Origin of the sequence: Pedobacter sp. Hv1 (assembly GCF_001412215.1) — a bacterium.
Taxonomy (GTDB): Bacteria; Bacteroidota; Bacteroidia; order Sphingobacteriales; family Sphingobacteriaceae; genus Pedobacter.
Map to the genome: position 1 here is coordinate 1 of NZ_LLWP01000012.1, position 57671 is coordinate 57671.

The window sequence follows — 57671 nt, forward strand, 5'->3', positions numbered from 1 at the left end:
CAGCTAAGGAGTAATCCCACGGGAGCAGCGAATGATAAACGACAGTCGCTCCGGTCGGTGGATAGCTTTTCAAAACGGGTATCAGCCGATACCGTTCCGGGCAAATCGTCTGTATCGGACAAGGTGTGCAGGCTCAACCTTTTGTTTCCGATACGGACTTCTTCCGTTCCGAGTGCGATGTCCTGCATTGGTGTTCCAGATTCCCTTGATAACGTGAGGTACTGTTCCAGTAATCCATGTGTATCTTCTGTTCCGATGATTTCATCTTCGGTCAGACGTTTCAGGGTTACAAAACCGCTATCGTTCACGATACGCTCAAACTGGGCGACCGCCTCCATAAAGCGGTGTATCGTTTCCTTGTTCCTGATTTCCTTTGGTATCAGCGTACCTTTACATAGCGATGAAAAATTACTTTGCATCCGCATTCTTTCCTTAGTGGTCTTGGTCAGGAACAAGTAACAGTAGTGATTTAAGAACGGTCGCTCATTGAAATGGCGTTGATAGGATTTTGCCAAAAAACTTTGGTTATCCTCTGCCAAATCGGGCGCATAGCTTTCTTTGATGTACCAATCCTGTTTGTGAATGACCGTAAAATCAGGCAAGGTTTTGATAGCCTTGTGCCAGGCGGAGTGAATAGCTTCGTATTCCGCAGAAGCTACCGTGAACAATTCCGGCAAGCGTACTTCAAAGCAGGCGGTAATGTCCGCATCTTTGGATAAGATGCAGTTGTTCTCCACTGCCAACAAAGGGAACTTGTTTTCCAGTGTGGTGGTCTTTGCTACATTTCTCATACGGCATTCTGTTTAGGTGTGAATTTTAAATAGCGGTGTACAGGCTTGCGGCAGATGATGTAGCGGGGATGCCTTTTATTGGCTCCAATTTTCATCAGCCCGTGTTCGCCGTACTTCCTGTTCAGCGAAAAGGTCTGCCATACAATGAGCGAAGCACCGCCTGCCCCAAGAAAAAGGCAGATGTAGGAATTAACCCCGGCCATGTAAAGTATCATGACCAGGATAAGGGTTCCGAGCAGTCCGCCTGCAAAAATGAACAGGTATTGTGCTTTCAGCCCTTTAAATTCCACCGTTCTCCCAATGCCTTTGTTGATGTTATAATTACTCATAAGGCAACGGATTAAAGGAAGAATGAACGCAGGATGGTAGCTGCAACAATTAAGAAGATACACGCACCAAACCAGGATGCTGCAGTCTTCGATGTGTCGGGGTCGCCCGAACTGAACTTGTTATAAACCTTAACGCCCCCTATCAAGCCCACGACCGCACCAATGGCGTAGATTAATTGGGTTGCGGGGTCGAAATAAGACGTTACCATTTGAGTAGCCTCGTTGATGCCAGCCGAACCGTTTCCCTGTGCGAACGCACCAATTCCTGACAGAATTGCCACGGCTGCCAGCAAAACTTTTTTTCTCTGTTTTTCCATAATTGAAACACATTAATTTGTTATTGTTATCCCGCACCTTGCGGACTTTCGGGACAAAGGTGTTTCAGAAATCAGGGCGTTATAATAAAGTGGCAGTCAAAGGAATGATTTGGCAGTGAGTGGCTGAATTGCTGGATCTTCTTCATGAAATAGGGAAGATAATTTTATTATTTGAAACTATCTACAAAGAAATATATTTGTGTATTTAAATATTATCCTGTATATTTGCTTAAATTTGAAACGGAATACAAAATTGAAAATGCAATTAAAAGATATATCCCATTTGCAATTTGGCTTTTATGACAAGCCAAAAGAAAAAGGTGCAGTTATCTATCTTCAGGCTAAAAATTTTAATGATTTTGGGCTGTTTGATGGTAATGGAGATGGATGGGTTGAAATAACAGAAAAGTCCAAAAGCCATCTTTTAGAAGAGGGAGATGTTTTATTTGTGGGGAAAGGGATGCGAAATTTTGCTTGGAAATACAGTGTTGATACAGGAAAAGCAATTGCTTCCTCTATCTTTTTTGTTATCAAGCCGAAGTCTGATCTTGTTGATTCAGACTATTTGGTTACGATTTTTAATTCGACTAAGTATCAATCATTTTTTCAGTCCCTTGGTGCAGGTAGCTCTATTCCTTCTATTCGTAAAAATGAACTCGAAGCAGTAGAAATCCCTCTTCCTCCATTAGAAGTTCAAAAAAAGATAGCCAAGCTAAGTGATTTGCATCGAGCAGAATTAGCTTTGACAGGAAGGTTGATAGACGAAAAAAATAAATTATTTCAAGCAGTAATAAATGATATTTTAAAATAAAATGGAAAAGAAGCTCACTCAAAAAGAGATTAACAATATAGTATGGAAAGCCTGTGATTCATTCAGAGGAGTGTTAAGTAGCGGACAGTATAAAGATTATGTGCTGACGATGCTTTTTGTAAAGTATGTTTCTGATGTATGGAAAGACAAGAAAGCATTTTACACCGAAAAGTACAAAGGTGATAATGTGCGTATAGAACGGGCTTTGGCAAATGAACGATTTAAGCTTCCTGAAAATGCAACTTTCGATTATTTATTTGAAAATCGTAATGATGTACAATTAGGTGATTTAATCGACCGTGTTCTGGAACAAATTGAAGATTCCAACCGCTTGAAATTAGCAGGTGTTTTCAGAAATATTACGTTCAATTCAGAATCAAATCTTGGGCAAACAAAAGACCGTAACAGAAGACTGAAAAATTTGCTTGTCGATTTTTCTGAAATGGATTTACAGCCTTCGCATTTGGAAGGTAATGATGTGATCGGTGATTCTTATGAGTACCTGATTTCAATGTTTGCGGGTGATGAAGGAAAAAAATCAGGAGAATTTTATACCCCAAGTGAGGTTTCTACCCTATTAGCGAAGCTCCTTACTCCTGAAGCGGGTAATAGATTAAATGACCCAACCTGCGGTTCGGGCTCCTTATTGATTAAGCTATCCAAAGAAGTAGGATCCGGAAACTTTTCTTTATATGGACAGGAAGTAAACGGAAGCACTTGGGCTTTAGCTCGTATGAATATGTTTCTGCACGAGATTGATAACGCTACCATTGAATGGGGAGACACCATAAATAACCCACGCCTTTTGGAAGGTGATCAATTAATGAAGTTTCATATTGTGGCTGCAAATCCACCTTTTTCATTAGATAAATGGGGAGCGGAAAATGCGGTCGCTGATCAATACAATCGTTTCCATCGAGGTGTTCCTCCAAAAAGCAAAGGTGATTACGCCTTTATTAGTCATATGATTGAAACCACTTATGAAGATATTGGTCGTGTTGGTGTGATTATGCCGCATGGTGTATTGTTTAGGGGAAGCAGCGAAGGTAAAATCCGTCAGCAGTTGATTGAAGAAAATTTATTAGAAGCTGTCATTGGTTTACCTGCCAACTTATTTTTCGGGACTGGTATTCCAGCTGTTATTCTGATTTTCAACAAAGCAAAGGAATCCAATAAAGATGTTTTGTTCATTGATGCGAGCAAAGGTTTTGAAACAGGTAAAAATCAAAACAAACTGAGAGATATAGATATAAAACACATTGTTGAAACATACAAAGCTTTTAAAATCAGTGTTCCTCTTGCTACTGATAAAGGTAGTGTAATTGAAGACAAATATGCTTATCGAGCGCCCTTGAGCGAAATTAAAGAGAACGATTTTAATCTGAATATCCCTCGCTATGTGGATACGTTTGAAGAAGAGGAAGAGGTGGATATTAAAGCGGTACAATCAGAGATTAATACACTAAAGCAACAGATTGATGATGTGGAAGCAGAAATGGCTAACTATTTAAAAGATCTGGGATACTAGTATGGATAAAAAGACTGGATATAAGAAAACACCATTAGGAACAGTTCCCTCTAATTGGAATATCGTTGAAATACTTGAGGTTCTAGAATATGAACAGCCGAGCAAATATTTAACGAATAATATCAACAAGGTAAACAACTTGAACAACATGCCTGTATTAACAGCTAATAAAGCTTTTGTTTTAGGTTATACCGAAGATCAGGATGGTATATATAACCCTGATAATCCTGTAATAATTTTTGACGATTTTACTACTGCTAGCAGGTATATTGACTTTCGCTTTAAAATTAAATCTTCAGCCATAAAAATTTTAACAGCAAAGGCGGGTAACGACACAAAGTTCTTATATGAGAGACTTCAGCTAGTAAAGATTAATACTGAAGATCATAAAAGACGGTGGATTTCAGAATTTCAAGAAATAGCTATAGCGTTGCCGCCAATTAACGAGCAAAATGAAATTGCAAAACTTTCATTTACTTGGGATAGGTCAATTAGATATAATGAGCAATTACTTGAAAATTTTATAAATCGCAGACGTGCTCTTGTTTTAAAATTGACTTCTGACATCGGAATGAACGTAGTTTTAACACCGCTTGCAAAAGGAGTTATTAAAGTTAAAACAGGTTTTATTCCTGAGAAAGAAATTTTTTATCAAGAAATTGGTATAAGATCTCATGCTAAAGGCATTTTTCATAAAGAACCAGTAACAGGAAAAAGTTTAGGTAACAAATCCGTGTTTTGGATAGAACCCGATTGCTTTGTTGTAAATATTGTTTTTGCATGGGAGCAAGCAATAGCAAAGACAACGGAAGCAGAGAGAGGAATGATAGCTTCACATCGTTTTCCTATGTACAAACCTAAAGAAGGGGTTTTAGATCTGGATTACCTGTTGTACTTTTTTAAATCAGCAAAAGGGAAAAACTTATTAGAGTTGGCTTCTCCCGGTGGTGCAGGGCGAAACAAGACGTTAGGGCAATCTGAATTCCTAAAACTCAAAATACCCGTACCTCCAATTGAGGAGCAGAAGGAAATTGTTCGGTTACTAAATACAGCAGATAAGGAAATCGAACTACAAAAGAAGAAAATAGAAGCGATTAAACAACAGAAAAAAGGTTTGATGCAACAATTATTAACCGGGAAAAAGAGATTGAAAATAAATACTATTTAACGCATGAATACATCTGAAACCTTTAAGGAGTTCCTCTCAAATATCAAAATAAGCGATGATAAGGCTGATACAATTTCTTATCGCTATGGGCGTATTACAAAATCTTTGAACACAGAATTTCGCAACACAGATTCTAAAACTGCAAATAGCTTGCAAGTTGGTTCTTATGGAAGGTATACGGGAATTAATGGGATTTCAGATTTAGACATGCTATATATTATGCCTGCATCAAAATGGGCAGATTATAACAAGTCCGGAGGACAAAGTAAATTATTACAAGATACTAAAACTGCAATTTCAAATACCTACTCTTCTTCTGATATTAAGGTGGATAGATGTGTAGTTACGGTAAATTTTACAGATTCCCATATCGATGTACAGCCAGTTTTTGAATTAGACGATCAAGACTACAAATATCCAGATACTTATGCTGATGGCACTTGGAAAATTACAAAGCCAAGAAAGGAAATGGATGCCATGGTCGAGTTTGTAGCCAATAAAAATCGAAACCTTAGAAGACTCTGTAAGATGGCCAGATCATGGAAAAATAAGCATGGGGTTTGTATGGGTGGGCTTTTGATAGACACGCTTGCTTATAATTTTTTAAAATCAACTACTTGTTATGACGAAAAGAGTTTTGCATATTATGATGAAATGTGTAGAGATTTTTTCAAACATTTATATGACCAGCCCAAGGATCAAAATGAATATGGTGCTTTAGGAAGCAAGCAGCGAGTGAAAGTTAAAAAGTCTTTTAAGAGGAAGGCAAAGAAGGCGTATGATCTAGCTGAAGAAGCGATTGATGCTGCTTCTGATAAAACGAAACATAATAAATGGAGGGATATTTTTGGAAATGATTTCCCGAAATATGTAAACGAAGAAAAAGAAGCCGCATCACTTAATTCCAGCTATAGAAACACCGAGGAATTTATTGAATCAAAATACCCTATTGATATTAGATACGATTTAAAAATAGATTGTGAAGTGAAGCAAAATGGTTATAGAGATGGTTTATTACGTGAATTTCTGTTAAAGAAAATTAGATTGATGCCGAATAAATCTTTAAGGTTTTATATTGAGAGAATAGATGTGCCTGCTCCTTATGTAATCAAATGGAAAGTTACTAACCGCGGAGAACAAGCAGTCAAGAGAAACTGCATTAGAGGACAAATAATTGATTTAAACTCTAGTGAGAAGACTGAAACTACAAGTTTTAAAGGTAGTCATTTTGTAGAATGTTATATCATTAAAGATAATATAGTAGTTGCCAGAGATTTAATTGATGTACCTATTTCTGAATAGTTTAAAAATATAGATATGAGTGAGCAAAAAAACTTATTAGAGTCTCAAATTCGAGAAATTTATGGAAGAGTTGTTTATACACACAAAACCCATGAAAAATGTGCCGATGTTCTTAAGGAAAGAAGTGATTGCTTAAAATTTGCTGAAATTTTCTTATCGGCAGCAACTACTACCAGTATTTTAGTTGTAGTGCTCGGTGAAGGGAAAGCATTTCAATTTATCGCTGCACTTTGCTCAACAATATTACTTGGAATAACACTTTATTCCAAAGATTTCAATTTATTGGCGATAGCAGAAAAACATAAACAGGCAGCTTTAAATATTCTAGAAATAAGAGAAAAGCTACTTTCATTACTTGTCGATATTAGGATTGGAAATAAAGCAATAGAACATCTTCAGCAGACCAGAGACGAATTGAACGAAGAACTTATCAATACATATCGAGGTGCTCCTAAAACAATTAATAAGGCTTATCAAATTGCTTCCAAAGCACTTCAACAAAATGAGGAGTTTACATTTTCAGATGCAGAAATCGATAAGTTTTTACCAGAAAGCTTGAGAAAGAATTAGAATTATAGTTTATCAATTGATTGAAATAGATCAGGCACATCAACCCTTAACCAATAAAACTTTAAAAAGAATATGCAGCTTAATTACTTTCCAATAAATATTGAGTTTGAAAAATATCAAATCAATACTGAATTATATAGCGATGAACGTCTTACTGAATTAAGAGGTTTGTACAATGCTACGCATTCTTTTTTTAGAAACGGTGATTCTATATACATTTCCAACAAGGACAGTGATGACAGCACTCCAATTGGTATATTAACAGAACGAAGTACATATAGTGATCATCAGATCACAGCCTCATTGATAAAGCATATCTTTTTCAGAACTTTCAAAGACCGTTTCCCAAGATACACTCCCGTAGATTTTTATCCTTTCCGTTTCTTTTCGGGTAAAGACGATATCATTAAAAATGCCTTGCCAGATAGTTTAAAAGACAGGATAGGTTATAAAAAGCTCATTGAAGTGCAATTGCGTTTGACCGAGATCAATGGAAAAAAACGTTTCGGTTTCTTGGTCAATATCAAACGTAACTGGATTTTTGACATTAGTTGTGCTGAGTTACATTCAGAAGGATTTGAATTGATTGGTCTTGATGTATTGCATGCAGAAACCTTGCCTGGATTAACGAATATTCTCGCTCCCAATGAAGAATTTGTTGGAGTTCTAAAAGAAGTAATAGGAAACAAAGCAAAAGTTGAAACCAATGAAGGTTTGAAAGAATTTGAATTAAGTGAATTGCTAATTCGAAAAACAAAATTCAACATGGGGAAGTACCTGAGTTTTGCCACATCACCAGATAAAAGTGATGAAATATTGAACATCATTGAGGGTAAACGATCTGATATCTACAATCCCAAAAATCTCTATACCGAAATTAGTAAAATAGCAGAACACTTATTTAGTGAAAACGGAAAACTGGTTTTATTCCAGAATAAAGAAAGTTTTTGTTTTACGGTAGATAGCAAACCGATCTCTGTTTCAAATACGATGGAACTAAAAAATCCTACGTTTATTTTTGACCATGCTGTTACAAAGACCAATAATTATAACCCAGATGCAGGTCTGTCTAATTATGGCCCTTATGACAGCAATACATTTGATATCAAATCACCAAACATCCTTTCTATCTGTAACAAGAATACCCGTGGCAATTTCACAAAGTTCCTTTATAGTCTTAAAGATGGTATTCCGCAATCCAGATATTTCCAAAAAGGACTGCAAAAGAAATACGATTTGCAAGATATAGTATTTAACATTAAGGAAATTCAGGATTATACTATAAATGAATATCTAAATGCAATTAGAAGTGATGATGAAAGTAAACCAGATTTAGCTATTATTGAAATCCCAGCAGCATTTAAAAGATATGATGACCGAAATAATCCATATTATGCTATAAAAGCAAAATTACTTGCTCTTGAAATTCCGGTTCAATATGTTACTGCAGAGGTAGTAAAAAGCCATAATGAATACATTTTAAATTCACTTGCATTGCAAATTTATGCAAAGCTTGGCGGTATTCCTTGGGTTTTGCCTTCGCAGCGTTCGGTCGATAGAGAAATAGTAATTGGTATTGGGCATAGTTGGCTCAGGAAAAATCAATACGCAGGATCCGAACAAAACAGAGTGGTTGGTATCACAACCTTTCTTTCGGGAGATGGTCAGTATCTATTATCAGATAAAGTAAAAGATGTAGCTTTTGAAAATTACTTTTCGGAGTTGCTTAAAAGCCTAAAAAATTCCATCGAAAGGCTATCATCAGAATATGGTTGGGCAGAAGGTGATACTGTACGTCTAATTTTTCACATATTCAAACCTATCAAAAACACAGAGTTCGATGTAATCAGTCAACTGGTCAAAGAAATTAATCAGTATAAGATAAAATTTGCTTTTGTTACAATTAGCCAATCGCACCCAAATATGATTTTTGACACCACTCAGCAGGGTGTACAGAAGTATGGTAACAGCAATGTTATCGGTGCGTTTATCCCCAGCCGAGCAAGTAATGTTTTTTTGGATTCAGAAACTTGTATTGTTCAAATGTTGGGACCGAATGAATTGAAAACATCTAGGCAAGGGATGAGCAAGCCCATTCAAATTAAAATACGCACCCCACAAGGCAATTATGACAATAATGGATTGAATGATTTGATATTTCATGATTTGAGTTATATCACACAGCAAATATTCTCATTCACTTACCTGTCTTGGCGTAGTTTTTTACCAGGAGAAGAACCCGCAACAATGAAGTATTCCAACCTTATTTCACGCTTGCTCGGCAAAATGAGAAGTGTTCCTGGCTGGGATGCGGATAGCTTAAACTATGGATTAAAAAGAAAGAAATGGTTCCTTTAGAAGAAAAAACAGGTTATCTATCAAGAGTCACTGAAAGCCATAAACTTACAGCATTTAATAATTTGTTGTTAGGTAAGACTATTATTGTACCTGAAAGTCAAGATTTGAATGAGTCTGAGGAGTATTATTTTGAAATTGTAAATGCTATTCAGAAAAACAAGAAAGTAGATTTTGAAAAATATTTTGAAAAAAAATGTAAAAGTAAACCGAGTAAAGACTCTCCAGCTCCTTTTGTCAATGATGATTTTCTTATGTTCTCGTTTATTGTGGGTGTTTCAATATTTAGTATAAACAAGGATTGGGTAAACTATATAGTTTCTATCAGAAACAGAAATGCAATAACAATCACTTTTGAAAACATTTTAAACGAAAATTATTATAGCACAAGTAATTTGCCAGAGATTGTATTCGTGTTTCTTCAAATAAGCAATCAATCACTAATTACAAACGAGTTCGTAAACTTCACCTATAAAAAGTTGACTGAGAATATTAAATTATTTGAAAGTCGTAGCGATTTTCAAATTTTGTGTTCTATAAAAGCTTATGACTCAATACTGTTACTAAAGGAATTACCTGATAATAGTGAATTAAACTTGTTTAGGAGCTTTAATACCAAATTTATTAGACGCATAAAATACTTATCATGGATAATTCAAGCAGTTTTATTTGCTGGGTTAATTTATCTATTGCTTAAGCTTCCAAAGTACAGTCCTGAAACAATTCAATTTATTGAAACATACAACTACGCTTTTACAATTTTTGGAGCGTTGGGGCTTAGTCTTATAGGCAATTTAATACCTGCCTTTAAAAACAAATCACAAGAATTAATTATGAAAATGCTTGGCTATCCAAGTGAACTAATTATAAATTCTACAAAGAAGATATAAGTATCATGGACACACCCTCATTCATAGAAGACCATATTTCCCAAATTCCGGCGTTAAAATTGCTGATGAATATGGGCTGGAAATACCTATCGCCAGAGGAGGCTTTAGCAGCCCGTGGAGGAAGAAGCTCGAATGTGCTATTAGAAGATATTCTAAAAAGCCAAGTACAGAAGATTAATAAAATTGATTATAAGCAAAAGGAATTTGCTTTTTCCGAATCTAACATCAACAATGCAATACTTGCAATCAGGGATTTACCAGTACAAGATGGTTTTATAGCAGCGAATAAGGCCTATTACGAACTCATCACATTAGGGAAAAGTTTTGACCAAACGGTTTTAGGTGATAAAAAAAGTTTCTCTTTTCGTTATATTGACTGGGAAAAGTCGGAAAACAACATCTATCACATAACTGAAGAATATAGTGTACTACGTTCAGATAGAGCCGATCATTACCGACCAGATATTGTACTATTTATTAATGGTATTCCGATGGTCATTATTGAATGTAAGTCGCCTAAAATAAAAGAGCCTGTAGAAAAAGCCATTGAACAGCATTTAAGAAACCAGCAAGAAGACGGAATTCGAAGCTTGTATTTGTACTCCAATCTTACATTTGCTTTGGCCTCTAATGAAGCAAAATATGGTACAACCGCTACCAGCAAAGAATTTTGGGGAGTTTGGAAAGAAATGTTCCGTACTAAAGAAGAAGAACGTTTTTGGGAAAATAAAATCAACATTTTAAAGCACAAAGCTTTACCAGAAAATGAGCGTACAGTATTATTTAAAGAACGATTTAGAAAGGTCTGGCAATATTTTGAAAATTTAGAACAAGAGGAACAGGTTATTACTACGCAGGATAAACTACTCTTTAGTTTTTGCCATCCCAAACGATTATTGGAAATTATATATGATTTCACTTTGTATGATGACGGTATCAAAAAAGTAGCCCGATACCAGCAGTATTTTGCGATTAAAAACACGTTGACTAGAATCCTAAAAATCGATACCAAAGGTAATCACGAAGGTGGTGTGATTTGGCATACACAAGGAAGCGGAAAATCTTTGACTATGGTGATGCTAGCTCAATTAATTGCTTCACATCCGAATATTAAAAATCCTAAGATACTTTTGGTAACAGATCGTATTGATCTGGATGACCAGATAACAGAAACGTTCAAAAAATGTCATGTGCCAGTAGTTAATGCTGATAAAGGAGCATCAAAGGAAATAGCTAAAAAACTCAGAGGGGAAATACTGGATGATAACGAACAGGAAAAATTAAAGAAGGATACCAGCCTTTTAAAATTGATTACAGAATCCGGCGATGCAGTCATCACCACCCTAATTCATAAATTTGAAGCTGCTGTTAATGCAAGCCCTCAATCATTTGATAGCTCAGAAATTTACATTTTGATAGACGAAGGACACCGTTCACAATACGGTTCTTTCAATGTCAAAATGCAGAAAGTATTTCCAAATGCCTGTTTTATCGCATTTACTGGGACGCCATTGTTGAAAAAAGAAAAAAGCACAGCGAGTAAGTTTGGAGGCATTATCGATGTGTATTCGATTACGGATGCTGTAGAAGACGGAGCCGTTGTCCCTTTGTTATATGAAGGCAGGCATAACCTTATTGAGGTTAATGAAAAACCGTTGGATAATTATTTTGACAAGGTTTCGGAACCACTTACACCCTACGGAAAAGCGGCTTTGAAGAGAAAATACAGTTCGAAAAATATCCTTAATAAAGCCGATCAGGTTATTTACGCCAGAGCCTGGGATATCACTGAACATTATGTGGATAATTTTCAAGGCACTGGTTTTAAAGGGCAGCTGGTAACACCCAATAAAGCCACAGCAATTAAATACAAAGAGTATTTGGACGAAATTGGCAAAGTAAGCTCTGAAATAATCATGTCTGCTCCCGACACTCGGGAAGGCGAAGAAGACGCCTTTGATGTATCGGACGATAAAGTGAAAAAATTCTGGAATGTCCGAATGGATAAATACGGCACACAGGATAAATATGAAAAGTCTGTAATCGGTGCGTTTAAAAAACAAGACTTTCCTGAAATTATCATAGTGGTGGACAAACTACTGACGGGTTTTGATGCTCCAAGAAATATTGCGTTGTATTTGACCCGTCAATTAAAAGAACATACTTTGTTACAAGCTATTGCTCGTGTAAATCGTGTGTATCCTGGAAAGGATTATGGTTATATAATAGACTATTTTGGTAATTTGGAGAACTTGGACAACGCCATTCAGACATATTCCGGTGAGAATATGTTTGATGCAGAAGATTTAGCCGGAAGCTGGACAAATATAGTAGAAGAAATCAAAAAATTACCTCAGGCACATTCCGAGGTTTGGGATATTTTCAAAACTATTAAAAACAAATATGATGAACCGGCTTATGAAGAATTGCTTAGCGATGAAGCTATCCGGCATCAGTTTTATGAGAAAGTATCTGCTTTTGCACGTTTACTAAAACTGGCATTATCCAGTATTGATTTTGCTAACAACACCCCTGAAAAACAAATTGACAAGTATAAGTCTGATTTGAAATTCTTTTTGGCATTGCGTGTTTCTGTCAAAAGGAGATTTTCTGATGATATTGACTACAAGGAATATGAGCCACAGGTACAAAAATTAATTGACAAGCATATCACGACAGAGGGCGAAGTGCTTAGGATAACGGATTTAGTCGATATTTTTGACAAAGAACAACGAGAAGCTGAAGTTGAGAAATTAAGCAGTAAATCTGCTAAAGCGGATCATATCGCCAGCAGAACTATTCGAGCCATCAATATCAAAATGAATGAGGATCCCATCTTTTATAAAAAGCTGTCTAAACTCATTCGTGAAGCGATTGAAGAATATCATCAGCAAAGAATTGACGAAGCTGAATTCCTAAAAAAAGCTAAAGAGTATGAGGAGGCATTTTTAAAAGGAGAACGAGGGAATATTCCAAATGCTTTGCTAGGAAATGATACAGGTATTGCTATTTATAATCTTATAACTGATATTTTTAAAGATGTGCTTTCTGATAAAATCGAAGTTGCTACAGAGCTTGCTCTTGGTATAGATCAAGTAATCCGTTCAGTAGTATATCAAAATGATCAATTGATGGTAGATTGGCAGAACAAACCTGATATAGAAGGTAAAATTCGCATCGCTATTGATGATTACATCTTCGATTTGAAAAGCAAATACGACATTGACTTGTCTTTCGATGATATTGATCAGACCGTAGAAGAGGCATTAAAAGTAGCTAAAATCAAGTTTGTATGATGGTGGAAAATATCCATAAGATACAATTTGGTTCTGCTACAATTGAATATAGACTCGAATTTCAGGATAGAAAAAATTTGACTATTAAAGTCTATCCAGATTGTATTGTAAAAATAATAGCACCGTATGATACAGCGGTGGAAAAAATTACACAGCATATCAAAAAAAAAGCTCCATGGATCATCAAACAACAACGTGAATTTTTATCCTACCATCCATACACACCAGAACGAATATATGTCAATGGAGAAACACATCTGTATTTGGGAAGACAATATAAGCTACGTGTAGAAATAGGTAATAGAAATGAGGTGAAGCTTTTCAGAGGGCATATTACGGTACTTTCTAAAGAGGAAAATAACGTTAAAGATATTCTCGATAAGTGGTATCGAGAGAAGGCATTCGTTCATTTTGACGAGGTATTGAGTAAAGTGTATCCCATGTTTAAGAAATACAAAATCAATAAACCAGAATTACATATCCGCTCTATGGAAAAACGTTGGGGAAGTTGTACGCCAAATGGTAAGGTTATTCTAAATCCAGAGTTAATCAAAGCTCCTAAAGGTAGTATTGAGTATGTAGTTGTTCATGAATTGTGCCATTTAGTGCATCACAACCATACAAAGGCTTTCTATGATTTACAGGAGGTAATGATGCCAGACTGGAAGAAATGGAAAGAGAAGTTAGAACATAGTTTAGTGTGATTTATTTGTGCTTAAAAATAACATTGGGAAGTCTATAAAAACTCCCCAATGTCAAAATCACTCAAATCACTTTTCCGCAAAGTTGAAGAACTGTCTTCCGTTTCAGATGAAAGGGTGCTATCCAAAAGCTCGGCTATTCTTCGGGAAGCATCTTCCATAGAATTTTCCAATAGGCTGAATAATTCGGTTCCCTGTATTTTTTGAACTATCGCTATCGCTGTTTCCTTTTGGGCTGGTTCCAATTCTTCTTTTTGGAGCAACACCCCCACGGAGCTTAGTTCTTCAAAGGTAACCCCTTGGGCAAAACCGTCATCGCCACCGGATATTCCGTACCTGTTCCATTCTTCTTCCTCTTCCTCCAAATCAGGCATATTACTGAAAACTTCGTCCAGCTCTTCCTGCGGAATTTGAATACCCACGCTTTCATTTTCGTCGTATTCAATGTCTAAATTATCAGGGTTTATCTCTTGTTCCTCTATTTGGCTTTCATTGGCAGCGTTTGGCACTGAAAGGTTTCTTACAGGCTTGGGCTGGCCCATAATATCAGGTAGGTTCGGATTAACCTTTTCCTGCATTGGCTTATGCTCCGACCTTTTCTTAATGACAATCTTGTCCTGCACCAGCAGGGCAATGACTATGAGCAGGCATATCACAATTACTGTTTCCATAACGTAGGTTTTTTAAAACAAGCCTTTGTACTTTTCCTTGAACTCTTTTGTAATCATATCTTCAAATACTTTAAAATGATGTTCAAGAATATTATTGAGATAGGCAAACAAGGGTATTTTATCATCGCCTATAATCTGGACTATGCGGGTTAAACGCTCGTGATGTTCAGGACTTAGGTATATGCTTTTATTGCCTCTTTTCTGCATTTTATTCATTTGCATAAATGCATTTTCATAGGTTGTTTTAGCTGTATTGCTAACTGTATCGGAGTTGCTGCCGGCTGCAACAGTATTCCTGTTCTTTTTATCTTTCTTCATTATAAAATGGGTTTAAAATGTTCATTGAAATAATCGGTAATATCGTCCCCGTACTCTCTGAAATGATGTTCAAGAATATTGTCAATGTAAGAGTAGAGCGTTGTTCTTTCTTCCCTTGTCAGTTGAACGATGCGGAGCAATCTTTCGTGGTATTCAGGGCGTATGTAAACCACCTTGCCGTTACGCCCCGATGGAAACCGATTGACCAAAAACGTTTCCTCATAGTCCGCTTTCTTTGATGAACTGTTACGGACTTTTTCCCTGGGCTTTGTTTCCTTTGGTACATCCTGCTTTTTGTTATTGCTCGGTGGAGCAACAGGCTCATCGCCGCTTATGACGTTCATAAGGTATTCCTCATCAACATTGGGCTTTTCAAAATCGTTGTTTTTGTTATCTGAAGCCATACTTTACTATTTTTATAGATGAGTGATTTTTAAAAATTCCTCGACAAACAAATCCATTTTAGTTGCTTTCATTAACTGTGGTTCGGCAGGCAGCAAACTTGACCGGAATACATAACTACCTGTATCGTCTGTTTCCTTTCGGAAACGCTTGCTATCCATTATTCTTGTTTCCATTATAGGCAGGTTGAGTTCTTTGATGACACTTTGATACGCATCATACAAACCTGTTTTTTCCCTGCCGTCCACTTGGTTCCAAAATAGCCACATCTCTTGTTCGGGATTGCCCTCGTCCGTTTGGGGAAGTCCGAGAAAGGCTTTGGTAAAGCCCAATGTACTTTCCACTACCAAACGGTCGGCAGTAATGGGCGAAAAGATGAAGTCCATTTTTTTTAAGGTAGTCAGTACGCCTTTGGTATTGGCTGTTCCCGGCAGGTCGAAGAAAATAACATCCGGTACAACCACCGACTGGCTTCTGTATTCCGATGCTTTCTCCAAAGCTGTTTCAGCTTTGCATTTAATAATCGGGTACGCTTTTTTGTTGATGGCTTGAAACTGCTTCATTGCCGCCTTTTTATGGTAGTCGTTCTGCATTATGGTTCTCTTATCCCGTTCACGCATATTGGTCAGGCTGTGTTGCGGAAAGTCGCAGTCCATCACCAGCACATTAAAACCTAAACGGTAGTGAAGCACACTTGCCAGCAAAGTGGTCATTGTAGATTTTCCCACACCGCCTTTTTGGGTGGAGAAGCTGATTTTTAAAGTTTTCTTTGTTGTTTCCATTATTTAAAAATTTATTGTTACACACTTTATTTGTTTTGCAGGATTGAATATTGGTTTATCTGATTATTACCTCATTCCTATATTCCTGCATTCCCTTTTGGGTACTTTCCTGCACAGGTATCTGCTTTCATTTTTGCCTTGTCAGGTACATTCTTTGGTAAGTGGCAAACCTTGCAACAGGTAAATTGCTTTACCGCTTTTATGCTTTTACACTTTTATTGTTTTATGCTTTTAAAACCCTATGCTTTTATTCCAAACCGCTTGTTTGCAAACTTGATTTTCTTCTCTGTTTAGATACATTTTTTACTACCTGCACTAAAATTATACGGCAAATAAAGCGATTGATTTGCCCGCTGATTGCGGTGTGGCAGTGTTTGGCGTTCAAAGGCAGTGTTTGGCACTGCTATACAATACAATGCTTTCGTAAACAGGGCTTTACTTTGTACAATGATTTTTATTAATGGATTTATGCAAAATTCTTTTGACAAATCGGAGGGTAACGGGAACGGCATCGAGCCGTTTTTCCCTGTTACATTTAATCCGTCCCGCAGGGCGGATTTTTGTGTTCAACGGAACACGGCAAGTTGTGTTTTGAGCATCTCGGAATGATTTCCGATGCTCAAAACAACTTGCCCTTAGCAGGGGGCAGAAAACACCTTCCGAAGTCAGGGTTTTGTATGAATTTTAAAATGGATTAGTGATGAACGATAACAACAAAAAGCAATTGAAAAAGACTGGACGCCGCCCCAAAGAAGACCCGGCGATCATTCGGTACACGATTTCCTTTAACGAGCAGGAACACACTCGCTTTCTTGCCCTTTTTGATAAATCAGGTATGCAAGTAAAAGCACATTTTATAACGTCCTGCATCTTCAATAAAATGATAAAGACCATTCAGATTGACAAAGGAACGGTTGATTTTTATATGCGGCTGACCTCATTTCACAGTCAGTTCCGTTCCATAGGCGTAAACTATAATCAGGTTGTGAAGCTATTGTACAAGAATTTTTCCGAGAAAAAAGCCGCAGCATTTCTTTATAAACTGGAAAAACAGACGGCTGAAATGGCGATGCTATGTCAAAAAATCATTCAGCTAACCGAGGAATTTGAAGCCAAACATCTGAAAAAATAGCGACAGAAATGATAGCAAAAATCGGAAGAAGTGCAAATTTATATGGGGCATTGGCATACAATCAGCTTAAAGTGGAGAATGAAAACGGGCGAATTTTGTTTGCCAATAAGATGATTGAAACAGCAAGCGGTCATTATACCGTTGCTCAATTAGCCCAGTCTTTTGCTCCTTACCTGATAGCGAACCGCAATACCGAGAAACACACCTTGCATATCTCGCTCAATCCTGACCCGAATGACAAAGTAAGCGATGATAAGTTTAGGGAAATGGCAGAACTATATATGAAGGAAATGGGTTATGGTGAACAGCCTTTTGTAGTGTTCAAACATACTGATATTGACCGCAGCCATATACACATTGTATCGGTTTGCGTGGATGAGCAGGGTAAAAAGATTTCGGACAAATTCGAGAAAATACGGTCTATGAATGTATGCCGTGAGCTAGAAAAAAAATACAGTTTGATACCCGCGACGGAAAAAAAGCGTAATCAGAATGATAAGGTTTTCCATCCAGTGAATTACCAAGCTGGAGATGTAAAAAGTCAGATTGCTTCGGTTATTCGTCACCTGCCAAACTACTACCAATATCAATCATTAGGCGAATACAATGCCTTACTTTCCTTGTTCAATATTACAACCGAAAAAATTGAGGGCGAATTACAAGGAAAAATGCAACAAGGCTTATTATATATTCCACTAAATGAAAAAGGCGAAAGAGTTGGACATCCATTCAAGGCTTCGCTGTTCGGAAAGAGCGCAGGGCTTCCTGCTTTAGAACTTCATTTTGCAAAATGCAAAATCGCTTTGAAAGATACCCCAACCAAACAGACCCTAAAATCCGCCATTACTATTGCTTTGCAAACCACAAGTGATGAACAGGCTTTTAAAAAGCAGTTAAGAGAACAGGGCATTAACGTAGTGGTGCGTAGAAATGATGTAGGTCGTATTTACGGAATGACGTTTATTGACCACAATTCCAAAACGGTCTGGAATGGTTCAAATTTAAGTAAAGAGCTTTCTGCAAATACCTTTAATGATTATTGGAACCATAATATCAAACCCGAAATAATAGAGCCTGCTGAATTACAATCTAAAATATCTACATCAAATGATGAAGATATTCCTGTGGAAGAACCACATCATTTGTTCGACTTTCTGAATACTTCTGAAAAATACGAAGACGGTTTGATTGAAGCATTGGGCGGTTTGCTTCCCGAAGCACAGGGGGAAGATTACGAAGAACTTGATTTTGCCAATAAGATGAAGAAGAAAAGAAAACGACAAAGAGGTCAGCGATAGCAATCAGCCAAACACAGCCACGCACAGCCATTGACCGCCACATTCTTATAGCCACTCCATAGAGCTTTTAAATTCACGCCCGAACATTAAAACTTAAAATAATGCAGGGAGAAGACGATTTAAGAGGGCTTGCCAAGATAATGGCTTTTATGCGGGCAGTCAGTATTCTTTTGGTGCTGATGCACCTTTATTGGTTTTGTTACGGTTTCTTTTTAGAACGCGGCTGGACGTTGGAAGTAATCAACAAGATATTAGGCAATTTCGACAGAACGGCGGGCTTGTTTTCACATACCTTATATACCAAAGTATTCGCTTTGGTTTTGTTGGCTTTGAGTTGCTTAGGAACAAAGGGCGTAAAGAATGAGAAGATAACCTGGTCTAAAATTTATGTGGCTTTGGGTGTTGGCTTTGTGCTATTCTTCCTGAACACACCGTTGTTAAAGCTATCCCCGGTAATAGGCACATTTCTGTATATCCTTACTATCTCATTAGGGTATATCGCCTTGTTGATGGCAGGCGTATGGATGAGCCGATTGCTCCGTACTAACCTAATGGATGATGTTTTTAATAATGAGAACGAGAGCTTTCAGCAAGAAACAAAGCTGATGGAAAATGAATATTCCGTTAACCTACCCACCAAATTTTACTACAAAGGAAAATGGAACAACGGTTGGATAAACATCGTAAATCCTTTCAGGGCATCAATCGTGTTGGGTACTCCGGGTTCCGGAAAATCGTATGCAATCGTAAACAATTACATCAAGCAACAGATAGAGAAAGGCTTCAGTATGTACATCTACGATTTCAAGTTTGATGACCTTTCAACCATTGCCTACAATCATTTACTAAAGCATCGGGATAAGTACAAAGTTCAGCCCAAATTTTACGTCATTAACTTTGACGACCCACGTAAGAGCCACCGTTGCAATCCACTCAATCCCGACTTTATGACGGACATTTCAGATGCTTACGAAGCAGCATATACCATAATGCTAAACCTCAACAGGTCGTGGATACAAAAGCAAGGGGATTTTTTCGTGGAAAGCCCAATTATTCTTTTGGCTGCTATTATTTGGTATCTGAAAATCTATGAGGATGGCAAGTATTGTACATTTCCTCACGCTATTGAATTACTGAACAAAAAGTATTCGGACGTATTTACTATTTTGACATCATATCCTGATTTAGAAAACTACCTATCGCCCTTTATGGATGCGTGGCAAAGTGGCGCACAAGACCAGTTGCAAGGACAAATAGCATCGGCTAAAATTCCGTTGTCAAGAATGATCTCTCCACAATTGTACTGGGTAATGACAGGCGATGATTTTTCTTTAGACATCAACAATCCAAAAGAACCAAAAATACTTTGTGTAGGAAACAATCCCGACCGACAAAACATCTACTCCGCAGCATTGGGATTGTACAATTCCAGAATTGTAAAGCTCATCAACAAAAAAGGGCAATTAAAAAGTTCGGTTATCATAGATGAGTTGCCAACAATCTACTTCAGAGGGCTGGATAACCTTATTGCAACCGCCCGTAGCAATAAAGTAGCAGTTTGTCTGGGCTTTCAGGATTTCTCTCAATTGATACGGGATTACGGAGACAAGGAAGCTAAAGTTATCCAAAATACTGTAGGTAATATTTTTAGTGGTCAGGTTGTTGGCGAAACGGCAAAAAGCCTTTCGGAACGGTTCGGAAAAGTATTGCAAAAACGCCAGAGTTTGACCATTAACCGAAATGATAAATCAACTTCTATTTCTACGCAATTGGATAGTCTGATACCTGCATCCAAAATCTCAACATTGACACAAGGTATGTTTGTCGGTTCTGTATCGGATAACTTCGATGAACGTATCGAGCAAAAGATATTTCACGCTGAAATAGTAGTAGATAATGAAAAGGTAGCTACCGAAACCGAAGCCTATCAAAAGATACCGCAAATCTTGTCTTTTGTAAATGAGCAGGGCGAGGATAAAATGAAGCAGGAAATTGAGAGTAATTACAAGCAGATAAAATCAGACATCCTGAATGTTGTTAAAAACGAAATTGAACGCATTAAGAATGACCCAAACTTACAGCATTTGGTTCAATAGAAGCGCAATTTAACAAGACATAACAGAAATATCTTAAAGACAAACACTGGCACGGAAAAATTTTAGCCAACCCAAATTTGGCACATTTGATTTTTGTTGAAATGTCTTATTAACACTTAAAAAGACATAAGTGTCAATTAATCGTTTGAATCATAAAGACATATAAAAATAGATATGGAATTAAATAAAAATAAATCTGTTAATACTTCGCATTTTGTAAGTGACATCAGATCAACTAACACCCACCTTACAATGTGCTATTTTTTCCAACGTATCCAGCACATAGAAACTTCACATTAAAAAAAGCATAAAAAAATTGTGGGTTTAAAAATTACTAGCTATATTTGCACTTGAAAACAGAAAAAAAATGTACAATTCAATTATTATTTCTTCTATTATTATTGCGGGTGTGATTTCACATACCGGGGAGGAATAATTTTGATATAATCTAAAAGATATATTTGAAAGCCTCCCGAGAAATCAGGAGGCTTTTTTTATTGACATTAAACTAAAAAGAACAAAATGAAATCATATAACAACACTATTATTATCAGCATTATTATTAGCTCGCCACCGTGAGAGATGCTGCTTTATGCCAAATTGTAAGCCTTTCTCATTTCGGGAAAGGCTTTTTTTATTCCCAAAAATCAATTATCAACTCAATAAAAAAAATAAATATGTATTCAAACAACGAAACAGTCCTTTTTTTGGACGGAAAATTTGTAAAGGCTAACGAATCTACAACCGATTTGTACAGTCAAACGCTTCATTATGGCTACGGTGCATTTGAAGGTATTCGTTCTTATGAAACCAAAAATGGAACTAAAGTATTTAAAGCCGAAGAACATTATGAACGCTTGAAAAAATCCTGCGAATTGGTAAAAATCCCTTTCGATTGCACTGTTCAAGAGTTAGTCCAAGCTACTTACGAGTTACTGGAAAAAAACAATTTAAAAAATGCTTACATCCGACCATTGGTGTATTGTGGACAAAATATGAGTTTGTCAAAACCTACCAGGGTTTCGGTGATGATTGCCGCTTGGGACTGGGGAGCGTATTTGGGAGAAAAATTACTACGATTAACGGTTTCCTCCTATTGCCGTCCACATCCAAAATCCATCCACATTGAAGCGAAAGTCTGCGGTCATTATGTCAATTCGATTTTGGCAACCAACGAAGCAAAAGACAATGGATTCGACGAAGCCTTGCTTTTGGATAGCGATGGATTTTTAGCCGAAGGTCCGGGTGCAAATTTGTTCTTTGAAAAAGACGGAAAACTATTCACGCCTCAATTAGGAAACATCCTTCCGGGCATCACCAGAGCCACTGTTTTGGAGTTAGCCGAACAATTAGGTCTGGAACTGCATCAAGGAAAATTTACCAGAGAAGATCTTTTTCAAGCTGATAGTGCCTTTTACTGCGGAACGGCTGCCGAGGTAGTGGGTATATTATCGGTGGACACTTATCAATTTCCAAAAAACTGGAATGATTCCTTAGGTAAAAAACTTCAAGATGCTTATTCACTTTTGGTACGAGAACCTTTAAAACAGCTCAATTTAAACTAATGAAAACACTCAACAAATACAGTAGAACCATCACACAAGATGAAACCCAACCTGCAGCACAAGCCATGCTTTATGGAATAGGTTTAACCGAAGACGATTTGCAAAAAGCACAAGTGGGAATTGTGAGTATGGGTTACGAAGGAAATCCCTGCAACATGCACCTCAACGATTTGGCTAAAGAAGTAAAAGCTGGTGTGCAACAAGAGGATTTAGTAGGATTGATATTTAATACCATTGGTGTGAGTGACGGTATATCAAACGGAACTGACGGTATGCGTTTTTCTTTGGTTTCCAGAGATGTGATCGCCGATTCCATAGAAACGGTGGTGAGTGCCCAATGGTACGATGCTGTATTGGCGGTAGTAGGTTGCGATAAAAATATGCCTGGTTCTATCATCGCCATGGGAAGATTAAATCGTCCTGCAATCATGGTTTATGGCGGAACGATCCATTCTGGAAAATGGAAAGGAGAATCGCTCAATATCGTTTCAGCTTTTGAAGCTTTAGGTAAAAAATTCAGTAACACCATTTCCGATGAAGATTACAAAGGTATAATCAAAAACGCTTGTCCTGGCGCGGGTGCTTGTGGCGGTATGTACACAGCAAATACGATGGCTTCGGCTATTGAAGCTTTGGGAATGAGTTTACCTTACAGTTCATCCAATCCTGCGTTGAGCAGCAATAAAAAAATGGAATGTTTTGATACAGGAAAAGCCATCAAAGTGTTGTTGGAAAAAGACATTAAGCCCAAAGACATCATGACCCGAAAAGCCTTTGAAAATGCCATGACCATGGTAACGGTTTTGGGCGGCTCTACCAATGCCGTAATGCACCTGATAGCAATGGCACATTCGGTGGATTTGGAATTGACTTTGAATGATTTCCAAAAGGTAAGTAACCGTGTTCCAGTGTTGGCAGATTTAAAACCAAGTGGAAAATACCTCATGGAAGATTTGCACGAAGCAGGTGGTGTTCCAGCAGTAATGAAATATTTATTGAAACACAATTTATTACATAGAGATTGTTTAACTGTTACAGGAAAAACAATTGTTGAAAATTTGGAAGCTGTGGAAGATTTAACCGAAGGTCAGAAAGTATTTCTTCCATTGGAAAATCCAGTGAAAGCAAATGGACATCTGCAAATGCTCTACGGAAATTTAGCTACCGAGGGAAGTGTAGCTAAAATAAGTGGCAAAGAGGGCGATTATTTTGAAGGAACAGCCAAAGTATTTGACGATGAATATGCAGTGATTGATGGTGTGCGAAACGGAGAAGTAAAACCCGGGAATGTGGTAGTAATCCGTTATTGCGGACCAAGAGGCGGACCGGGAATGCCTGAAATGCTCAAACCAACTTCAGCAATTATGGGTGCAGGATTGGGAAATTCAGTGGCTTTAATTACCGACGGTAGATTTTCGGGTGGAACGCATGGTTTTGTGGTAGGACACATCACTCCGGAAGCTTTTGTAGGTGGAACAATTGCCTTGGTAAATGATGGAGATTTGATTGCGATTGACACAAAAAATAATACGATCAATTTAAAAGTATCTGAACAGGAATTGGAAAAACGAAAAGCAGCATGGAAACAACCTCCATTGAAAGCAAATAAAGGGGTTTTGTACAAATATGCACAATGCGTTTCGAGTGCTTCATTGGGGTGTGTAACCGATAAATAATTAAAAAATGAAAACAACGGAATTAAAAATAACAGGTGCAGAAGCGGTGATACAAAGCCTGAAAGCCGAAGGTGTAAAAACGATATTTGGTTATCCAGGCGGTGCTATCATGCCAATTTATGATGCCTTGTTTCATCATCTTGAAGAAGTAAATCATATCTTGACAAGACACGAGCAAGGTGCTATACATGCAGCTCAAGGATATGCTAGAACTTCAGGAAAAACAGGGGTTGTATTTGCTACTTCGGGTCCGGGAGCCACCAATTTAATTACAGGTTTAGCCGATGCCCTGATTGATTCTACGCCCTTGGTTTGCATCACCGGACAGGTGGCTTCTCATCTCTTGGGAACTGATGCTTTTCAGGAAACCGATGTCATGGGAATTTCGATGCCGGTAACCAAATGGAATTGTCAGGTAACCAAAGCAGCAGATATAGCACCCACTTTAGCCAAAGCATTTTACATCGCCTCGTCTGGTCGTCCGGGGCCGGTTTTGGTGGATATTACCAAAGATGCCCAGTTTGAAAAACTGGATTTCTCTTACGAAAAGTGTACATCGGTGAGAAGCTACCAACCTAAGCCAAAATTGAATGTAGATCAAGTGCAAGCAGCAACCAAGTTTTTGAATGAGGCAAAAAAACCTTTGATGATTGTCGGACAAGGAATTATGCTTTCCAATGCAGAAGAAGAATTATTGGCTTTTGCCGAAAAAACGGGTATTCCGGTGGCTTCTACGCTTTTGGGATTAGGAGCTTTTCCAAGTCATCACCCTTTATTTGTTGGAATGGTAGGCATGCATGGCAATTATGCACCCAATGTAAAAACCAATGAGTGCGATGTGTTGCTTGCCGTGGGAATGCGTTTTGACGACCGTGTTACAGGTGATGTTTCCCGGTATGCAACACAAGCAAAAGTGGTTCATGTTGATATAGACACTGCCGAAATCAATAAAATCATAAAAGCCGATGCTCCTGTTGTAGCCGATGCCAAAGAAGCACTAACCGTTTTAGCAGATTTGGTAGAAAAACAAACTCATCAAAATTGGTTGGATGAATTTCATCAAGCGAAGCAAAAGGAATTACAGGTACTTTCAGAAAATAGAGAAAAGGAATTTTCAGATGAACTGAGAATGGATTTGGTGATTGATTTACTTTCTCAAAAAACCAAGGGCAATGCAATCGTTGTAACCGATGTGGGACAGCACCAAATGATGGCGGCACAGTTCTATCAGTATAATCAAACCAAAAGTAATGTTACATCTGGCGGATTGGGAACGATGGGTTTTGCACTTCCAGCCGCTATTGGAGCAAAAATGGCAAATCCGGAAAAACAAGTCGTAGCTATCATTGGAGATGGTGGTTTTCAAATGACCTTGCAGGAATTGGGAACCATGATGCAGAATAATATCGGCGTGAAAATCATCATCTTAAACAATGGTTATTTGGGAATGGTGAGGCAATGGCAACAAATGTTCTTTGAAAAAAGATATTCGTTTACCGACATTCAAAGTCCTGATTTTGTGGCTTTGGCAGCCTCTTACAACATCAAAGGTCAAAAAGTTGAAAGACAGGAGGACTTGAACAACGCATTAGACCAACTTTTAAACACAGAAAATGCGTACCTGTTGGAAGTGAAAGTTGCCAGAGAAGATAATGTTTTTCCGATGGTGCCAACAGGTGCTTCGGTAGCTGAAATAAGATTACAATAATTATAAAACGGATAAAATGGAAACAATGAACAAAACATTTACCGTATCCATATTTACGGAAAATACAATCGGAATGCTCAACCGCATCACCATCATATTTACAAGACGACATTTGAATATTGACAGCATCACCGCTTCTGAAACAGAGGTTAAAAATGTGCACCGTTACACTATCGTTTTGAGAACAAACAGAGAACAAATAGATAAAGTTGTTGGGCAAATCGACAAATTAATTGATGTTCTGAAAGCCTTTGTACACGAAGATAATGAAGTAGTACATCAGGAAATTGCGTTATATAAAATCAAAACAACAGAACTTAAATCCAACAATGTAGAGCAAGTGGTTAGAGAAAATAGTGCCAAAGTTCTCACCGTAGATCCCGATTTTATCGTCATTGAAAAAACAGGGCACAAAGCAGATACACAGGTTTTATTTGAGAAATTGAAACCCTTTGGTATTCTGGAATTTGCCCGCTCAGGAAGAGTAGCAGTTACCAAACCAATGAAAGAATTAAGTACTTATTTAAAAGAATTAGAAATCAATTAAAAAAAATAATACAATATAAAATGGCACAATTAAATTTTGGCGGCGTAATGGAAAATGTCGTAACACGAGAAGAGTTTTCATTAGAGAAAGCAAGAGAAATATTAAAAAACGAAACTGTTGCAGTCATTGGATACGGCGTGCAAGGTCCGGGACAAGCCTTAAATTTGAAAGATAATGGCGTAAAAGTAATTGTAGGACAACGAAAAGGGACAAAGAGTTGGGACAAAGCACTTGCTGATGGTTGGGTAGAAAATGAAACTCTTTTCGAAGTGGAAACCGCTTGCGAAAAAGGCACTTTACTCATGAATTTATTATCAGATGCAGGGCAAATACAAGCATGGGAAACGATGAAAAAAAATTTGACAACAGGAAAAGCCCTGTATTTTTCACATGGTTTTGGCGTTACTTTTCATGAAAAAACAGGTATCGTGCCACCTAAAGATGTAGATGTGTTTTTGGTGGCTCCCAAAGGTTCGGGAACTTCGTTAAGAACATTATTTTTAAAAGGGCAAGGTTTAAATTCCAGTTATGCCGTTTTTCAAAATGCAACCGGAAAAGCTGAAGAAAAAGCATTGGCATTAGGCATCGCTATCGGTTCTGGTTATTTGTTTGAAACCACATTTCAAAAAGAAGTATACAGCGATTTGACTGGCGAACGAGGCGTTTTGATGGGAGCTATCGCAGGTGTTTTTGAGGCTCAATATAATGTGCTTCGTCAGCGAGGACATTCGCCAAGTGAAGCCTTCAACGAAACTGTAGAAGAATTGACCCAAAGTTTAATGCCTTTGGTAGCCGAAAACGGAATGGATTGGATGTTTGCCAATTGCAGTACCACTGCACAACGAGGAGCATTGGATTGGAAAGGTAAATTTAGAGAAGCTACCACTCCTGTTTTTAATGAACTGTATGATGACGTGCTTTCAGGTAAAGAAGCAGCCATCGTTATCGAAGCCAACAGCAAGCCAGATTACAGAGAAAAACTCAACGCAGAACTCAAAGAAATACAACAAAGTGAGTTGTGGCAAACTGGAATGCAAGTTCGAAAATTAAGACCTCAAACCAAATGATACATTTAGCAAAAATACAAGAGGCAGCCGAAAACCTGAAAGGTGTGGCTGTGCATACGCCTCTTGTGAAAAACGAAAACCTGAGCGAGCGATTTGCTGCTCAGGTTTATTTGAAACGGGAAGATTTACAACCTGTACGATCCTACAAATTGCGTGGAGCGTATCATAAAATAAGTTCGCTTTCCGAAAATGATATAAAACTAGGCGTTGTATGTGCAAGTGCGGGTAATCACGCTCAAGGAGTGGCTTTTGCGTGTAGAAAACTGAACATAAAAGCCGTTATTTATATGCCTATTACCACGCCTGCACAAAAAATAAAGCAGGTAAAACTCTTTGGAAAAGAAAATGTAGAGGTTGTGTTGAAAGGTGATACTTTTGACGATGCCTACAACGAAGCCCTTCTTTTCAGCCAGAAGAATAAGGCAGTTTTCGTTCATCCGTTTGATGATGAATTGGTTATTTCCGGACAAGGAACTGTAGGATTGGAAATTGTGGAAGACAGCAAATGTAAAATTGATTTTTTATTCTTCCCAATTGGAGGTGGCGGTTTGGCAGCAGGGGTCGTTTCGGTTTTTAAACAATTGAGTCCTGAAACTAACCTTATCGGTATAGAACCACAAGGAGCAGCCTCTATGAAAACATCGTTGGAAAACGGTAAAAATACTGCATTGACGAACATTGATAAATTTGTAGATGGAGCTGCCGTAAAACGGGTGGGCGACAAAACATTTGAAATCTGCCAACATTCGTTAGATGACATCGTCTTAGTGCCTGAAGGGAAAGTTTGCACAACAATTTTACAATTATATAACGAAGAAGCCATTGTTGTAGAACCAGCTGGTGCATTGAGTATTGCAGCCTTGGATTCGTATAAAGACCAAATCAAAGGTAAAAATGTGGTGTGCATTGTTAGTGGCAGCAACAATGACATTACAAGAATGGAAGAAATAAAAGAGCGATCCTTGATGTTTGAAGGATTGAAGCATTATTTCATCATCAACTTTCCACAACGACCAGGAGCATTAAAAGAATTTGTAAATGATGTCTTAGGAGAAAATGATGACATTACTTATTTCCAGTTCACTAAAAAGAACAACCGCGAAGAAGGTCCGGCTGTTGTTGGCGTAGAGCTAAAATACAGATCTGATTTAGATAATATGGAACAAAAAATGAAAACTAAAAAAATAAATTATCAGCATCTAAACGAGCAGAAAGAATTGTTTACACATTTGATTTTCTAGGGTTAAAATAGGAGTGGATAGAAATCTTTCCACTCCTTTAACTTCCGTCACTTTTTTCAAAATTCAAAAAATATTCTCAAATGAGCAACAAGAATATTGCTCCTGATAAATGTGATAGCATAAATAAAAGAGACCTTAACATCTGTTTCTGCCTGTACTGCTTTAAAATTAACGGACTACGCATTCTCTCATGAGAAATTAAATTCACAAGAAGAAGGCCATGGTACAAACAATAGCAGCCGTTATAGCAGTATAAAATAGACCTATGATAGTTCCGTAACCTAGCTTTTTGTGTACTGTCGAATATTTTCCTGGTAATGTTTTTTTCTTTTTCAAATTCTTATTAGCACTGAAAACAGTAATTCCCCAGAAAATATAGGTGATAACCGCACCTATGATATGTGCAATCAATAAACTATTAAAGAATAACGTCCCAGTATACTTACTGTTAGAAACGAGACTGCCTGAGCCTCCAGAAACTCTGATTTGCACCTCTAAAATAACCACTGCGATTATGCAAGTCCAAAACAGACGCTTCTGAATCTTCATGTGTGTTTCAAAGTCCCTTTTCTTTATAAAAGATACCGCATAGAGCGAAATAAAAGGGGCTAATATCGACAATGTAAGCATTCCCACGATAATGAAAAATGTAATGTTCATAATTTAGATATTTATTTAATTATATATTTTTTAAAACTCGAAAATTACGCCAAGTGAAGGTAAAGGGTGTCCAGTTTTATTATAAAGGATAACTGGTATGGCATTGCTTCCATCAGGAGCAATTGGTAGTCCATTGGTAGTCATAAAGCCAGTATTATCTTCATTTCGCTTAAAGGTAAAGTTTGGGTTGGTTTCATTTTTCTGCATCAATAAGTTCTGTACATCTAAATAAATGCCCAACGATGTCTTTTTAAAATTGAATTTTTTATCCACCCTGAAGTCCAGTTGGTTGAAATTAGAAAGCCGGTTCTGGTTCAATAAAGAAGCATCTGGAATTCCCTGGCCGAGCAACAAATAGTTTTGTTGTGAGGCTGCCAGATCATATGGTGTATAAGGATTTCCTCCTGCAAAACGATACTTCAGTCCCAAGTCCCAGTCATTTTTCATTTTATACCCTAAAGTTGCAGAAAACAGATGTCTGTTATCCCAGGATGAAGGAGCTAATACGCCATCTACTCCCGAAAATTTACTAACTACATAAGAATAACTAAGCAGATAGAAAAGGTTCTTAGTCATCTTTTGCTGCATAAAAGCTTCAATTCCATACGTTTCTCCTATACCTATCGATAATATGCGTTCGCTACCAACCGATCCGTACTGAGTTCCCTGATTGGCCAATGAAATTCCTGTTGTTTCAGACACAGGGTAATCGCTATATCTCTTATAGAAACCTTCCAATGTGAACCTCAGTGAATTCTTTGGTAAGAACTCAGTTCCCAGAACATAATGAGTTGAACGGGTATAGTCCATATCTTTATTCATGAAATTACCTGCTTCATCCTTATATCCCAATGCGGTATATATAGGTGCCTTAAAATAAGTACCAGCAGATGCATTCAAGTTCCATTGGTCACTCAGACGATAAGAAGCGGATAAACGAGGAGAAAGTGTCTTCAAGGGATCATTTCCTGTCTCGGTCATGCTGTTCATATCCGTACGGATACCTCCCGATAAGAGTAATCTGTCATCCAGAAAACGTTTTGAAGCATGCGCAAACAATCCATATTTGAAGAAGTCGATCTTACTGTTGAACTGGATGGTTCTTTCTGGGGCTACAACATTGCCATCTTCATCTTTTACCTCAGCAGACACTTTATTAAATACATCTCCGTTATAACCTACGTATTGGGCATCCAAACCAGCTGAAAACTTCCAACCGTTAACAAACTTATTGTAATCAAAACGGAACTTATTTTCCACTTCATCTGATTCGATTAATAAAGTCCTGTTCTGTTCAATTTTGTTCTCGTCTTCAAATTTATCCAATGTTGTATTGAACATGTTCCTACTTAAGGTGAAGTTCATGTAGCCATTCTCGATCTTTCTGTTAAGATTAAAGCCCATGGTATAAGTCCATTGGTTTACATAAGGCGTTGAACGGAGAATATAAGTGTGTTCGGGAGTAGATTCCTTTGTAGGTGCAAATCCAAACTTATCAATGGCTCCAATACCAATAGCAGTTAATGTTGTCTTATCATTGAATTTGTGATTAACTTTATATTGAAAATCATAAAAGTCTGGACGGATTGGGAGATCTACCATTTTAAACAGCATTCCTAAATAGGATTTACGCACAGAACTCAGGAATGTTGTTTTAGGGGAAAGCGGACCTTCCAGCGTTAATGCGGTTTCTGTCATACTTGCACGAATATTTCCCGACAAACGATCGGGGTTACCGTTTCTTTGATTGATAACAAAGGTAGAAGACAATGCATCGCTGTATCTCGAATCGAATGCAGATGTTGTCAGTTTGAGATCCTCGATAAACGAGACGTTCAAAATTCCCTGTGCACCTCCCGAACTTCCCTGTGTCTGGAAGTGGTTTAAAACTGGTATTTCTATACCATCCAGATAATAAACGTTTTCATTGGGTGCACCACCACGTATGATAATATCATTCCGCTCACCTACACCATTGCTTAAACCGACTCCGGGCAACGTTTGTACCACTTTTGAAACATCAAAATTTCCTCCGGGGTTTGATTTTATTTCCTGAGATGTCAATTTCTGGACAGACATAGGAGTAATCATATCGGTTGCAGTTGCAGAAGCACTTCTATTGACTGTGATTGTAACGCCTTCAAGTTGTGCCGCTTCCGGTTGCAATTCAAAGTGCATAATCCTGTCATTGCCTGAGCTTACTTCTATATTGTATTGTGTAAACTTTTGATACCCCACTGAGGAAGCGTTAATCGTATAGGTGCCTACAGGAACGTTAAGCCTAAAAGTTCCCGTACTGTCAGTAAGCGTAGCAAACGAGGTCCCGTTAACGCTAATACTCACTCCAATAAGTCTCTCGTGGGTGTCCATATCTTCCACAGTACCGATAACATTTCCCATTTTTTGAGCAATCGCAGGTGTTGATAATAAGAAAAATACACTTAAATAGATAAGCACTTTGATATTCTCTTTCATTATGTCTTGTTTAAAAAGCAAAGGAAGATTTTTTCTACCTTTGAAAGAAATCTAATAGACCAATCTTTCATTTTTTACCATGAAGGTGTATTTTTGAATCGTGAAGTATCCGGAGTTTCTTCACTTAACAAAATAGCATACTCACTCATAAAATCAGTGAGTTTGTCGATAAATTTTGTAAATTTTTAATAGAAAATGGAATTTAGCATCCTATGAAAATCATAACAAGAAATCAAAATACAGTTACAACCTTAGTGGGTATAACCCTCTTAGCAGTATTACTGTTTCTTATGATTCCGCATTCTTATGGGATCGCATTGCCTTTTGTTTATTGGGTCAATCAATTTTTCTTTTTCATTTTGATGCTGGGACTTACTTATTTCAATACAAAATGGTTGGCACCTAAATTACTCTTCCAAAGAAAATATTTTCAATACTATCTCACTTTATTTCTTTCGTGTGTATTGATTATTATAATTCTCAGTAAGTTGGATGAGTTGCTCAATGTTTCGGAGGAAATAAGAAAAATAGCTGGGTTACATAATACCCAAAAAAAACAGGGACATGGCAATTTATCCGTATTTTTCTATATTTTCTTGATTGAAATATTGGTGCTTGGTGTCAATATTATTGGCATATTGATTAAAAAATGGCAAGATGAGAAGAATAAACGCCTACAAGTAGAAAAAGACAAGATAGAAATGGAGCTTTCGTTTTTAAAATCACAAATTAACCCTCATTTCTTCTTTAACAGTCTCAACACGGTAAATGCTTTGACCTATACAGATGTTGACCAATCTAGAAATGCTCTTAAAAAATTAGGGAAAATAATGCGGCACGTTTTATATAACACATCCAATCAATCTTCTACTATTGCATCAGAAATAGAGTTTATTTCCAATTATTTGGAATTGATGAAAATGCGATCTGCCCAGAAGGTTTCAATTGATTTTTCGGTGGATATCGTCTCTCCTGATCAAAAAATTGCTTCGATGCTGTTTTTGCCTTTTATAGAAAACGCATTCAAATATGGCATCAGCACACAGACACATAGTCCGATTACCATTAGGATTACAGAAAAAGATCAATCATTGGTGTTCTATACAAAGAATAAAGTTTTTGAAAAAATCGTGGACAACAAGTTGGATGATGATCAAAACCATGGTATCGGAATACAGAATACGGAAAGACGGCTGGAACTAATTTATCCTGGCAGGTATTCCTTGGCAATAAATAAGGTTGATGGCTTTGAGGTGCAACTTAAAATTGATTTAAATGAAAATTAGATGTATAACCGTAGATGACGAGCCCTTAGCATTGAATATGATTAGCTCCTTTGTCAGACAAACACCTTTTCTGGAACTTGTTGCTGAATTTGACAATGCGATCGATGCTCTTAATTATATTCAATCCAATCCTGTTCAATTACTACTGCTCGACATTCAAATGGCAGATCTTACCGGTATGGAACTTGCAAGGGTTTTGGCAGCAGATGCCAGTAAGCATAAACCGTTTATCATCTTTACGACAGCTTATAGTGAATTTGCATTAGAAGGATATCGCGTGGATGCTATTGACTACGTACTTAAACCGTTTGATTATGAAGATTTTATAACTTCAATTTCAAAAGTAAGAAAACGAATCGAACAAGGAAACGAGTCTGCTGATATTGTATCATATGATAACCAACAATTTATATTTATAAAGGTTGATTCACAGGTTATTCGATTGGAAATCAATAGTATTTTATATATTGAGGGACTCAAGGATTATATCAGAATTCATCTGGTCAATGGTGCTAAACCTATGCTTTCGTTGATGAGCTTAAAAAAGTTGGAAGAGAAACTCACCAAAAGTGGATTTCTCCGAATTCATCGTTCCTATATTATTTCTTTTGCCCGTGTGGATGCACTTTTAAAAAACAGCGTTAAAATCGGGGATAAAATAATCCCAGTAGGTGCTACCTATAAAGATAAATATGACCAATTTGTGGATCTATGGATTAAGTAACCAAAGTCTATATTAAAGATAAAAATCAAAGAAATTAATCAATTTACTGCCAGGTATTTGTCGGTTTCAGACTTACCTCAATAATTTATTTTTCACTCAGAATTGTTAGAAAAAAATGTAGTTTTCAATGTTTTGTTCTTACAGATTATCCTTTTTTTGGATGATACCTCTCTTTTTTTCATCTACTCAAATTATATAAGGCAGTATAATACTAGTTCACGATCAAAAGTGGCTCCTTCGTCTATAATTTTTGTGAGCGAACACAGGCTTTCGGAAGTTTGTGGCATAAAAAAACAATATGCCCTAAAGGCTTAGTTTGCAAAACGAAATATAGATCTATATGAAATTAAAACAATTTATTACACTAATTTTATTTACAACTCTTACTCATAGTGTATGGGCTCAAAGCCCTAAAGCTATAATAAAAGGAACCGTGGTAGATTCAATAAGTAAAGAAGGAATTTATTATTCCACCATTTCCGTACATCCGATTACTGATGCTAAAAAATTAACCGGTACTATTGCTGATGAGAAAGGAAAATTTTCTTTGGAAAACTTAGAACCGGGGACATACAATATTACAATTGGTTTTATAGGGTACATTCCAAAAGTGTTTTCAAACTACACATTAAAGCCTGGTGACAACAATTTGGGAACAATATTGATGAGCATCAACACAAACGTGCTTGATGAGATTGTAATTACTGGCGAACGACCTATAATCGAAAACAAAATTGACCGATTGGTTTTCAATGCTGAGCGTGACGTAACTTCTGCAGGTGGCAATGCGACAGATGTTTTACGTAAAGTCCCCATGCTTTCAGTGGATATAGATGGTAATGTTTCGATGCGTGGAGATCAAAATGTCAGAATCTTGATCAACGGAAAGCCATCTGGTATGATGGCTAATAATATGGGTGATGCACTAAGAATGATTCCGGCAGATCAGATAAAAAGTGTAGAGGTCATTACGAGCCCCTCTGCAAAATATGACGCCGAAGGCACCTCTGGCATTATCAATATCATCACTAAAAAGAAAGATATCCCTGGTGTAAACGGCTCTGTTTCGGGAGGAATCGGCACCAGACATAATAATGGGAATGCAAGCTTAAACGTGAAAAAAGGGAAAATTGGCATAGTCGCTAATTTAGGAGGAAATTTAATGTGGCCTCAAACAATTACCAATGAGTTTGAACAATACACAGCTTCTGGAGAACCGACTTTGAAACAGCTGGGAGAAAACAGAACCACTCGTACCGGACTACGTGGATCTTTGGGAATAGATTATGATCTAACAGACAAAGACCTGTTTACAACAACTATTTCTGCTAATACATTTGGAATGAATATGGATGGAAATACTACTTCACAATATTTCTCACCAAACAATACAGTTTCTACTTTACTATCAAACCGCGATCAAGAATCTGCGTTTAATGGTTTTGATTGGTCAGCAGATTATACTCGGAAATTTGCAAAACCTAAACAAGAATTAACGCTTTCAGGTCAATATTCGAGAAATAATAACAATACAGATTATCTGACTCTTTTTGAACAAGGTACACGCCTGAATGAAAAGGGAGAAAATAGGAGTAAAAATGACGAGTTAACTTTTCAGGTAGATTATGTACAGCCAATTGGCAAAACGACTCTCGAGTTAGGTGCAAAAAGCATTTTGAGGGATATTACCAGCAAGTCTTTATTAAAAGAGGATTTCAATGGAGAATACCAACTGGTTGATAATCGCTCTTATGAGTTTGATTATAGCCAGGATGTGGTAGCAGGTTATATGACCTATGGTTTTGATTTTGCCAAACATTATCAAGTGAAAGCCGGAATACGGATAGAACATACCCAGTTAGATGGAGAATCGGTAGGTGACATCAATGCCTTTAGTAATAATTATACTAATGTATTACCAAGTGCTGTTGTGTCGAGAAAATTAGGCAAATCATCAAGTTTAAAATTAAGTTACAACCAACGCATTCAAAGACCAAGCTTGTCTTTTTTAAACCCTTTTAGAAATACAGCCGATCCTATTGTTCAGCAACAGGGAAATCCGGAGTTAAAACCCGAACTCTCACATAATATTGAGCTAGGCTATTCTACTTTTATAAAACGTTCGATGATCAACGTAGCTGTTTTTTACCGCAAAACAAATGATGTTATTGAAAGCGTAAACGAAATAGACAATACAACAACTCCAGGGCAAAATATTTCGTTAACCACATTTGACAATATCGGAACGAGTGAATCGTTCGGAACTAATCTGTTTTTCTCTTTTTCACCTATAAAAAACTTAACATTGAGAAGTAATATCAGCTTGTTTACTTATGAAGCAAAAGGCAATCCGTTTAACACCGGAATCAGCACCGAAACCGATAAAATCCATTTTATGTACCGAGCGTTTATAAATGGTAGTTATAAAATAGGAGATGGATTTACTGCAGAAACGTTTCTAATGGTAAATTCCCCAAGGCGTACTTTCCAAGGAACCTCACCTTCGTTCAGTATGTGGACCATTGGCCTGAAAAAAGAAATTATGGATAAAAAAGCCAGTATAGGATTGAATATAACGGATCCTTTTACTGAAAACAAACATTTTAAAACGGAAGTGTTAACACCAGACTATACACAAAAAAGCAATATGAAGCTCCCGTTCCGTTCTTTTGGGCTAACCTTTAGTTACAATTTTGGTAAGACAGATTCCAAAAATAAGACCCGCAAAGAAAGAGGTATTAAAAATGATGATCAGAAACAGGAAGAATCCAATCAGGGTACTCAAATGAATAACGGAAGATAAATTATTTTCTTGTTCTATGAATTAACAGAAAACTGCGGACTGAAAACTCAATTAATACCTGTTATATAAAAGTAACATTGAAAAATTGAGTTCCCTCATACTTCTCATATGATTACCACACCTAGGAAGGAAAGTAAATTTTTCTTCCTAGGTTAAAATTCAGTTAATCCAGTCGGATACCGTTTTTAAATGTGCTTTGTCGTAAAATCTGAAAGGGCAATATAAATTATTTTGAAATTCAAACAAATTTATGAAACGAACCTAAACAGGCTAAAGAGGGACGAACAAATCATCGGAATAAAGTTGCTATTTGGATAGGCTTCGAAATAAACGCTTTAGCATTGTTAAATTAAATACTCTTTTTGTATGTGTATCTCTCATCAAAATTTAACAGAAACTGAATGGAAAATTATTTCAATAAATCGATCCACAAATTGGAAACAACAATCCTGGAATTAGAGAGTGATGCCGATTGCTCTATACAAAAGATAGAAACCATTATAAAACTAATCGTTCAAAATCTGTCTGATTTAAAAGAGTATGTCCTAAAAAAAGGATTTAAGAATATAGCCGAAGAAATTCATTTTTTCAAACATCAGAAACCTGCGATTGTTTCAAAGCTCATTTTTTATAACACCATTTATAAAATAGAAACCAAAAAACCTTATGGAGCAAAACAAATTAAGAAATTTCTTAATGAAGAATTAAATAGGCTCAAAAAGTTTTTTGATAATAATCTTGAATTCTATAAATACTATCGTACCAATAACACTTTTATAGATGATAAACTATTTATACGAGGCAAATACGATATAAAACTAAGTTTAGATACTTTTTATTTTGAGGTAGACCATCGTTTTTCTACATCACACGACTATAAGGTCGCCAAAATAATTGCTTATGATCTAATACAAGTCTATCTCGAAGACCAGCTAAATAATATCAATCATAAAAAGGTATCTGATAGTTCTTCTCTAAATTGGACAGGGAGCAAAACAGCATTGATAGAACTGATTTACGCCCTGCACTCACAAGGCGTATTTGATGATGGAAACGTTGATATCAGACTTATCGCCAAAACATTTGAAAATATCTTTAATATTGACTTAGGCGATTTTTACCATACATTTATGGAACTTAAATCTCGCAAAATAAACAGAACCAAATTCCTTGACAATCTGCGTGATGCGATAATCAAGAAAATGGATGAGAAAGAAGAAGAAGAAGAATGAACCTCCTCATAGTACACTTCTTGGTAAAAAATTACTTTTTGTCGTTGTAATGCTTTCCTGAACCTTTGGGGTTTCTTTCTGCTTTTCCGCTTGCTCCAAAGGTTCTTCTTTAGTTTCGGGCTTAATAGATAGCTGTATCTTTCGTTCTACGGCTGCCAGATCCGTTTTAAGCTGGCTCAATCGACCTTCCTTAGTCCACATACCGTTTACCACTTCCTGAAGAATAGGCAAGTCTTTTTGTATCTCTGCAATTTTCTTTTGCTCCTGCTCAATATAGCCAGGCAATTTCTCCAGTGCGTTAAGGAAGTTCATAGCCGCCAGCTTTTCATCTTTAGCAATCAAACCATTGTTGTAGGTATATTTTATATTGCCTTCTCCCTGAACCAAGAAGCGGTTGGCTCGAATATCAACACCTTCTTTTTCTGATATTTCGGTTTTGACCAAGAGTGTAAAACCATATAAGCTTCCCATTTCTTCATATTGACCTCCGGTGCGGGCTTTATCCGCAATCTGGTTAAGCTTTGCGCCAATTTGTTTTACATCTGCATTGGGAGGTAAGCCGTCCAATTGTACAGGATTTGCAATTGTACCGTCCGAACGTTTTTGTATGCGTTGCTGTAAGTTTCCCCAATCAAGGTTCATCCGGTTTAAACGTGATTGTGTACTATCCAGCAATTCCGTAAAATCTTGCAGTTTATATTTGGCACTGGATTTAGAACGGTTGAACGCTTGTTTTTCGCTTTCCAATCCTGCAATCTGTTTTTCTAACTTGGCTTTATCTAACAGATCTGTATTTCCTGATAAGATTGCTACGTATTCCGAAAAATTCATTCCCGACTTTTCGTCCATACTGCCTTCGTCAATCGTTCGTTTGCCGAGGTTGTTTTTTTTTAATTGGTCTATAAAAAGTTGCTTATTATACAGCAGGTTAAACTTATAGCTGTCCAGTGATTTTTCTACGGCATAGATGACTACATCCACTTTGTTATCAGCAAAGAACTTGGCAATCTCATTACCTTTTCGGACAGCCCTGCCGTCACGTTGGGCAAGGTCGCTTGGTCGCCACGGCGTATCAAGGTGATGAACAGCAACGGCTCTTTTTTGTGCATTTACGCCTGTGCCCAACATACTTGTTGAACCGAACAGCACACGGATTTTTCCCTCGTTCATACCTTTGATAAGCTCCCTGCGTTGCTTATCATTTTTCGCTTCTTGTATAAAACGGACTTCATGTGTGGGTATGCCGTGGTCTTCCACAAGCTTGCGTTTAATTTCGGAGTACACATTCCATTCGCCTGGTTTATAGGTTCCCAAATCGGAAAAAACAAACTGTGTTCCTTTTTGTGCATTGTATTGGTTGTAATACTTGGCAATGTTTGCTGCACAGTGTGAAACTTTGCTATCGGGATGGTCATCATACCTACCGCTAACCATACGCATATCCAGCGACATCTTACGAGCATAATCTGTAGCGATGAGCATTTTTGCTTTTTCCTCACTTTGACTTAATGGAGGTCTGCCCAACAGTTCTGCATTTCCTGTTTTGGCAAAGTCCATCAACTTTTGGATAAATACCGATTGGTCTGGCGTAGGCGGTATATTATATAAAACCTCGTTCTTATTTGGACGGTCAATACCTATATCTTTTGCCGTTCGGTAATCCGTAATCTCCGAGTAGAACTGCGCCAGTTCCGGTACTTTGATAAAGTAACGGAACCGTTCTTTCGCCACAATATTATTGGCAACTGAGAATTCATAGTCGGTTGTTTTCCTTGCGTAGATAGCTGCCCACGCATCAAAAGAGTGAATACCTTGTTTTTCCATTGCTCGTGGTCGCAGGTATTTAAACAGCAGGTACAGTTCCGTTAATGAATTACTAATCGTTGTACCCGAAAGAAAGGTTGCTCCCATATCCGCATTGGTGCGCTCCTGAATGGTACGGATAGCAAAGAGCAAGTTCAATGCCTTTTGACTTCCGTCCACATTACCCAATCCAGCAACCCTTGTATGCCTTGTGTTAAACATTAGGTTTTTGAATTGGTGGCTTTCGTCCACAAACAAATGGTCAATGCCCATCATCTTGAAATCCACCACATCATCTTTGCGGTTCTCAATATCATGTTGCAGGGTTTTGAGCTTTACTGCGAGGTTTTCTTTCCGTTTGATTACTCCGGCAAGCATTCCTCTGGTAACTTCTTTGCCTTGTGATTGCAGGGCATCGAGGTTACGTTCTACGCTGTCCAATTCTATTTCTAGTATCTCTTTTTGAATTTCGGGCGATTGTGGTATCATTCCGAATTGGTCGTGTGTGAGGATTACGCAATCCCATTCGTTGTTTTTAATATCGCCGAAAATTCGCAAACGCTTTTGAGGCGTAAAATCTTCCTTACCAGGAAACAGGATTTTTGCGTGTGGATAGGCAGTGCGGTATGCTTCGGCAATTTCGTGAACATTACTTTTCAGCCCGATAATCACCGGCTTATGAGCTAATCCTAAACGCTTCATTTCTTGCGCCGCTGTACACATTACCAATGTTTTTCCTGCACCTACTTCGTGGTCGCAGATAGCACCATTGTTCAGCTTTATCATCCAAACGGTGTCCTTTTGGCTTGAATACAAATCTTCAATACCGAGTGCCTTACGGTCTAAGCCCGGAAAGTCCTGATGCGTTCCGTTATAGTTCGGTCGAACGAAACAGTTAAACGTATCATTGTATTGATCGGTCATCCTTGTTTTGAACTCATCGCTTTGTGCATGTAACCATTCTGTAAATGCGGTACGGATTTCGTCAATCTTGGTATTCGCCATTTGTATGGCTTCCATATCCCGTACCTTGACCTCCTTATCATCAATAAAGATTTTTTTAGTAATATCAGGAGTGGTATTTACGAATGCATGTTTGAGAAGAGCAATTCCGTCAAACGTTCGACTTTCGGCTTTAACAGCATATTTATCCCATATATGCACATTTTTTTGATCACATTTTATATTGAAATCATCACTGCTTTCAGCATAATGGATGCGTACATCTGTATCGAAAAGATGTGAAGCAAATCGGGCATAAATGCCTGTGGGTATCCAGCGTTCGCCGAGGTTAAAATCGAGTTCTTCAAATTCGATACGTCTTGGACGGGCTTCTTCCAAAATGGTAAGACTTGCTTTGGCATCGGTATCATCAGGATTATTTCCTATGTAGGTTCTTAAGTTTTGGGCTTTCTCAACTACGTTTCCTGCAATCCAGCGTTCGGATATTTCATATTCCTTTTGTAGCGGATTGTAGTAAATACGACCATGTAAGGCTTCTTTCAACGCATCATCGGTCATACCGCTGATTTCAGACATATAGCTCAAATCCACGCTGCCGTATTTGTTTAATGAAGCAGCTAACGCTTCTTCGGGATTGTCCGTTGCAATGCTTACCGTAGAAAAACTAACAGGTCGGCTGAATATATCCGCTTTGTGTACCACGCCACCAACAACACGCTCCAAATAATGGATTTCCTTACCGGAACTGTCTGTTTTGATGAGTTTGATATTATCTGCACTGTTGAGGTTTCCGTACCTTTTGACAAAGGCATCGTAAAGGCAGTTAAGATTTTCCCTTTCTTCTTTGTATTCAGTTTGAAATTTTGCTTCTTTAGTATAAAGCTCTTGGTAAACATCACGCACCCCGATATATGCTTCGGCTCTTGCTTTCTGTAAGGTCGGTAAAGCTAAAGGGTGGAATACAGCCTTACCGTCTTCCGTATCTACATCTTGCAGATGACCAACCCAACCTTTATCCACCACAAGACAATCGCTACGGTGGAACGATTGCAGTTCGCCGCTATACAGAGCGGGTTCGGGAACAACGTTAGTTATGCTTGGCTTTTCAGCTTGTCCGTTTCCGTTGATACCCGAAAACAGGTCGCCGACAGCTTCCTGTTTTTTGCCATTGGCTGATGTATTTCCATTGATAGCTCTATTGGTAATAGGAGGTGTATCGGGCTGCTGTATTACACTACTACTGAACAGGTCGGGCTGGCGACCCATTGCACGGCGGTTTGTTTTAATGCTTTGCCTTTGGGATTGTGTCGTTCTTTTCGGCGGAGCAGCAACCATTACAGGCTCGTCAACACTTTCAAACAGGTCAAAAATGCTTAGTTGCTTTAATTCCTTCGGGCTTTCCCGATGAATTACAGATGTGGGTATTGGTTGTGATTTTTGATGAATGGTTACAGGTTCGATAATCGGCGGAGGTGTAACGTTTGGTGTTGGTATATCAGGCTCATTATTTCGTTCGCCTCTGTATAAATTCAAATTCAAGTGCTTGCCAAAATCTTTGGAAAGCACTTGTTTGAGATCATTGGCAATTCCCTCAACGCCGCCTTTATGTATATAGATTAAGGCGGGTTGTCCATAAAGGTCGGTATCTAATTTCCGGTCGGTATACACAATCCTTGTGCTGTCCTGAAAGAAAGCATTGCCAGGTGTATTGTATTCCGTTTGTTTGCTTTGACAAAATAGTTTTTCGACTTCGGTAAGGTTTTGTTTAGCCGTATTCTTTTGCAGGATAATCAAGTCGCTTCCGACCTCTGTACCTGCATATTTCGTAAACAGGTTGTTGGGCAATCGGACAACCGATACTAAATTGTTGTTCTCCATTAATGCCCTGCGTATCGGCTCATTCTTTGGGCTGTTTAAAACGCCTTGCGAGGTAATAAAAACCTGTAAACCACCCTCACGGAGCATATCATTTCCTTTCAAAAAAAAATAGTTATGAATGCTTCGGGAAGCCTGCACTTTTGCACTGTCCTTGCTTCGGGAATAGGAAAGGTCAAATACAGAAGTATCGCCAAACGGTATATTGCTGGCGATTACATCATAGCTATTTTGTTCCTTTTCGGCAATTTCTTCAAAACCGCCTACACGAATGTTGCTTTCGGGATAAAGCTGTTTTAAAATCTTGCCTGTCAACAAATCCTTTTCAAAAGCCGTAATACTGGCTTTTTGATTTTCTGAAAAAGACTGTATAAATGATCCAATACCTGCCGATGGTTCGAGGAATTTATCAATGTACAGACCATTATTCCGCAAAGCGGATGAAATGGCATCTATAACCTTTGGCGGTGTATAAAAAGCCGTCAGTACGGAACTTTTCATACTGTCCACATACCTGCGGTATTGTTTTTCGTCTTCTGAATTTTCTTTGAGTAATTGATGAAGTTCCTGTGTGAATGGAAAAAGGTCGTGTTCTGTTTTTCTCCAATGATTGATGTCTATTTCGTTTTCTACGGGGTTCAGCACGAACTTAAGACCGCCAAATCCGCTGTATTGCATCATTAGCAGTCTTTCACCTACGGTGGCTTTTCGGTTCTCCTTTTCTAGTTTAAAAGCAATTCGCAGGGCATCAATGTTCTGTTGGAGATGTTGCTTTTTACTGAAGCCCATTCTCCTCAATCCATATTGCGACGGTTCCGGTTATTTCGGTATAGAGTACGTCAAACTCATAACCGTATGCAAAATCATCGGTTAGTTGGTACTTGGTGAAAACGGGTTCACAAATAGGAAACATTTTCAGGGCGAACGGTCGCAGTTCTTCATCTACCATGATGGTGTCGAACTCATTACAAACCACTTTAAATACAGTATCAAACTTCGAGAAGTGCAAGCCCTCAAAAAGTATGTAATTGGCTATTTCATTACATTGTTCAATGGAGTTTCCTGATTGAAAAGTACCTTCGTAAGCATTGGCAGCCCACGAGGAACGCTGGTCTATAAATTTTGTATCAAAAGCTTTTTCAGGAAAGCTTGTATTGAGTAACTCCTGTAGTCGTAACTTAAAATACGAAAGGTCTTTTTGCTGTGTATCCATACTATATTTCGTTTATGATTTTACTTAAAATCCAAAATTAGAGAAGGAAGGAAAGACGTTTGTAGAAGTGGCAGGGTTTGGCTTTGAGAGGCGTAATTTGGCGTGGAACAAGTTAATAGCGACGGGTTTAATTTGTATTTTTGCGGAAATAAATTTGTAGTGGATGTTATAGAAAATGCGTATTCTCCTAATAAAGAGAGTTAGAAACAATAATAGAACCAACAACACGACCAACAGAAATTAAATCCGAATGAAGAGAAAGTATTGGGTATTATCCCCAAATGTTATGAATGGCTCAGATGAAATAGACTGGAAAAACTCTATACAAAATTTAAACCGAGCATTTATAGGATACGATGACACTCATCGCTTTGGACAAATGTTCAAAAATGAAATTCGTATTGGCGATGTCATACTTATTGCGCAAGGACAGAATTCAAATAAAAAATTATTCTTGTGCGGCTTTGTGGATTCAGAAACAAAATATGAATATGTGGATGGAACTCCTGACACCGCACAAAACCGAAAATTAAAATTTACAATTCCGAAAGAACGTCTTGACGAATTAGGACTTGATTTCAATGACAGCACTTGGGGTGAATCAAAACAACCTGCAACACTTTATCATTTAAAACCTCATGAAGTTGAAGCAGACAATAGAATTGTAAAACTATTAACTGCGGAATTGGATAAACAAATTATCAAACAACTTATGGACAACATAAAATTATCAGACGAGAGACAAACTCAAATCAAAGCACTTTGGAGCAGATTTAAAAACGAAATCAAAGAGGAAGATAAGAAATTCAATAATCAAGAGATTGATAACTTAATTGTTCAATGGAATCAATACAAGGATAAAATTACAAATGATACATTGAGTCTAGACGATTATACTAATACATTAGGCAGTCCCACAGCAACCATGCCAGGAGGTTATTTATGTAATTTCTTAGAGCGGACAACTCGAATTGTTCTAGGCTCTTCCAAACCTGGCAATGCAGAAAATTTCGAGGTAAAACTTAATAATGACAATCAAACGTATTTTATCAAAAGTCAAAAAAAGCAGAATGCCTCTCGACAAGAAGCAGAAACTTACTTTAACGACCACATCAAGAATTTATTAAGAAGCATTGTTTTGACACCTGATCCATTAGAAAAAATACGTTTGGCAGAAGAAACAGGTTATAGTGCTAAACAGATTTTGATGAAATTGGCTGTATTGGACAATTTATCGGACTTCCTATACATATACTCTACACAATGGTTGGACGAATTATGCAACGAATTTATTGATAGTGATGCCGAAGGAGTTTTTACCAAAAATCATCATGTTTGTATTATAGCTAAAAAACTATTAGATGTAAACGAACAAGACAAAGGAGAACTTATTTTGCTTTCTCGCTTCTTGTGGCGTTATGGAAACTCAAAAGCTATTGCGGACTCAAACAATCCAAACGTTATAATGTATGGACCACCAGGAACTGGTAAAACATATTCAGTAGTCAATAGTTTGGATTTTGTTTGTCAAGGTGATAGTTCACGATACGAAGTATTACAATTTCACCCGTCATTTACTTACGAAGATTTTATTGAAGGTATAAAACCTAAAGGAGTTTCAAAAGATGGCAACATTCGTTTTGAATTAATAAATGGAGTTTTTAAAAACTTTTGTATCAAAGCAAAAAACACACCCGGAAAAGCTTTTTATTTTGTAGTGGACGAAATCAACAGAGCCAATCTTTCAGCTGTCTTCGGGGAGACCTTATCACTTTTGGAAAAGGATTACCGACACAATAACAAAAGCAACAAGAATTTACTTAGAACCCAATACTCAACTCTTATTGAAGCCTTGATTAAAGAGGACAAAGAAAAATATAAACATTTAGCTTATTTCATTGACAACAATGAAGTAAAATTTGGTGTCCCTGAAAATGTGTTTTTCATCGGAATGATGAATGATGTTGACAAAAGCATTGATGCTTTTGACTTAGCACTTCGCAGAAGATTTAAGTGGATAAGAAAAGATTGCGATTACGAAGTAATTGAAGAAGAAGCACGTTTTAGAGGCAAAGAGGAATTTAGCAATATTGGTCAGTATGTAAAATCTTGTGAAAAGTTGAACAATTATATTTCTAATGAATTGGGATTGGGTAAATCTTATGAATTTGGTCATTCATTTTTCATGAAGATTAGTGATATTTCTAAACGCAAAGAAATTACACCAAATAATGTAGAAGTTTTATTCAACTTGTATCTACGTCCTACATTGAAAGAATATTTAAGAGCTGTATTTGCAGAAAGTGAATTAGACAACAAGTTAGATGAAGCTTTGAATAGATTTAAAGAAACATTGAAATAAAAATGAAAATAAGCGTACCTGTTAATCATAATTTTCACGAAGAAGCACCTATCCGAGAAGCGGATTTAGGGAATGTTTTCAATGTAAATAAGTCAGGCGTTAAACACTTGCGACAAATAATATTTTCTTCTGTTTATGAACTAAAACTTGGAGCAGAACAGCTAAAACAAGTAAAAGTATTTAATTTTAAACGCAATCGGTTTTTTGAACAAGATGAAGAACGTCTTATTCTAAGATTATATTCCAAAGAAAAAGCGGAACAAGAGAAAGAGTATATTATTCAAACTGGCTTATACGCTGGTGTTCTTTTTCACAAGGGGTGTAAAATCAATATTACAACAAAGTATGGCGACACTTTTCTTAAACGTATGCTCAACTTCGTAAATGACATTTACGTGGACAATGAGCAAATAAAAGCCAAGAAAGACGAAACAGAAAATCAGTTCTTATTTATCATTGCTCATTTATTTATTCAATCATTAGAAAAAGCAGTTGTTTTAGGTTTGCCACAACAGTACCAAAAAAACCAAGAAAGAAGCCATAAAGTAAGAGGTAGTATAGATTTTAACGATTACTTAAAAAGAGATATTCCGTTTCAAGGAAAACTAACTACAACTTTCAGAGAACGAATGTATGTTCAAGAAATTATAGATGTTTTATACTTAGCATTGAGAAAGTTAGAAAGTGTTTTTGGAAAAGAAATTCATAGTCGCTTACTTGGATTAAGCCAGTTATTAAAGCAACAATACTCAGGTCGTTTTGCAAACTACGAAACAATACAAAAAGCCAAAACACACCAAACGATAAACAATCCAATGTATCGCGGTTTTAAAAAAGTTTTGGAATATGCCGAAATAATTTTGCTGAATAACGATTTAATACCTAACAATGAAAAGCAAGATTTAGCGACAACAGGCTACCTATTTGACATTGCAGAATTGTATGAACTATATCTTGAAAAACTTTTAAGTAGAAATTTTCCCGAATGGTTTGTAAATGGACAAGTAGAAATTCCAATTTATCAAAATCAGTTCTATCGCAGGTCGATGTTTCCCGATATAATAATGAAGCATAAAACAAGCGGTAAAATTATTGCTCTTGATGCTAAATTCAAAAGAATGGAATTGCAGAACAAAGACATTGATAGAACCGACTTACATCAAATACATTCCTATTCTGGTTACTATCAAAGCAACCTAATTGCAAGCGGTTTGATTTATCCATTATCAAAGAAAATAGACTCTGAATATTTTCACATTGAAACTTTATATGGTGATGATAATCATGACGTTCGTTTTGTAATTGACGGAGTTTTTGTTTTTGAAAATCAAACTATGGAAGAATTAATTGAGAACGAAAATGAATTCATAAACCGAATTTCACATTTGGCGAACAGACATAAAAACCATAGTCTATAACATATAGGAAGTTGGTAAAATAAAGATGAAAAAACATTAAAACTGTTTTCTTTTCTTTTGTAATAACTTTTATCAAAACCCTCCTTATTTTGGAGGGCTTATTGTTTATTTAAAATCTGAAGCATCCTGCCCGCCTCAATATCCATTCTCGAAAATGCAAACCATTTTTTACCCAGGTCTTTGAGTGATGCCCCGATGTGGTATAGTTCTGTATTATCAACTATCATAAATCGGTCGTGGGCATCGGAAAAAAGCTCAATATCTACCGGAGGATATTGGCTATTGTAGCGTTGTAAGTCTAATCGTAATTGACTACTGATGCTTTTGGTGTAAATAGTGGCGGTTACACTACTGTTTCGCTTGCCTAATATGGTCAGTACAGTATCATCCACATAATTATCAAGCAGGATAATAGAACTTTTGGCATTGCGAATAATATCAGAAACAAAGGTATAGGCATCAAAAATTTGCCCATTGTAGAAAATACCTTTATCGTTGTGGAGTTTATCGCTTTCCATAGCTTTAAAAATTTCTTCAAATTTTTGGTCGGCTTTCAATTGCTTCAACTCAATATTATCCAAACGATGAAACAAAGCAGCATTGCTGATAAGCATTCTACGCATTTCTACAAAGGCTTCCATGATTTCAACACTGACTTTAACCGCTATATCCGAACGGAGTATAGCAGAAGCCATTGCGATCCCTTGTTCTGTAAAAACATGAGACAAATAGCGTCTTCCACCGTAATTTAAACTTGAGGTTCCAATTTGGAACCTCAAGTTTTCAACTTCCTCTTCGGTCAGTTGAAAGCAAAAAGAGATAGGAAATCGCTCAATGTTTCTTTTTACAGCTTTGTTCAGGTTCTTTGTTTCCACTTGGTATAAGGAAGCAAGGTCACTATCCAACATCACTTGCTTACCACGTATGGTATAAATCAAGTTCTTAATTTCCATTAGGCTAATAGCAGGTCTATTTTCCATTACTTTTTGTGGGTTTTATTTTTGGCAAATTCAAAAGAGGTATTGTACTCCTCATTCAACACGATATAGGCATCGAATTTCTTTCCGGCTTTGCTTGTCATTCCTTTGATGAGTGAAGTCTTTCCTTTACTGATAAGACTTTCAATATCGGCTATGCCAATTTGTACGCCGCACACATTTCGGAACTGAACCCAGCCACAAATCTCATCGGGACATTTCACGATTTTATCACGGATAATGAGTTGCTGGCTTTTGCATTTTGGACAAACCAATTTAGGTAGGTTGTTTTGGGTAATGGAAGTTTGCAGCAATTCGTTGGTAATAGATGAAGCGTATTTCTCCATTTCATGTTGAAATGCTCCTGCATCGGCTTCGCTGTTTTCGATTTTCTGCAATGTAAGTTCCCATTCGGCAGTCATTGCAACGTCCGCAATTTTTCGGTCTTTGACCAACTCATATACCTGTAATCCTTTTTCGGTAGGGACTAAGGATTTTTTTTCTCTTTGGATATAATTTCGAGTAAACAGGGTTTCGATTATCGCAGCTCTTGTAGCTGGAGTACCGATACCAATATTTTGTAAAGCCTTGCGTTCGTCTTCATTTTCGATTTCCTTTCCTGCGCTTTCCATAGCCGACAAAAGCCCTGCTTCAGTATAAAGCACAGGCGGTTTGGTTTTCTTTTCCAAAACGGAGGCTTCTTTTATTTTGAGTTCATTGCCCTTTTTCAGTTCAGGCAAATCTTGTATAGGCTCGGTATCATCGTCCGAAAAACTTCCCTTAATGGAACGCCAACCAGCTTCCATAACCTTACTACCTTTTACGGTAAAGTCATAATGCAATACTTGTAAACCGACATCAGTTATCTCTTTGATACAGGCTTGTGAAAGGGCTTCGAGCAACCGAAAGGCAATCATATCGTAAATGGCATTTTCCTTTGCGTTCAATGCTGACGGGATTTTGTCTGTAACCAATAATCCGTGGTGGTCGGTAACACGTAAATCGTTCACGATACGTTTAGTGAAACGTCCCCATTTCATTTTTGACACGCCTTGCTTACAGGTTTCCCTGTCCTGCAAAGCCCTCATGAGTTTGGGAATTTCTGCCCATATGTCTTCAGGAATGTATTTGCTTCCAGTACGTGGATAAGTGATAAACTTCTTTTCGTAAAGATTTTGAGCAATATTGAGGGTTTCTTCGGCAGAAAGGTTCAGCTTTTTGTTGGCTTCCTTTTGCAAGCCAGTCAGGTCGAACAATAAAGGCGGTTGTTCTGTAACGTTTTTGGTTTCTACCGATATAACTGTTGCAGTTTCGCTTCGCTGAATGGCTTTCAGCGTATCATCGGCGAGTTTTTGGTCTTTCAATTTAGATTTGGAAAGACTTTTAAAATCTATTAGATCCTTATTGTGTAATAGCTGTATCTGCCAGTATTTCTTTATCGAGAAATTTTTGTTTTCCAAATAGCGTTTGCATATCAAGGCTAGTGTTGGTGTCTGTACTCTTCCAAGCGAATAGATGCCATTGTCGGCGGCTATGGAAAGTGCCTGTGTAGCATTGATACCTACGAGCCAATCGGCACGACTTCTACCTTGTGCTGCTTGATACAAGCCGTCAAATTCTTTTCCGTCTTTCAGGTTATCAAAGCCTTGCTTTATTGCCTTTTCGGTAAGTGAGCTTATCCAAAGGCGTTCAAAGGGTTTGTTGCATTTGAGGTATTCGTAAATATAGCGAAATATCAGTTCGCCCTCACGTCCTGCATCGGTAGCGACAATAATGCTGTGACTACGATTAAAAAGCTGTTCGATAACTTTCAGTTGCTTTAATGCTCCTGTGTCAGTAGTATAGCCTTTTTCTTTTTTAACCTTGCGAACGGTTAATAAAAACTGGTTGGGTAATATGGGAAGAGATGCCTTATTAAATCCTGAGATCCCATAATCTTCGGGCATTCCCAATCCTATAAGATGTCCGAATGCCCACGTGACAAAATAGCCGTTACCTGTAAGGTAGCCGTCTTTTTTATCAGATGCACCCACAAGTCCAGCTATTTCTCTTGCTACGCTTGGTTTTTCTGCAATAATTGTTTTCATAATTGATTACCTTTTTACGCCTTTGGACTTTGCAGGAGCTTTGGGCTTTTCCTGTTGTTCCTGCTGCTGTTTGTTTTTTGGGTTTTGTTGCCCTGACTTCAAAGGCTCGTTGATGTTTTTGGTTGCTTCGTTGGTCTTGCCTTCCGAATTAACGGCAGTTTGCGTTTTATGGGCTTCGGTAGGTTTTACCTGTGCCTTAACCTGGCTTGGAAATTGGAAGTTCGTTTTTCCAGTTTCTGCATTGAAAGTGATATAACCTTGATACGGTTGCCCTTTTTTATCTTTCAATCCGTCAATGTAAACGGTTTGGCCAGCTTTAAAATCCTTATGTTGCTCATCAGTCAATTCTTTACCTCTGAATGTTTTTGGAGCTTCCTGCGTCTGACTTTGCTGGTTGGTTCGTTGATTGTTCTGTCCATTGCTTTGCGTTTGCCTATTGGAATTATTACGGTCAAAAAGAAACTCCACATAGTGTTTGTCTGCATTGAACTGTACCGTTGCTGAAAATTCTGTTCCTTTCGTGGAAATCATACCCTCTAACTTTAGTGGATTACCCTCCATTAAAGTTTGTTTTTGTACATCATTCAGTTTTACGCCCTTAATTTCATCGGGAATTTTTATGAAATCCGTTCGTAATGCAATTACATCGTTTGTCAACCTATCTATACTAATAATGGATGGCATTAGGTCGCCTGTTTTTGAATTGACCAGATTAACTACACGCCCCATATTGCCCGTTTCGAGCAGGTTTTTCTTGTCCTCATCCGTAAACTTATGTCCGAAAAACTCAAAATGCAGGTTGGGTTCTTTTTTTATACCATGTATTGCCACTACAACTTTCCCGTCTTCTGCTTGCTGTAAAGACAGGCGGGCATCAGTTCGGAGGATAGTACCACCGAGGTTAACACCAATCGGTAGGAGTTCATTGGTTTTATAACCTTTCAATAAAGGTTCAAGCAGGTTCCTCTTTTCAAGGTATTCCTTGCTTAATCCAAGATTGGTCATAGTGTCCCAATCAATCTGTTCCGGTTTGTAGCGGTATTCGCTGGTTTCCGGTGTTGTTTTTTGTGTTGCTTTCATATCATTTTTATTTTCTTGTTTTTTATCCTGTGGCGGTTGCGTCTTCACTTCGTGTTCTTTCATCACTTTTTCGCCTTCTGGAGTTGGCTTATTCACCTGTTTTTGCATTTCCTGTGCTTTTTCAACAGCAACAGGCGCAGGCACTTTGAAGAAAGTAAAGTTTGTCGGGTTCTTTAACTGGCTGAAAAAATTGGAGAAGAAGTTGGAAAAGAAATCACCGCTTTTGTCCACATGCATAAATTGGTTTTGGTTTTTCTTTGTGGGATCAACGGTTTCCATTTTTCCGTTTTCGTCAATACTTTTTACGGCTTGGATTTTCATTTTCTCTTTATCCAGCACCAGCAATATGTCCGAAAGCTGTTCGGGCATATCCTGTTTGTTCGTAGTTTCTTCACTCATAATTTAAAAATTTTAAAGTTAGATGCCGAAAGTAAAGAAGGTGTTCACTGCATTGCACTAATTGGCACTCAGAGGCAGTATTTGTCACTTACTGGCGTTCAATTTAGTTGTAGGAGGATTAAAACTTTCCCGGATAAACTGATGCACATCAGACAGCTTATAATACAGTTTTCCACTTATGGTGTAATAGGGAAGTTTTCCAATGGAGCGATACCGTTGCAGGGAACGATTGCTAATTTTCAGCATTTGAAGTAAATCCTGATTATCGAGCAACTCTTCACCATCTATACTATTGCGTTTCTTTTGCAACTCGTCTATATTGTCACCCAACATATCGAGGCGCCCCATCAACCGATCCATCCAAGCCAAAAATTCCATTCTGTCAATATTCATAGGGATATACTTTTAAGGGTTCATACCTGTTTTTTTATCTGCCTTTAGCTTTCTGCCTTTTTCGATATAACTTTTACCTTTTACCATAAGCTCCTGCACATACTCGTCACTACTCTGTATTGCATTGGCATTAAGCAAATCCTTAATTGCTCCAATGGTGTAGAAATACTGACCATACATTTTTGAATAAGCGATCTCACCTTTGGTTCGCATTCGCCATAAGGTTTTCTCGCTGATGTGCAGGTATTGGCATACCTCGTGGTTATTGAGCCACAGGTCATCATAACTTTTGTCTTCTTGTCTTTTCAGGTAGTCGGCAATGGCGTTGATACGGCTGTTAAGCTGTTGCCATGCTTCTTCTTCAATAGTTATTATTTTCATTGCACAGTATTTAAAGTTCACTATGCAAAATTGTGAAAGGTGGTAGTCTTTGTCTGCCAACCTTTACCCATTGGTTTGACGATTTTTTGAAAATTTTCACAATCTCAGAAAACACTTTTATAATAAGAGTTTTGAAGTATTTGAGATATTTTTCAATAGCATTTTGGTACTGTTTGCCAATTGGTAGATATGGGCAAAGAAAAAGCAGCACATTTTGTGTACTGCTTGTAAACTGCTCTGTTGATGTAGTTAAAGGTCTTTATCCATGTATTCCTCTAATGAAGCTTTAAGCTGGTCTAAAAATGCCGTTCGGGAGCCACTTCGGGTTTTCATTCGGTGGAAAGAGTGATGTATATCGTTTAAGGGAGTTCGGAATAACACCTGAAAAATCAAAGCTAATTTTCGGATGCCTACTTTTCCGTATGCAATAGAATTTGAAGCATATAGGGCGTATATCAGTTCGATAAGTGCATTTTGAGAATTTGTCCACGAAATATCCTTGTTAGCATCCAAATTCTGCAAAATTGTATCGGGATTTTCTTCGGGATTGATTTTAGTAAGCACATAGGTGTAAAGTAGTTCATTCGCTACAATGTGGGCTATTTTGTTATCAAAATATGTTGAAAAGCTGAGGTCAATTTCAAATACGACACTTTTTAAACCATCATGATAGTTGATTTGTCCGAGCCTGAAATAACTGTGTTCACGATCTGTTCTGCCAGCACGATAATACCTATAAAAATCTTCATTGCAAATACTTTCTTTATATTCTGATTTGAGGCTTTTTAATAGATTTTCATAATAGCTTTGATGTATTTTGCCATTGCTCACGGGGCAGGTTGTTTCGATGCGGAAGAGTTTGTTATAGTAAATAAGCTTCCCTAAGATGTTTGGTTTAATGTTCTTGAAAAAATTAATCTCTTGTTGCTCATTTGCAAATCCATCCCGTAAGATTTGAGATTTTATTTCACATATCATTTCCTTTAGAAATAAGGTCATTTGATAAGCCTCTTCCGGCATCTGCATCATTTGAGAAGAGAGTTTATCTTCCTGATGCTGAATTTGTGCTAATATTTTATTCAACACGATTTCCATAGCATAGTCTTTTAGAGGTTCTCACTATTTGTTTAGAGTTGGAACTATTGTTAACATGCCAAAATTTGGAAATATTAATGAAACCAATATCACAGATTACCCCCTATGGGGGAATTTTTATTTATGGAAAGGGAACAAAAAAGGGTAAAGTAATAATATACCTTACCCAATTATTTAGTAGATTTGCATTAATGATTTACAAGGTAATCAAATGAAAGCGAGTGCAGTAAGCACCATTACTAAATCGTTACCGATAGTGTTTTCCACTCTTGTAAACTACTCTTTATTAGCCGCTTTGGGCTTTTCTGATTTTTTTTATAAAAAATAAAGCCACAGTCCCGAAAGTCTGTGGCTTTTCTTATACATAGGTAAATGGTTTTTAAAGCCAAATAAGGTTAGTCTTCTAAAATAACCGCTGTTCCGCTGGCCGTTACCATTAACATGCTGCCGCCATTACCAACAGTTTCATAGTCAAGATCTACACCAATAATTGCATTTGCACCCATTGCGGCTGCATATTGTTGCATCTCGCTCACTGCTGTGTTTTTGCCTTCACGCAATACTTGTTCATATGAACCAGAACGTCCACCAACAATATCACGGATACCCGCAAAAAGGTCTTTGAAAATATTTGCACCAATAATGGTTTCGCCAGTAACAAGTCCTATGTATTTAACAATTTTTTTGCCCTCTACTGTATTTGTGGTTGTAATTAACATCTTTTCTAGGTTTTATATTTCGATGCTAGTTTTTCAGAAATGTTACATTCCACCAAAAAAAATCTTTTACTTGAAGTTCTTTTGCAGAAAATCAAAGATCAGATCGAAATGTTTGAGGGGCTCTCCATGCCCTCCTTCAATGGAAATATGTTGATAAGGAAAGGAGAATTTTTTTGCTTTTAAGCGGGCCATCATTTTTTCAGACATGGGTCCAGATGGACAAATTTCATCTTTAGTTGCCGAAACCAATAAAATAGGCCCATTGATCTGTTCTACTTTGATCAGTGCTTTTTGCTCGGCTATCGTGTCTTTTAACATGGCTTCGAAAGCTCCCCTTAAATCTCTTTTCATTAAAAAAGGTACGCTTTCTTCGTTTACAGGCACAAATGGAAGCTCTTTCCCTTCAAAGCTCCAAGCTGCTGTAGAAAAATGATTGGTGTGCCCCGGAAAAACAGCGTGGCTTGGCACAATACCTACAACACACTTGATGTCTTTGAAATAACTTCCGATCAAAAGGGCTAAATCTGCACCTCTCGAACCACCGACAATGGCAATCTTATTTCGATCAATTAATGGATTTTGAGCCGCCATTGTAATGGCCGCATGTACTTTATCGATTTCGATTTTATTTAAGGTATCGGGTGCTCCCTTGCTCTTAAAATAACCGATGGCCAAAAAGGCATATCCTTGTTTAATGAATTGGTCTCTGGTTGCTTTCCAGTAATCGCTAGTCCAGGCATTTCCTCCTTCAGAACCGCCCAATCCAACAATTAATGCTTGTTTTTTACCTTCACCCAAAAATAATTGTGCATCTACTTGAGGTGCGTTGATCCGTTGTGCAAAGGCTGTTGCCGAAAAGAAAAGGAATAATCCTAAAAAAATGAATTTGTGATAGCTGATCTTGCTCATGTTTGATTTGTTTTTAACCAAAGATGAGTTTAGTTTATTTATTTCTATTTGACATAGATCAAAAACTATTTTTCGGCCCTAATTCTACTCAAGGTTTCTTGCGTAATCCCTAAATAAGAAGCAACCATTCCCAGCGGGATTCGGTGATAGATATCATGGTAAAGCTCACGAAAGTGATTGTATTTTTCTTTGGCCGAAGTAAACCGCAGAGAAGTAATCCGCTCTACAATTTGGCCCAACAAGGTACCCATTGATAGGCGGGCATAACGGTCCATCTCCGGAAAATGATCGAAAAGATAAACTAGGTCTTCTACATCAATAAAAAAAACCTTCGTATCCTCTATCGCATCAATGTAATAGATATCCAATGTCCTTTGCATAAAGCTTTTAGGAGAATTGGTCCATTCATTTACACTGCAAAAGTATTCGCTGATTTCTTTTCCGTCCTTTATAAAGTAGAGCCGTAAAATTCCTTCTTGGATAAAGTAGCTTCTGGTACAAATTTTAGCTGCATCGTGTACCAGTTCTCCCTTTTTAAATGATTTTAGTTTAATTCGCTGCAAAAGCTCTGCTTTAAGCGACTCGCTCAATTTAATATATCGACTAAAGTGGGCAATAACCTCTTCCATTTTTGAAATTAAGTAAGCAATATAAATGATTATAGCAGCTTATCCAAAACTTGTTACCAGTTATCCACCCTTTCATATTGAGTAAGCAGCTGGTTGTGTGGCGAGGTAAATAAGAGGGGCCTGCCTTTAAAATCTATAAAGTTTTTTGCCCTGTCGTCTATCATCACATCTGTATTTACGATTTTCTCTCCACAAAAAATGATGTTCTTCCAAGTAATAAATGGAAAATGTTCAGCCAACCAATGGTACTTATCTTCTAGAGAATTAGGGAATTCCATAGCAGCAGAAACGATGTAAACTTCATGTTTTTCTTGTAGTTTTTTAACCGCTTCTACACTACCCTCAATTAAAGGCAGATTTCTAAAAAAGCCCTTTTCATTAATGTAATCGAACCATTTGTTGTTTATGTGTTCAGGTACATGGTGGTAAATCTCATTTCCTGGATCTAATTTTAAATCTAAAGGAGTTCCGTAATCACGATTGTAAAGTTCTATAAATTTACGAATGGGATCGGCTAGGACTTCGTCCATATCTATGGCTATCTTCATAGGTATAAATATCCTCAATTGAGATTACAGTTGTGTTATTTGAATTTAAAATTTTGTTTATCAATTTGAGTTTGGGGTATAGCGATAGGTGTTCATTACCATAAAGAGTCGATAGGTTATGGATCATAAACTAAAGACTTTCTGGAAACTTGCTAGTTATTAGTATTTTACTTACCTTTGCATCCCCGCAAGCATGAAGCTCCGGGAACTATGTTGAATACATAAATTTTAAAAGAAATGGCAACTAAAATCAGATTGCAAAGATTCGGTAAAAAAGGGAAACCTTTTTTCCACGTGGTAGTAGCGGATTCTCGCTCTCCAAGAGATGGTAAATTTATTGAGCGTTTAGGTTCTTATAACCCAAACACCAATCCTGCAACTATCGAAATTAACTTCGAAAAAACTTTAGACTGGGTAAACAAAGGTGCACAACCTACGGATACTGCCCGTGCTATCCTTTCTTACAAAGGTGTTTTATACAAAAAACACTTAGAAGGTGGTGTTAAAAAAGGCGCTTTAACTGCAGAACAAGCTGATGCTAAATTTGAGCAATGGTTAGCTGCTAAAGGTGGTCAAATCGAAGGCAAAAAAGAAAACTTAAGCGCAAGCAAAGGCGAAGCTAAAAAAGCTGCTTTAGCTGCTGAGGCTAAGAAAAATGCTGACCGTGCTGCTGCAATTGCATTGAAAAATGCACCTGTAGTTGAAGAGGTTGTTGAAGAAGAAGTAGTAGCTGAAGAGGCTCCTGCTGCTGAAGCTGCAACTGAAGAAGTGGTAGCAGAAACTCCAGCTGTTGAAGAAGCTCCTGCTGCTGAAACTACTGAAGAAGAAACAAAAGAAGAAGCTTAATCATCAGATTGGTTTTAACTTACGATAGCGTTCTGATTAATCAGAACGCTATTTTTATTTAAAGATTAAGGTCCTCCACACAACAAGACCAAAATATCATTATCATGCAAAAGGAAGAAGCATTTTACATCGGCTACATTACCAAAACAAAAGGATTAAAAGGAGAGGTACAGTTGTATTTCGAGTTTGAAGATTATGAAGCCTTAGATTTAGATGTGGTTTTTGCCGACCTG

47 protein-coding genes (1 of these 47 running past the window's edge) are annotated in these 57671 nt (G+C 37.4%); 26 read left to right on the forward strand and 21 right to left on the reverse strand.

The genetic code is table 11. The features are described from left to right. From AQF98_RS20185 to AQF98_RS20195, 3 genes are all read right to left on the reverse strand, one after another. Nucleotides 1-791, reverse strand: a 791-nt coding sequence (locus tag AQF98_RS20185; RefSeq protein ID WP_152969775.1) for a TraG family conjugative transposon ATPase, incomplete at its 3' end; no start/stop codon positions are given. Further along, on the reverse strand, nt 788-1120 hold the full coding sequence (locus AQF98_RS20190; protein ID WP_055133788.1) for a DUF4133 domain-containing protein: 333 nt from the start codon (nt 1118-1120) through the stop codon (nt 788-790). The genes AQF98_RS20185 and AQF98_RS20190, both read right to left, overlap by 4 nt. 11 nt (nt 1121-1131) lie before the next feature. Beyond that, nucleotides 1132-1437: a DUF4134 domain-containing protein gene (locus tag AQF98_RS20195; RefSeq protein ID WP_055133789.1), complete on the reverse strand. Its 306-nt coding sequence runs from the start codon at nt 1435-1437 to the stop codon at nt 1132-1134. Between the two features lie 259 nt (nt 1438-1696). On the opposite strand from AQF98_RS20195, the gene AQF98_RS20200 reads away from it, so the two are divergent. The 9 genes from AQF98_RS20200 (at nt 1697) to AQF98_RS20240 (ending at nt 14061) form a co-directional block, all read left to right on the forward strand. Then, entirely contained in the window at nt 1697-2248 is a 552-nt protein-coding gene (locus AQF98_RS20200) for a restriction endonuclease subunit S (RefSeq protein ID WP_055133790.1), read from the forward strand. A gap of 1 nt (nt 2249) precedes the next feature. Continuing rightward, nucleotides 2250-3776 carry a type I restriction-modification system subunit M gene (locus tag AQF98_RS20205; protein ID WP_055133791.1) on the forward strand — a complete coding sequence of 509 codons (1527 nt, stop codon included), beginning with the start codon at nt 2250-2252 and terminating at the stop codon, nt 3774-3776. Between the two features lies 1 nt (nt 3777). Beyond that, nucleotides 3778-4944 (forward strand): restriction endonuclease subunit S, encoded by a 1167-nt coding sequence (locus AQF98_RS20210; protein ID WP_055133792.1) that lies wholly within the window; start codon nt 3778-3780, stop codon nt 4942-4944. 3 nt (nt 4945-4947) lie between these two features. Beyond that, complete coding sequence (locus AQF98_RS20215; RefSeq protein WP_055133793.1) at nt 4948-6246, forward strand: nucleotidyltransferase; 1299 nt, start codon at nt 4948-4950, stop codon at nt 6244-6246. A 15-nt stretch (nt 6247-6261) separates the two neighbouring features. Next, nucleotides 6262-6816 carry an SLATT domain-containing protein gene (locus AQF98_RS20220; RefSeq protein WP_055133794.1) on the forward strand — a complete coding sequence of 185 codons (555 nt, stop codon included), beginning with the start codon at nt 6262-6264 and terminating at the stop codon, nt 6814-6816. Between the two features lie 72 nt (nt 6817-6888). Then, nucleotides 6889-9174 (forward strand): Piwi domain-containing protein, encoded by a 2286-nt coding sequence (locus AQF98_RS20225; RefSeq protein WP_055133795.1) that lies wholly within the window; start codon nt 6889-6891, stop codon nt 9172-9174. Beyond that, the gene (locus tag AQF98_RS20230) at nt 9162-10061 is read left to right on the forward strand and encodes a hypothetical protein (protein WP_055133796.1); all 900 of its coding nucleotides are present in this window, start codon (nt 9162-9164) and stop codon (nt 10059-10061) included. The genes AQF98_RS20225 and AQF98_RS20230 overlap by 13 nt, the downstream gene beginning before the upstream one ends. A 5-nt stretch (nt 10062-10066) precedes the next feature. Then, nucleotides 10067-13357, forward strand: a complete 3291-nt coding sequence (locus AQF98_RS20235; RefSeq protein WP_055133797.1) for a type I restriction endonuclease subunit R — start codon at nt 10067-10069, stop codon at nt 13355-13357. Continuing rightward, nucleotides 13354-14061, forward strand: coding sequence for a M48 family metallopeptidase (locus AQF98_RS20240; protein ID WP_235524276.1), 708 nt, complete (start codon nt 13354-13356; stop codon nt 14059-14061). The genes AQF98_RS20235 and AQF98_RS20240 overlap by 4 nt, the downstream gene beginning before the upstream one ends. A gap of 32 nt (nt 14062-14093) precedes the next feature. On the opposite strand, the gene AQF98_RS20245 is transcribed toward AQF98_RS20240, so the two are convergent. The 4 genes from AQF98_RS20245 to AQF98_RS20260 are packed head-to-tail and all read right to left on the reverse strand — an operon-like array spanning nt 14094 to nt 16231. Then, nucleotides 14094-14729, reverse strand: coding sequence for a hypothetical protein (locus AQF98_RS20245; protein WP_055133799.1), 636 nt, complete (start codon nt 14727-14729; stop codon nt 14094-14096). A gap of 12 nt (nt 14730-14741) precedes the next feature. Continuing rightward, nucleotides 14742-15047: a DUF3408 domain-containing protein gene (locus AQF98_RS20250; protein ID WP_055133800.1), complete on the reverse strand. Its 306-nt coding sequence runs from the start codon at nt 15045-15047 to the stop codon at nt 14742-14744. Beyond that, nucleotides 15047-15451, reverse strand: a complete 405-nt coding sequence (locus AQF98_RS20255; RefSeq protein ID WP_055133801.1) for a DUF3408 domain-containing protein — start codon at nt 15449-15451, stop codon at nt 15047-15049. Before AQF98_RS20255 ends, AQF98_RS20250 begins: the two co-directional genes overlap by 1 nt. A 12-nt stretch (nt 15452-15463) precedes the next feature. Then, entirely contained in the window at nt 15464-16231 is a 768-nt protein-coding gene (locus AQF98_RS20260; RefSeq protein WP_055133802.1) for a ParA family protein, read from the reverse strand. 700 nt (nt 16232-16931) lie between these two features. On the opposite strand from AQF98_RS20260, the gene mobA reads away from it, so the two are divergent. The 9 genes from mobA (at nt 16932) to ilvA (ending at nt 28561) form a co-directional block, all read left to right on the forward strand. After that, a complete protein-coding gene (gene mobA / locus AQF98_RS20265; protein ID WP_055133803.1) occupies nt 16932-17363 on the forward strand; it encodes a conjugal transfer protein MobA in 432 nt (143 codons plus the stop codon). Nucleotides 17364-17371: 8 nt separating this feature from the next. Next, a complete protein-coding gene (gene mobB / locus AQF98_RS20270) occupies nt 17372-18661 on the forward strand; it encodes a conjugal transfer protein MobB (RefSeq protein WP_055133804.1) in 1290 nt (429 codons plus the stop codon). Nucleotides 18662-18759: 98 nt separating this feature from the next. Continuing rightward, complete coding sequence (gene mobC / locus AQF98_RS20275; RefSeq protein WP_200911935.1) at nt 18760-20757, forward strand: conjugal transfer protein MobC; 1998 nt, start codon at nt 18760-18762, stop codon at nt 20755-20757. Between the two features lie 677 nt (nt 20758-21434). Beyond that, nucleotides 21435-22322 carry a branched-chain amino acid transaminase gene (locus tag AQF98_RS20280; RefSeq protein ID WP_034751611.1) on the forward strand — a complete coding sequence of 296 codons (888 nt, stop codon included), beginning with the start codon at nt 21435-21437 and terminating at the stop codon, nt 22320-22322. Further along, entirely contained in the window at nt 22322-23998 is a 1677-nt protein-coding gene (gene ilvD / locus AQF98_RS20285; protein ID WP_055133806.1) for a dihydroxy-acid dehydratase, read from the forward strand. The genes AQF98_RS20280 and ilvD overlap by 1 nt, the downstream gene beginning before the upstream one ends. 7 nt (nt 23999-24005) lie before the next feature. Beyond that, the gene (gene ilvB, locus AQF98_RS20290; protein ID WP_034751523.1) at nt 24006-25706 is read left to right on the forward strand and encodes a biosynthetic-type acetolactate synthase large subunit; all 1701 of its coding nucleotides are present in this window, start codon (nt 24006-24008) and stop codon (nt 25704-25706) included. Nucleotides 25707-25722: 16 nt separating this feature from the next. Further along, nucleotides 25723-26253, forward strand: a complete 531-nt coding sequence (gene ilvN, locus AQF98_RS20295; protein WP_094772680.1) for an acetolactate synthase small subunit — start codon at nt 25723-25725, stop codon at nt 26251-26253. Nucleotides 26254-26273: 20 nt separating this feature from the next. Further along, entirely contained in the window at nt 26274-27320 is a 1047-nt protein-coding gene (gene ilvC, locus AQF98_RS20300; protein ID WP_034751526.1) for a ketol-acid reductoisomerase, read from the forward strand. Then, nucleotides 27317-28561, forward strand: a complete 1245-nt coding sequence (gene ilvA / locus AQF98_RS20305; protein ID WP_055133807.1) for a threonine ammonia-lyase IlvA — start codon at nt 27317-27319, stop codon at nt 28559-28561. The genes ilvC and ilvA overlap by 4 nt, the downstream gene beginning before the upstream one ends. Before the next feature lie 204 nt (nt 28562-28765). On the opposite strand, the gene AQF98_RS20310 is transcribed toward ilvA, so the two are convergent. Together AQF98_RS20310 and AQF98_RS20315 are read right to left on the reverse strand one after the other, a co-directional pair. After that, nucleotides 28766-29221: a DUF420 domain-containing protein gene (locus AQF98_RS20310; RefSeq protein WP_055133808.1), complete on the reverse strand. Its 456-nt coding sequence runs from the start codon at nt 29219-29221 to the stop codon at nt 28766-28768. 30 nt (nt 29222-29251) lie between these two features. Next, on the reverse strand, nt 29252-31696 hold the full coding sequence (locus tag AQF98_RS20315) for a TonB-dependent receptor (RefSeq protein WP_082435204.1): 2445 nt from the start codon (nt 31694-31696) through the stop codon (nt 29252-29254). 212 nt (nt 31697-31908) lie between these two features. Between AQF98_RS20315 and AQF98_RS20320 the strand changes: the two genes are divergently transcribed. From AQF98_RS20320 to AQF98_RS20335, 4 genes are all read left to right on the forward strand, one after another. Beyond that, complete coding sequence (locus AQF98_RS20320) at nt 31909-32982, forward strand: sensor histidine kinase (RefSeq protein WP_034751539.1); 1074 nt, start codon at nt 31909-31911, stop codon at nt 32980-32982. After that, a complete protein-coding gene (locus AQF98_RS20325; protein WP_034751541.1) occupies nt 32972-33706 on the forward strand; it encodes a LytTR family DNA-binding domain-containing protein in 735 nt (244 codons plus the stop codon). Before AQF98_RS20320 ends, AQF98_RS20325 begins: the two co-directional genes overlap by 11 nt. A 340-nt stretch (nt 33707-34046) precedes the next feature. Then, a complete protein-coding gene (locus tag AQF98_RS20330) occupies nt 34047-36509 on the forward strand; it encodes a TonB-dependent receptor domain-containing protein (RefSeq protein ID WP_051890786.1) in 2463 nt (820 codons plus the stop codon). Nucleotides 36510-36910: 401 nt separating this feature from the next. Then, nucleotides 36911-37741 carry an RteC domain-containing protein gene (locus AQF98_RS20335; protein WP_034867794.1) on the forward strand — a complete coding sequence of 277 codons (831 nt, stop codon included), beginning with the start codon at nt 36911-36913 and terminating at the stop codon, nt 37739-37741. A 6-nt stretch (nt 37742-37747) separates the two neighbouring features. Here AQF98_RS20335 and AQF98_RS20340 read toward each other — a convergent pair whose 3' ends face one another. Together AQF98_RS20340 and AQF98_RS20345 are read right to left on the reverse strand one after the other, a co-directional pair. Further along, complete coding sequence (locus AQF98_RS20340) at nt 37748-43171, reverse strand: N-6 DNA methylase (protein WP_055133809.1); 5424 nt, start codon at nt 43169-43171, stop codon at nt 37748-37750. Further along, on the reverse strand, nt 43158-43595 hold the full coding sequence (locus AQF98_RS20345; RefSeq protein ID WP_055133810.1) for a DUF1896 domain-containing protein: 438 nt from the start codon (nt 43593-43595) through the stop codon (nt 43158-43160). Before AQF98_RS20345 ends, AQF98_RS20340 begins: the two co-directional genes overlap by 14 nt. A gap of 250 nt (nt 43596-43845) precedes the next feature. On the opposite strand from AQF98_RS20345, the gene AQF98_RS20350 reads away from it, so the two are divergent. Together AQF98_RS20350 and AQF98_RS20355 are read left to right on the forward strand one after the other, a co-directional pair. Next, nucleotides 43846-45957, forward strand: coding sequence for an AAA family ATPase (locus AQF98_RS20350; protein ID WP_082435205.1), 2112 nt, complete (start codon nt 43846-43848; stop codon nt 45955-45957). Between the two features lie 2 nt (nt 45958-45959). Continuing rightward, complete coding sequence (locus tag AQF98_RS20355; protein ID WP_055133811.1) at nt 45960-47375, forward strand: hypothetical protein; 1416 nt, start codon at nt 45960-45962, stop codon at nt 47373-47375. A 98-nt stretch (nt 47376-47473) separates the two neighbouring features. Here the strand turns inward: AQF98_RS20355 and AQF98_RS20360 are convergent, their stop codons facing one another. The 10 genes from AQF98_RS20360 to AQF98_RS20405 form a co-directional block, all read right to left on the reverse strand. Beyond that, nucleotides 47474-48355, reverse strand: a complete 882-nt coding sequence (locus AQF98_RS20360; protein ID WP_055133812.1) for an ORF6N domain-containing protein — start codon at nt 48353-48355, stop codon at nt 47474-47476. After that, the gene (locus AQF98_RS20365; protein WP_055133813.1) at nt 48355-50439 is read right to left on the reverse strand and encodes a type IA DNA topoisomerase; all 2085 of its coding nucleotides are present in this window, start codon (nt 50437-50439) and stop codon (nt 48355-48357) included. Before AQF98_RS20365 ends, AQF98_RS20360 begins: the two co-directional genes overlap by 1 nt. A gap of 6 nt (nt 50440-50445) precedes the next feature. Beyond that, on the reverse strand, nt 50446-51918 hold the full coding sequence (locus tag AQF98_RS20370) for a DUF3945 domain-containing protein (protein ID WP_055133814.1): 1473 nt from the start codon (nt 51916-51918) through the stop codon (nt 50446-50448). 84 nt (nt 51919-52002) lie between these two features. Further along, entirely contained in the window at nt 52003-52311 is a 309-nt protein-coding gene (locus tag AQF98_RS20375) for a helix-turn-helix domain-containing protein (protein WP_045497647.1), read from the reverse strand. A gap of 12 nt (nt 52312-52323) precedes the next feature. Beyond that, nucleotides 52324-52692, reverse strand: coding sequence for a helix-turn-helix domain-containing protein (locus AQF98_RS20380; RefSeq protein ID WP_055133815.1), 369 nt, complete (start codon nt 52690-52692; stop codon nt 52324-52326). Nucleotides 52693-52941: 249 nt separating this feature from the next. Continuing rightward, complete coding sequence (locus tag AQF98_RS20385) at nt 52942-53787, reverse strand: RteC domain-containing protein (RefSeq protein ID WP_055133816.1); 846 nt, start codon at nt 53785-53787, stop codon at nt 52942-52944. A gap of 395 nt (nt 53788-54182) precedes the next feature. Continuing rightward, complete coding sequence (locus tag AQF98_RS20390; protein WP_055133817.1) at nt 54183-54506, reverse strand: heavy metal-binding domain-containing protein; 324 nt, start codon at nt 54504-54506, stop codon at nt 54183-54185. A 66-nt stretch (nt 54507-54572) separates the two neighbouring features. Continuing rightward, nucleotides 54573-55415, reverse strand: coding sequence for an acyl-CoA thioester hydrolase/BAAT C-terminal domain-containing protein (locus AQF98_RS20395; protein WP_055133818.1), 843 nt, complete (start codon nt 55413-55415; stop codon nt 54573-54575). A gap of 65 nt (nt 55416-55480) precedes the next feature. After that, the gene (locus AQF98_RS20400) at nt 55481-56044 is read right to left on the reverse strand and encodes a Crp/Fnr family transcriptional regulator (RefSeq protein WP_055133819.1); all 564 of its coding nucleotides are present in this window, start codon (nt 56042-56044) and stop codon (nt 55481-55483) included. A 53-nt stretch (nt 56045-56097) separates the two neighbouring features. Next, nucleotides 56098-56592 (reverse strand): 5'-3'-deoxyribonucleotidase, encoded by a 495-nt coding sequence (locus tag AQF98_RS20405; protein WP_055133820.1) that lies wholly within the window; start codon nt 56590-56592, stop codon nt 56098-56100. A 237-nt stretch (nt 56593-56829) separates the two neighbouring features. Here AQF98_RS20405 and AQF98_RS20410 point away from each other — a divergent pair, with 237 nt between their 5' ends. After that, the gene (locus AQF98_RS20410; protein WP_055133821.1) at nt 56830-57438 is read left to right on the forward strand and encodes a 30S ribosomal protein S16; all 609 of its coding nucleotides are present in this window, start codon (nt 56830-56832) and stop codon (nt 57436-57438) included. 104 nt (nt 57439-57542) lie between these two features. Next, nucleotides 57543-57671: the start of a ribosome maturation factor RimM gene (gene rimM, locus AQF98_RS20415; RefSeq protein WP_055133822.1), read on the forward strand. It continues 399 nt past the right edge of the window; the window shows 129 of its 528 coding nt (coding positions 1-129); the start codon lies at nt 57543-57545; its stop codon lies off the right edge, out of view.

Coding starts and splice junctions, on each gene's coding strand:
- AQF98_RS20190 (WP_055133788.1), bottom strand. CDS start 1,120: ATGAGTAATTATAACATCAACAAAGGCATTGGGAGAACGGTGGAATTT.
- AQF98_RS20195 (WP_055133789.1), bottom strand. CDS start 1,437: ATGGAAAAACAGAGAAAAAAAGTTTTGCTGGCAGCCGTGGCAATTCTG.
- AQF98_RS20200 (WP_055133790.1), top strand. CDS start 1,697: ATGCAATTAAAAGATATATCCCATTTGCAATTTGGCTTTTATGACAAG.
- AQF98_RS20205 (WP_055133791.1), top strand. CDS start 2,250: ATGGAAAAGAAGCTCACTCAAAAAGAGATTAACAATATAGTATGGAAA.
- AQF98_RS20210 (WP_055133792.1), top strand. CDS start 3,778: ATGGATAAAAAGACTGGATATAAGAAAACACCATTAGGAACAGTTCCC.
- AQF98_RS20215 (WP_055133793.1), top strand. CDS start 4,948: ATGAATACATCTGAAACCTTTAAGGAGTTCCTCTCAAATATCAAAATA.
- AQF98_RS20220 (WP_055133794.1), top strand. CDS start 6,262: ATGAGTGAGCAAAAAAACTTATTAGAGTCTCAAATTCGAGAAATTTAT.
- AQF98_RS20225 (WP_055133795.1), top strand. CDS start 6,889: ATGCAGCTTAATTACTTTCCAATAAATATTGAGTTTGAAAAATATCAA.
- AQF98_RS20230 (WP_055133796.1), top strand. CDS start 9,162: ATGGTTCCTTTAGAAGAAAAAACAGGTTATCTATCAAGAGTCACTGAA.
- AQF98_RS20235 (WP_055133797.1), top strand. CDS start 10,067: ATGGACACACCCTCATTCATAGAAGACCATATTTCCCAAATTCCGGCG.
- AQF98_RS20240 (WP_235524276.1), top strand. CDS start 13,354: ATGATGGTGGAAAATATCCATAAGATACAATTTGGTTCTGCTACAATT.
- AQF98_RS20245 (WP_055133799.1), bottom strand. CDS start 14,729: ATGGAAACAGTAATTGTGATATGCCTGCTCATAGTCATTGCCCTGCTG.
- AQF98_RS20250 (WP_055133800.1), bottom strand. CDS start 15,047: ATGAAGAAAGATAAAAAGAACAGGAATACTGTTGCAGCCGGCAGCAAC.
- AQF98_RS20255 (WP_055133801.1), bottom strand. CDS start 15,451: ATGGCTTCAGATAACAAAAACAACGATTTTGAAAAGCCCAATGTTGAT.
- AQF98_RS20260 (WP_055133802.1), bottom strand. CDS start 16,231: ATGGAAACAACAAAGAAAACTTTAAAAATCAGCTTCTCCACCCAAAAA.
- mobA (WP_055133803.1), top strand. CDS start 16,932: ATGAACGATAACAACAAAAAGCAATTGAAAAAGACTGGACGCCGCCCC.
- mobB (WP_055133804.1), top strand. CDS start 17,372: ATGATAGCAAAAATCGGAAGAAGTGCAAATTTATATGGGGCATTGGCA.
- AQF98_RS20280 (WP_034751611.1), top strand. CDS start 21,435: ATGTATTCAAACAACGAAACAGTCCTTTTTTTGGACGGAAAATTTGTA.
- ilvD (WP_055133806.1), top strand. CDS start 22,322: ATGAAAACACTCAACAAATACAGTAGAACCATCACACAAGATGAAACC.
- ilvB (WP_034751523.1), top strand. CDS start 24,006: ATGAAAACAACGGAATTAAAAATAACAGGTGCAGAAGCGGTGATACAA.
- ilvN (WP_094772680.1), top strand. CDS start 25,723: ATGGAAACAATGAACAAAACATTTACCGTATCCATATTTACGGAAAAT.
- ilvC (WP_034751526.1), top strand. CDS start 26,274: ATGGCACAATTAAATTTTGGCGGCGTAATGGAAAATGTCGTAACACGA.
- ilvA (WP_055133807.1), top strand. CDS start 27,317: ATGATACATTTAGCAAAAATACAAGAGGCAGCCGAAAACCTGAAAGGT.
- AQF98_RS20310 (WP_055133808.1), bottom strand. CDS start 29,221: ATGAACATTACATTTTTCATTATCGTGGGAATGCTTACATTGTCGATA.
- AQF98_RS20315 (WP_082435204.1), bottom strand. CDS start 31,696: ATGAAAGAGAATATCAAAGTGCTTATCTATTTAAGTGTATTTTTCTTA.
- AQF98_RS20320 (WP_034751539.1), top strand. CDS start 31,909: ATGAAAATCATAACAAGAAATCAAAATACAGTTACAACCTTAGTGGGT.
- AQF98_RS20325 (WP_034751541.1), top strand. CDS start 32,972: ATGAAAATTAGATGTATAACCGTAGATGACGAGCCCTTAGCATTGAAT.
- AQF98_RS20330 (WP_051890786.1), top strand. CDS start 34,047: ATGAAATTAAAACAATTTATTACACTAATTTTATTTACAACTCTTACT.
- AQF98_RS20335 (WP_034867794.1), top strand. CDS start 36,911: ATGGAAAATTATTTCAATAAATCGATCCACAAATTGGAAACAACAATC.
- AQF98_RS20340 (WP_055133809.1), bottom strand. CDS start 43,171: ATGGGCTTCAGTAAAAAGCAACATCTCCAACAGAACATTGATGCCCTG.
- AQF98_RS20345 (WP_055133810.1), bottom strand. CDS start 43,595: ATGGATACACAGCAAAAAGACCTTTCGTATTTTAAGTTACGACTACAG.
- AQF98_RS20350 (WP_082435205.1), top strand. CDS start 43,846: ATGAAGAGAAAGTATTGGGTATTATCCCCAAATGTTATGAATGGCTCA.
- AQF98_RS20355 (WP_055133811.1), top strand. CDS start 45,960: ATGAAAATAAGCGTACCTGTTAATCATAATTTTCACGAAGAAGCACCT.
- AQF98_RS20360 (WP_055133812.1), bottom strand. CDS start 48,355: ATGGAAAATAGACCTGCTATTAGCCTAATGGAAATTAAGAACTTGATT.
- AQF98_RS20365 (WP_055133813.1), bottom strand. CDS start 50,439: ATGAAAACAATTATTGCAGAAAAACCAAGCGTAGCAAGAGAAATAGCT.
- AQF98_RS20370 (WP_055133814.1), bottom strand. CDS start 51,918: ATGAGTGAAGAAACTACGAACAAACAGGATATGCCCGAACAGCTTTCG.
- AQF98_RS20375 (WP_045497647.1), bottom strand. CDS start 52,311: ATGAATATTGACAGAATGGAATTTTTGGCTTGGATGGATCGGTTGATG.
- AQF98_RS20380 (WP_055133815.1), bottom strand. CDS start 52,692: ATGAAAATAATAACTATTGAAGAAGAAGCATGGCAACAGCTTAACAGC.
- AQF98_RS20385 (WP_055133816.1), bottom strand. CDS start 53,787: ATGGAAATCGTGTTGAATAAAATATTAGCACAAATTCAGCATCAGGAA.
- AQF98_RS20390 (WP_055133817.1), bottom strand. CDS start 54,506: ATGTTAATTACAACCACAAATACAGTAGAGGGCAAAAAAATTGTTAAA.
- AQF98_RS20395 (WP_055133818.1), bottom strand. CDS start 55,415: ATGAGCAAGATCAGCTATCACAAATTCATTTTTTTAGGATTATTCCTT.
- AQF98_RS20400 (WP_055133819.1), bottom strand. CDS start 56,044: ATGGAAGAGGTTATTGCCCACTTTAGTCGATATATTAAATTGAGCGAG.
- AQF98_RS20405 (WP_055133820.1), bottom strand. CDS start 56,592: ATGAAGATAGCCATAGATATGGACGAAGTCCTAGCCGATCCCATTCGT.
- AQF98_RS20410 (WP_055133821.1), top strand. CDS start 56,830: ATGGCAACTAAAATCAGATTGCAAAGATTCGGTAAAAAAGGGAAACCT.